This is a genomic window from Halobacillus andaensis, assembly GCF_014636475.1.
GTDB lineage: Bacteria > Bacillota > Bacilli > Bacillales > Halobacillaceae > Halobacillus_A > Halobacillus_A andaensis.
Map to the genome: position 1 here is coordinate 1037246 of NZ_BMEL01000001.1, position 56253 is coordinate 1093498.

General features: G+C 41.7%; 68 protein-coding genes (1 of these 68 running past the window's edge). 7 read left to right on the forward strand and 61 right to left on the reverse strand.

Features of this window, described 5'->3' with window-relative positions; genetic code table 11:
* Positions 1 to 76 precede the first annotated feature (76 nt).
* From IEV27_RS05300 to IEV27_RS05335, 8 genes are all read right to left on the reverse strand, one after another.
* Positions 77 to 1585 carry a BCCT family transporter gene (locus IEV27_RS05300; protein ID WP_188376394.1) on the reverse strand — a complete coding sequence of 503 codons (1509 nt, stop codon included), beginning with the start codon at positions 1583 to 1585 and terminating at the stop codon, positions 77 to 79.
* Positions 1586 to 1877: 292 nt separating this feature from the next.
* Positions 1878 to 2312: a flavoprotein gene (locus tag IEV27_RS05305; protein ID WP_188376395.1), complete on the reverse strand. Its 435-nt coding sequence runs from the start codon at positions 2310 to 2312 to the stop codon at positions 1878 to 1880.
* 117 nt (positions 2313 to 2429) lie between these two features.
* On the reverse strand, positions 2430 to 2894 hold the full coding sequence (locus IEV27_RS05310) for a GNAT family N-acetyltransferase (protein ID WP_188376396.1): 465 nt from the start codon (positions 2892 to 2894) through the stop codon (positions 2430 to 2432).
* Between the two features lie 183 nt (positions 2895 to 3077).
* Positions 3078 to 3596: an SRPBCC family protein gene (locus tag IEV27_RS05315; RefSeq protein WP_188376397.1), complete on the reverse strand. Its 519-nt coding sequence runs from the start codon at positions 3594 to 3596 to the stop codon at positions 3078 to 3080.
* A 38-nt stretch (positions 3597 to 3634) separates the two neighbouring features.
* A complete protein-coding gene (locus tag IEV27_RS05320) occupies positions 3635 to 4849 on the reverse strand; it encodes an EAL domain-containing protein (RefSeq protein ID WP_188376398.1) in 1215 nt (404 codons plus the stop codon).
* 325 nt (positions 4850 to 5174) lie between these two features.
* The gene (locus IEV27_RS05325) at positions 5175 to 5831 is read right to left on the reverse strand and encodes a ribonuclease H family protein (RefSeq protein WP_188376399.1); all 657 of its coding nucleotides are present in this window, start codon (positions 5829 to 5831) and stop codon (positions 5175 to 5177) included.
* A 78-nt stretch (positions 5832 to 5909) separates the two neighbouring features.
* Positions 5910 to 6365 (reverse strand): SRPBCC family protein, encoded by a 456-nt coding sequence (locus tag IEV27_RS05330; RefSeq protein ID WP_188376400.1) that lies wholly within the window; start codon positions 6363 to 6365, stop codon positions 5910 to 5912.
* Positions 6362 to 6706 (reverse strand): MerR family transcriptional regulator, encoded by a 345-nt coding sequence (locus IEV27_RS05335; protein ID WP_188376401.1) that lies wholly within the window; start codon positions 6704 to 6706, stop codon positions 6362 to 6364. Before IEV27_RS05335 ends, IEV27_RS05330 begins: the two co-directional genes overlap by 4 nt.
* 391 nt (positions 6707 to 7097) lie before the next feature.
* Here IEV27_RS05335 and IEV27_RS05340 point away from each other — a divergent pair, with 391 nt between their 5' ends.
* Together IEV27_RS05340 and IEV27_RS05345 are read left to right on the forward strand one after the other, a co-directional pair.
* The gene (locus tag IEV27_RS05340) at positions 7098 to 7559 is read left to right on the forward strand and encodes a MarR family winged helix-turn-helix transcriptional regulator (RefSeq protein ID WP_188376402.1); all 462 of its coding nucleotides are present in this window, start codon (positions 7098 to 7100) and stop codon (positions 7557 to 7559) included.
* The gene (locus tag IEV27_RS05345) at positions 7540 to 8412 is read left to right on the forward strand and encodes a pirin family protein (protein ID WP_188376403.1); all 873 of its coding nucleotides are present in this window, start codon (positions 7540 to 7542) and stop codon (positions 8410 to 8412) included. Before IEV27_RS05340 ends, IEV27_RS05345 begins: the two co-directional genes overlap by 20 nt.
* Before the next feature lie 384 nt (positions 8413 to 8796).
* Here IEV27_RS05345 and IEV27_RS05350 read toward each other — a convergent pair whose 3' ends face one another.
* The 22 genes from IEV27_RS05350 to IEV27_RS05455 form a co-directional block, all read right to left on the reverse strand.
* On the reverse strand, positions 8797 to 9348 hold the full coding sequence (locus tag IEV27_RS05350; protein ID WP_188376404.1) for a DUF6241 domain-containing protein: 552 nt from the start codon (positions 9346 to 9348) through the stop codon (positions 8797 to 8799).
* Positions 9349 to 9488: 140 nt separating this feature from the next.
* A complete protein-coding gene (locus tag IEV27_RS05355; protein WP_188376405.1) occupies positions 9489 to 10829 on the reverse strand; it encodes an NAD(FAD)-utilizing dehydrogenase in 1341 nt (446 codons plus the stop codon).
* A 24-nt stretch (positions 10830 to 10853) separates the two neighbouring features.
* Positions 10854 to 11207, reverse strand: a complete 354-nt coding sequence (locus IEV27_RS05360; protein WP_373868067.1) for a cupin domain-containing protein — start codon at positions 11205 to 11207, stop codon at positions 10854 to 10856.
* Between the two features lie 29 nt (positions 11208 to 11236).
* Complete coding sequence (gene dnaN / locus IEV27_RS05365) at positions 11237 to 12334, reverse strand: DNA polymerase III subunit beta (protein WP_188376406.1); 1098 nt, start codon at positions 12332 to 12334, stop codon at positions 11237 to 11239.
* 164 nt (positions 12335 to 12498) lie between these two features.
* Positions 12499 to 13281, reverse strand: coding sequence for a PAS domain S-box protein (locus IEV27_RS05370; protein WP_188376407.1), 783 nt, complete (start codon positions 13279 to 13281; stop codon positions 12499 to 12501).
* Between the two features lie 307 nt (positions 13282 to 13588).
* Positions 13589 to 14125, reverse strand: coding sequence for a GNAT family N-acetyltransferase (locus tag IEV27_RS05375; protein ID WP_188376408.1), 537 nt, complete (start codon positions 14123 to 14125; stop codon positions 13589 to 13591).
* Between the two features lie 4 nt (positions 14126 to 14129).
* Complete coding sequence (locus IEV27_RS05380) at positions 14130 to 14576, reverse strand: helix-hairpin-helix domain-containing protein (protein WP_188376409.1); 447 nt, start codon at positions 14574 to 14576, stop codon at positions 14130 to 14132.
* Positions 14569 to 15372: a GNAT family N-acetyltransferase gene (locus tag IEV27_RS05385; protein WP_188376410.1), complete on the reverse strand. Its 804-nt coding sequence runs from the start codon at positions 15370 to 15372 to the stop codon at positions 14569 to 14571. The genes IEV27_RS05380 and IEV27_RS05385 overlap by 8 nt, the downstream gene beginning before the upstream one ends.
* Before the next feature lie 13 nt (positions 15373 to 15385).
* Positions 15386 to 15769, reverse strand: coding sequence for a VOC family protein (locus IEV27_RS05390; RefSeq protein WP_188376411.1), 384 nt, complete (start codon positions 15767 to 15769; stop codon positions 15386 to 15388).
* Between the two features lie 12 nt (positions 15770 to 15781).
* On the reverse strand, positions 15782 to 16621 hold the full coding sequence (locus IEV27_RS05395; protein WP_229734842.1) for an alpha/beta fold hydrolase: 840 nt from the start codon (positions 16619 to 16621) through the stop codon (positions 15782 to 15784).
* Positions 16618 to 17280, reverse strand: coding sequence for a toxoflavin lyase-like VOC family protein (locus IEV27_RS05400; protein WP_188376412.1), 663 nt, complete (start codon positions 17278 to 17280; stop codon positions 16618 to 16620). The genes IEV27_RS05395 and IEV27_RS05400 overlap by 4 nt, the downstream gene beginning before the upstream one ends.
* Before the next feature lie 111 nt (positions 17281 to 17391).
* On the reverse strand, positions 17392 to 17586 hold the full coding sequence (locus IEV27_RS05405) for a hypothetical protein (protein WP_188376413.1): 195 nt from the start codon (positions 17584 to 17586) through the stop codon (positions 17392 to 17394).
* Between the two features lie 196 nt (positions 17587 to 17782).
* Positions 17783 to 18481, reverse strand: a complete 699-nt coding sequence (locus IEV27_RS05410; protein ID WP_188376414.1) for a Na-translocating system protein MpsC family protein — start codon at positions 18479 to 18481, stop codon at positions 17783 to 17785.
* Positions 18482 to 18563: 82 nt separating this feature from the next.
* Entirely contained in the window at positions 18564 to 18842 is a 279-nt protein-coding gene (locus tag IEV27_RS05415; protein ID WP_188376415.1) for a four-helix bundle copper-binding protein, read from the reverse strand.
* 493 nt (positions 18843 to 19335) lie between these two features.
* Positions 19336 to 19767 (reverse strand): hypothetical protein, encoded by a 432-nt coding sequence (locus IEV27_RS05420; protein ID WP_188376416.1) that lies wholly within the window; start codon positions 19765 to 19767, stop codon positions 19336 to 19338.
* 78 nt (positions 19768 to 19845) lie between these two features.
* Positions 19846 to 20094: a hypothetical protein gene (locus IEV27_RS05425; RefSeq protein WP_188376417.1), complete on the reverse strand. Its 249-nt coding sequence runs from the start codon at positions 20092 to 20094 to the stop codon at positions 19846 to 19848.
* A gap of 324 nt (positions 20095 to 20418) precedes the next feature.
* Positions 20419 to 20796 carry a permease gene (locus IEV27_RS05430; protein WP_188376418.1) on the reverse strand — a complete coding sequence of 126 codons (378 nt, stop codon included), beginning with the start codon at positions 20794 to 20796 and terminating at the stop codon, positions 20419 to 20421.
* Positions 20797 to 20833: 37 nt separating this feature from the next.
* Entirely contained in the window at positions 20834 to 21475 is a 642-nt protein-coding gene (locus IEV27_RS05435) for a DUF3267 domain-containing protein (protein ID WP_188376419.1), read from the reverse strand.
* Between the two features lie 30 nt (positions 21476 to 21505).
* Complete coding sequence (locus tag IEV27_RS05440; RefSeq protein WP_188376420.1) at positions 21506 to 21703, reverse strand: hypothetical protein; 198 nt, start codon at positions 21701 to 21703, stop codon at positions 21506 to 21508.
* A gap of 177 nt (positions 21704 to 21880) precedes the next feature.
* Positions 21881 to 22294 (reverse strand): GNAT family N-acetyltransferase, encoded by a 414-nt coding sequence (locus tag IEV27_RS05445; protein WP_245345347.1) that lies wholly within the window; start codon positions 22292 to 22294, stop codon positions 21881 to 21883.
* A 143-nt stretch (positions 22295 to 22437) separates the two neighbouring features.
* Positions 22438 to 22800, reverse strand: a complete 363-nt coding sequence (locus IEV27_RS05450; RefSeq protein WP_188376421.1) for a nuclear transport factor 2 family protein — start codon at positions 22798 to 22800, stop codon at positions 22438 to 22440.
* Positions 22801 to 22957: 157 nt separating this feature from the next.
* Positions 22958 to 24391 carry an MDR family MFS transporter gene (locus IEV27_RS05455; protein ID WP_188376422.1) on the reverse strand — a complete coding sequence of 478 codons (1434 nt, stop codon included), beginning with the start codon at positions 24389 to 24391 and terminating at the stop codon, positions 22958 to 22960.
* A gap of 192 nt (positions 24392 to 24583) precedes the next feature.
* Between IEV27_RS05455 and IEV27_RS05460 the strand changes: the two genes are divergently transcribed.
* Complete coding sequence (locus tag IEV27_RS05460) at positions 24584 to 25306, forward strand: 3-ketoacyl-ACP reductase (RefSeq protein WP_188376423.1); 723 nt, start codon at positions 24584 to 24586, stop codon at positions 25304 to 25306.
* A 114-nt stretch (positions 25307 to 25420) separates the two neighbouring features.
* Here IEV27_RS05460 and IEV27_RS05465 read toward each other — a convergent pair whose 3' ends face one another.
* Together IEV27_RS05465 and thpD are read right to left on the reverse strand one after the other, a co-directional pair.
* Positions 25421 to 25834, reverse strand: coding sequence for a DUF4181 domain-containing protein (locus IEV27_RS05465; protein WP_188376424.1), 414 nt, complete (start codon positions 25832 to 25834; stop codon positions 25421 to 25423).
* Between the two features lie 133 nt (positions 25835 to 25967).
* Positions 25968 to 26867, reverse strand: coding sequence for an ectoine hydroxylase (thpD, locus tag IEV27_RS05470; protein ID WP_188376425.1), 900 nt, complete (start codon positions 26865 to 26867; stop codon positions 25968 to 25970).
* A gap of 368 nt (positions 26868 to 27235) precedes the next feature.
* Here thpD and IEV27_RS05475 point away from each other — a divergent pair, with 368 nt between their 5' ends.
* Positions 27236 to 27406 (forward strand): hypothetical protein, encoded by a 171-nt coding sequence (locus IEV27_RS05475; protein WP_188376426.1) that lies wholly within the window; start codon positions 27236 to 27238, stop codon positions 27404 to 27406.
* Between the two features lie 88 nt (positions 27407 to 27494).
* On the opposite strand, the gene IEV27_RS05480 is transcribed toward IEV27_RS05475, so the two are convergent.
* The 9 genes from IEV27_RS05480 to IEV27_RS05520 form a co-directional block, all read right to left on the reverse strand.
* Positions 27495 to 28694: a S8 family peptidase gene (locus IEV27_RS05480; RefSeq protein WP_188376427.1), complete on the reverse strand. Its 1200-nt coding sequence runs from the start codon at positions 28692 to 28694 to the stop codon at positions 27495 to 27497.
* A 136-nt stretch (positions 28695 to 28830) separates the two neighbouring features.
* Positions 28831 to 29022 (reverse strand): hypothetical protein, encoded by a 192-nt coding sequence (locus IEV27_RS05485; protein WP_188376428.1) that lies wholly within the window; start codon positions 29020 to 29022, stop codon positions 28831 to 28833.
* Positions 29023 to 29131: 109 nt separating this feature from the next.
* Positions 29132 to 29329, reverse strand: a complete 198-nt coding sequence (locus IEV27_RS05490) for a hypothetical protein (protein ID WP_188376429.1) — start codon at positions 29327 to 29329, stop codon at positions 29132 to 29134.
* Between the two features lie 42 nt (positions 29330 to 29371).
* The gene (locus tag IEV27_RS05495) at positions 29372 to 29560 is read right to left on the reverse strand and encodes a hypothetical protein (protein ID WP_188376430.1); all 189 of its coding nucleotides are present in this window, start codon (positions 29558 to 29560) and stop codon (positions 29372 to 29374) included.
* A 137-nt stretch (positions 29561 to 29697) separates the two neighbouring features.
* Complete coding sequence (locus IEV27_RS05500) at positions 29698 to 29895, reverse strand: hypothetical protein (protein WP_188376431.1); 198 nt, start codon at positions 29893 to 29895, stop codon at positions 29698 to 29700.
* Positions 29896 to 30045: 150 nt separating this feature from the next.
* Positions 30046 to 30462, reverse strand: coding sequence for a transposase (locus IEV27_RS20185; RefSeq protein ID WP_188376432.1), 417 nt, complete (start codon positions 30460 to 30462; stop codon positions 30046 to 30048).
* 333 nt (positions 30463 to 30795) lie between these two features.
* Entirely contained in the window at positions 30796 to 30945 is a 150-nt protein-coding gene (locus tag IEV27_RS05510; protein ID WP_188376433.1) for a hypothetical protein, read from the reverse strand.
* 65 nt (positions 30946 to 31010) lie between these two features.
* Positions 31011 to 31334, reverse strand: coding sequence for a cation:proton antiporter domain-containing protein (locus IEV27_RS05515; RefSeq protein ID WP_268235635.1), 324 nt, complete (start codon positions 31332 to 31334; stop codon positions 31011 to 31013).
* Between the two features lie 436 nt (positions 31335 to 31770).
* Positions 31771 to 33834 carry a cation:proton antiporter gene (locus tag IEV27_RS05520; protein ID WP_188376434.1) on the reverse strand — a complete coding sequence of 688 codons (2064 nt, stop codon included), beginning with the start codon at positions 33832 to 33834 and terminating at the stop codon, positions 31771 to 31773.
* 280 nt (positions 33835 to 34114) lie between these two features.
* Between IEV27_RS05520 and IEV27_RS05525 the strand changes: the two genes are divergently transcribed.
* The gene (locus IEV27_RS05525) at positions 34115 to 34309 is read left to right on the forward strand and encodes a hypothetical protein (RefSeq protein ID WP_188376435.1); all 195 of its coding nucleotides are present in this window, start codon (positions 34115 to 34117) and stop codon (positions 34307 to 34309) included.
* A gap of 45 nt (positions 34310 to 34354) precedes the next feature.
* On the opposite strand, the gene IEV27_RS05530 is transcribed toward IEV27_RS05525, so the two are convergent.
* The 7 genes from IEV27_RS05530 to hpaE form a co-directional block, all read right to left on the reverse strand.
* Positions 34355 to 35146, reverse strand: a complete 792-nt coding sequence (locus tag IEV27_RS05530; RefSeq protein WP_188376436.1) for an SDR family oxidoreductase — start codon at positions 35144 to 35146, stop codon at positions 34355 to 34357.
* Positions 35147 to 35231: 85 nt separating this feature from the next.
* On the reverse strand, positions 35232 to 36146 hold the full coding sequence (gene hpaI, locus IEV27_RS05535; RefSeq protein WP_188376826.1) for a 2,4-dihydroxyhept-2-ene-1,7-dioic acid aldolase: 915 nt from the start codon (positions 36144 to 36146) through the stop codon (positions 35232 to 35234).
* A 27-nt stretch (positions 36147 to 36173) separates the two neighbouring features.
* A complete protein-coding gene (locus tag IEV27_RS05540) occupies positions 36174 to 37043 on the reverse strand; it encodes an FAD synthetase family protein (protein ID WP_188376437.1) in 870 nt (289 codons plus the stop codon).
* A gap of 18 nt (positions 37044 to 37061) precedes the next feature.
* Complete coding sequence (locus IEV27_RS05545; protein WP_188376438.1) at positions 37062 to 37523, reverse strand: flavin reductase family protein; 462 nt, start codon at positions 37521 to 37523, stop codon at positions 37062 to 37064.
* Between the two features lie 136 nt (positions 37524 to 37659).
* Positions 37660 to 38634, reverse strand: coding sequence for a 3,4-dihydroxyphenylacetate 2,3-dioxygenase (hpaD, locus tag IEV27_RS05550; RefSeq protein ID WP_188376439.1), 975 nt, complete (start codon positions 38632 to 38634; stop codon positions 37660 to 37662).
* 11 nt (positions 38635 to 38645) lie between these two features.
* Positions 38646 to 40115 carry a 4-hydroxyphenylacetate 3-monooxygenase, oxygenase component gene (hpaB, locus tag IEV27_RS05555; protein ID WP_188376440.1) on the reverse strand — a complete coding sequence of 490 codons (1470 nt, stop codon included), beginning with the start codon at positions 40113 to 40115 and terminating at the stop codon, positions 38646 to 38648.
* A 15-nt stretch (positions 40116 to 40130) separates the two neighbouring features.
* The gene (gene hpaE / locus IEV27_RS05560) at positions 40131 to 41648 is read right to left on the reverse strand and encodes a 5-carboxymethyl-2-hydroxymuconate semialdehyde dehydrogenase (RefSeq protein WP_188376441.1); all 1518 of its coding nucleotides are present in this window, start codon (positions 41646 to 41648) and stop codon (positions 40131 to 40133) included.
* 192 nt (positions 41649 to 41840) lie between these two features.
* Here hpaE and IEV27_RS05565 point away from each other — a divergent pair, with 192 nt between their 5' ends.
* Positions 41841 to 42734: a LysR family transcriptional regulator gene (locus IEV27_RS05565; RefSeq protein ID WP_188376442.1), complete on the forward strand. Its 894-nt coding sequence runs from the start codon at positions 41841 to 41843 to the stop codon at positions 42732 to 42734.
* Between the two features lie 469 nt (positions 42735 to 43203).
* Here IEV27_RS05565 and IEV27_RS05570 read toward each other — a convergent pair whose 3' ends face one another.
* The 11 genes from IEV27_RS05570 to hisC all read right to left on the reverse strand — a co-directional run bounded on the left by IEV27_RS05570 (position 43204) and on the right by hisC (position 54744).
* Positions 43204 to 44793 (reverse strand): sodium:solute symporter family protein, encoded by a 1590-nt coding sequence (locus tag IEV27_RS05570; RefSeq protein ID WP_188376443.1) that lies wholly within the window; start codon positions 44791 to 44793, stop codon positions 43204 to 43206.
* Positions 44790 to 44906, reverse strand: a complete 117-nt coding sequence (locus IEV27_RS20070) for a symporter small accessory protein (RefSeq protein WP_342590295.1) — start codon at positions 44904 to 44906, stop codon at positions 44790 to 44792. The genes IEV27_RS05570 and IEV27_RS20070 overlap by 4 nt, the downstream gene beginning before the upstream one ends.
* A 455-nt stretch (positions 44907 to 45361) precedes the next feature.
* Positions 45362 to 45742 carry a 5-carboxymethyl-2-hydroxymuconate Delta-isomerase gene (locus tag IEV27_RS05575; protein WP_188376444.1) on the reverse strand — a complete coding sequence of 127 codons (381 nt, stop codon included), beginning with the start codon at positions 45740 to 45742 and terminating at the stop codon, positions 45362 to 45364.
* 11 nt (positions 45743 to 45753) lie between these two features.
* On the reverse strand, positions 45754 to 46488 hold the full coding sequence (locus tag IEV27_RS05580; RefSeq protein ID WP_188376445.1) for a fumarylacetoacetate hydrolase family protein: 735 nt from the start codon (positions 46486 to 46488) through the stop codon (positions 45754 to 45756).
* Entirely contained in the window at positions 46485 to 47246 is a 762-nt protein-coding gene (locus IEV27_RS05585) for a fumarylacetoacetate hydrolase family protein (RefSeq protein WP_188376446.1), read from the reverse strand. Before IEV27_RS05585 ends, IEV27_RS05580 begins: the two co-directional genes overlap by 4 nt.
* Before the next feature lie 731 nt (positions 47247 to 47977).
* Positions 47978 to 48853, reverse strand: a complete 876-nt coding sequence (locus IEV27_RS05590) for a CE1 family esterase (protein ID WP_188376447.1) — start codon at positions 48851 to 48853, stop codon at positions 47978 to 47980.
* A gap of 15 nt (positions 48854 to 48868) precedes the next feature.
* Positions 48869 to 50287, reverse strand: a complete 1419-nt coding sequence (gene nhaC, locus IEV27_RS05595) for a Na+/H+ antiporter NhaC (RefSeq protein ID WP_188376448.1) — start codon at positions 50285 to 50287, stop codon at positions 48869 to 48871.
* A gap of 31 nt (positions 50288 to 50318) precedes the next feature.
* Positions 50319 to 51533: a dihydrolipoamide acetyltransferase family protein gene (locus IEV27_RS05600; RefSeq protein ID WP_188376449.1), complete on the reverse strand. Its 1215-nt coding sequence runs from the start codon at positions 51531 to 51533 to the stop codon at positions 50319 to 50321.
* An 18-nt stretch (positions 51534 to 51551) separates the two neighbouring features.
* Positions 51552 to 52553, reverse strand: a complete 1002-nt coding sequence (locus tag IEV27_RS05605; protein WP_188376450.1) for an alpha-ketoacid dehydrogenase subunit beta — start codon at positions 52551 to 52553, stop codon at positions 51552 to 51554.
* Positions 52550 to 53620: a pyruvate dehydrogenase (acetyl-transferring) E1 component subunit alpha gene (pdhA, locus tag IEV27_RS05610; protein WP_188376451.1), complete on the reverse strand. Its 1071-nt coding sequence runs from the start codon at positions 53618 to 53620 to the stop codon at positions 52550 to 52552. Before pdhA ends, IEV27_RS05605 begins: the two co-directional genes overlap by 4 nt.
* Positions 53621 to 53622: 2 nt before the next feature.
* Positions 53623 to 54744, reverse strand: a complete 1122-nt coding sequence (gene hisC / locus IEV27_RS05615) for a histidinol-phosphate transaminase (protein ID WP_188376452.1) — start codon at positions 54742 to 54744, stop codon at positions 53623 to 53625.
* A 306-nt stretch (positions 54745 to 55050) separates the two neighbouring features.
* On the opposite strand from hisC, the gene IEV27_RS05625 reads away from it, so the two are divergent.
* Positions 55051 to 55200 carry a YjcZ family sporulation protein gene (locus IEV27_RS05625; protein ID WP_188376454.1) on the forward strand — a complete coding sequence of 50 codons (150 nt, stop codon included), beginning with the start codon at positions 55051 to 55053 and terminating at the stop codon, positions 55198 to 55200.
* A 74-nt stretch (positions 55201 to 55274) separates the two neighbouring features.
* Here IEV27_RS05625 and IEV27_RS05630 read toward each other — a convergent pair whose 3' ends face one another.
* Both IEV27_RS05630 and IEV27_RS05635 read right to left on the reverse strand, forming a co-directional pair.
* Positions 55275 to 56021, reverse strand: a complete 747-nt coding sequence (locus IEV27_RS05630; RefSeq protein WP_188376455.1) for a GNAT family N-acetyltransferase — start codon at positions 56019 to 56021, stop codon at positions 55275 to 55277.
* A protein-coding gene (locus IEV27_RS05635; RefSeq protein ID WP_188376456.1) for an inner-membrane translocator crosses the window boundary here: on the reverse strand, positions 56008 to 56253 show its 3' portion. Its footprint extends 108 nt past the window's final position; the window shows 246 of its 354 coding nt (coding positions 109–354); the start codon falls outside the window, past its right edge — the gene reads right to left on this strand; it ends in the stop codon at positions 56008 to 56010. Before IEV27_RS05635 ends, IEV27_RS05630 begins: the two co-directional genes overlap by 14 nt.

Sequence of the window (56253 nt, forward strand, 5' to 3'; positions counted from 1 at the left end):
CTGCTATCCAATAAAAGTTTAATAGATAGCCTTACTACCTTTTTCCTACAAATCAGAGGAGTTAAACATGAAACTTCTATCCATTCCTGGTCGGCTTCCTTTTAAAAGCTTTTACCTCCATATTCGCAGCTTTAAAGAAAGAATAACCCATCAATAGAACAACCACGGAAAATGGAAACGCTGCTATAATTAACACATTTTGTAAACCTTCTGTCCCGCCGAAATAAACAATAATAGCAGCCATCGCTGATAAACTAAAACCCCAGATAATTTTAACCATTCCTGATGGATTCATTGACCCTGACGTTGACAACATTCCTAAAACAAACGTGGCAGAATCTGCAGAAGTAATGAAAAATATGGCGATCACAACAATGGTAACGAGTGACATGATGACACCCAGCGGGTATTGTTCAAGCATAGCAAAAGTTGCGGTTTCCATTGGATAATCTGATATTGTGGCTAATCCTTGCTGCTCTAAGTTTAACGCTGAAACGCCGAACACGGCAAAAAAGATAAAGCAAACGAGAGCGGGAACAAACAGGACCCCTATCATAAACTCTTTAATCGTTCGCCCCCTTGAGATCCTGGCTATAAAAATACCAACAAACGGTGACCAGGAAATCCACCAGGCCCAGTAAAAGATCGTCCAGCTGTCAATCCACGTTCGCCCCTCCTCATTTAAAGGAGCGATTCGAAAACTCATATTAAAAAAGTTCGTAATATAACCGCCGAGAGAATCGGTAAACATATTAAGAATATATAAAGTAGGGCCTACAATTAATAAAACGATCATTAATACAAAGCCAAGCACCATATTAATATTACTCAAATATTTAATTCCACGGCTTACACCTGACCAGGCGGAAAAAATAAATAGTCCAGTAGCTACGATAAGGATGATTAATTGAACACCATAATTTGCAGGAGTATTAAAGAGAAAGGCAAGTCCCTCGTTAATTTGTGCTGTTCCAAAACCAAGAGTGGCTGCTACTCCGACCACTGTGGCAACTACAGCTAAAGTATCGATCATTCGTCCTGCAAATCCATTCATACTCTTCTTCCCGAAAATCGGCACAAGTGTAGCACTAATAAGCCCGGCATATCCCTTATGGAATTTAAAATAGGCTAACACGAGGGCAACAAGCGCATATACGGCCCAGGCATGAACTCCCCAATGGAAATAAGAAAATTGCAGAGATTCTTTTATCGCCTGATCAGTGCCCAGTTCAGATCTCGGGCTATTAATAAAAGCATGAGATATAGGCTCAGCCGTTGTCCAAAAGACAAGCCCCATTCCCATACCTGCACTAAACAGCATGGCAAACCAGGCAGTTAAACTAAACTCAGGTTTTTCGTTCTCCTTGCCCAGCCTGATATTTTTAAACCGGGAAAAAATTGAGTACACACAAAACACTACCATTACCATGATGATTAATAAGTAATACCACCCAAACCGAGTGGAAATAAATGCAGTGGCCTCTGCGGTTGATTCCTTTAAGTTCTCAGGAGCAATAACTCCCCAGAGCACAAATAACCCGCATATCACAAGACCATACCAAAAAACGATTGTTACTCTCTTCATAGGTCCACCTCTTATGTAATAGTTTCTTAGAGAAAAGTAGTTCCTGAATGATGGTTAAAAGCCTAACCTTAGGGGTTCAGCCTTCAGTTACTCTATATAGAGCAAAATATAGAGCAAATTCAAACAAATTTCTCCAATCTTCCCCATAATTGTATAACACCCCATCATTATATCAAAATAATATCCTACGAAGCGTCTGCATGTATTTTCTAGAAAGTTATTAATCTAATAAGAGAGGTTGTTCCTCACAGCCTCTCTTTCCCGTTCCTATATTCAGATCTTACCTCGTTCTTTATGACTCCTTATCGACCATCACAAGAGAATTCAAATGATCTTTAGGTACTCCCGCTTCAATATAGCTCATTATTAATTTCCAGCATTCATTTTCATCTTTTTTAAACGTTTGAAAGAACAAGCTTGCTTTATCCAGCGGCTGCTCATCCATGAGTAACGTAGCAGAAAGTATGACCATGACCTCATTGTTTTTCAAAGGAAGAATCCCTATCTCGTTTATGATCCATTCCGCATGGTCTCTTAACTGACTGAAGGCTTGTTCCCATCCTTCTACTGATTCCTGATAACCAAAGTCTATGATCTCTGAATGACCATCCGCCTCTCTAGCTTGATACTCATTGGAAATGCATTTTTTTATTTCTTCTATAGAAAAACTACGCCAGCTTTTCAGATAATGATTCAAAAAACTGTGAAAGTCTTCGGGTACCATCATCCTCTTCCCTTCTTTTTTAGTATGCTTGTCCAATAGGAATGATACAGGCCTTAAGATCCTAATGTTTCTAATCACTCATATGTATATACAAAATGACCTGCAATCTCAGAATCGTTTTTAAGGAACCATCCCTTTCATTCGTATCACTTTTCCATCTAGTTCAGACCCAATTTCAACTAACCCGTTTTTCTTATAAAACTTCATCGCCTGTGTGTTAGTGGGAGAGACTCTTAAGTGATAGTGCCGCAGCCCTTTACGACGAAAAAAATCTTCCGCAAAGGACTGGAGCGATTTCCCTTTTCCGTTCCCTCGCTCCTCAGCTACTAAATAATAGAGATGAACATAGCCAATGCGCTCCCCTTTATACTCTCGAATCGATAATTCTACTTGGCCTATCGGTTTACCATTTTCCTCAATCAACACACAACCTTCTGGATATTCTGCAAGTTTTTCTTCAAGCCACTTGATATACTTTTCTTCATTGAAACGTTGACCCTCACCAAAGCTTAGGTAAAATGAATCTTTTCGAAATTGTATGGCGGTCTCCAGGTCTTTATTTAATTGAATCGGTTTAAATATCACTCACTTCGCTTCCTTTCTGTTAAAACTAATGAGCATCACCTAAACAATGCGTTTCCTAAGCTAATCTGTGTATAAGCTCCCCCTTCTATTTGAATGCACTTACAATTATTTCAAAAAGAAGCACCTTACACAATCCTATTTCAATGACTCTACAAAAAAGAGCGCCCATTTAATGAGCGCTCTTTAGACCTGCTGGATTTCTTTTAGATAAGCATCGAGACACTCCATTTGTGAGGACATGCCTTCAACGACTCCCATGTTTTTCACAGCTTCTAGATCTTCCACCGTGGCGAATTCACTGCGAATTCTCAGCTTGGCCCTATTATCTTGTTCATAAAAATCCAACGTCACTACGATTTGCGGCATACTCTCCGAAGGATTCCCTTTTTCATCTGAGAAAACATCAGTATAAACAATCTTTGTCGGGGCTGAGATTTCCTGAAATTTTCCTAACCCCCACGATTCTTGCCCATAAAAGTCCCCCTGATTCTTATCCACACAGCGCATGCAATAATGCCATGTACCTCCAGGTTTAAACTCAAATGTCTTGTTTTCAGTTTCCCACCCTTGCGGACCCCACCACTGTTCTAAATGATGAGACTCTGCAAACATTTGAAACAATAATTCCTTCGGGGCGTTAAAATTTCGCTCAATAACCAAATCTCTACCTTCAACCCAAGATTCCACTTTGTTTTCAGACATTTTAGTCCCTCCTCATTAAACTAATCTTCCTCTGGCTTTTATATAAGCAAGCATTCGTGATCATACATAAACGAATACTGAAGGTCGATGAATAGAAAGTGCTGATCCGTCAGTGGATAGCTGAAGGTTCGGATCATGTGCTTCGTCTCAATATCGGAATAAATATCTGAGAGCATGCCCTTGTTAGAGATTTTCATCTGCATCACATTCTCTAAGAAATAAGGTCGAAACGCCCAGTTTGATCCTTTTTTATGGGGTTCGAGCTCCCAGCTTTCTTTGCGCTTTCTAAAGTTGGAAGAAACCTGCTGGCCATCACTGTTACATACAAACATTCGAAAGCTTTCATTATCAAATTGATCCGTGACCCAATCGATAAAAGAGTCCACCTTTTTTGGTCCTTCCCATTTCGATAGGATTCCTTTCACCTTGTGTTCCCAAGAAGTGACTAGGGTGAGACGGTTTTCAATCAGTGATTTCTCTCTTTCGATATAGGCAGCGACTTTAGAAGTTAGGTTTAACGACAAGTCATCTTTAGATAAAAGCTCAAAGCTGGGCTTAGCTAAGTAAAATCCTTGATAGTAACGACCCCCATGCTTCCAAGCGAAGTGCAGCTGAAAATCTTCCTCAATATTTTCAAAAAGCAAGGCTGCCCCTATTCGCTGAGCCAACATGGATAGAGAATACATGATATCCTGGAAGCCCTCAGAATTATGGGTGCGAATGGATTTCGTATCGATTTTTAATATATGAGGTTCCAACTGGCGGATGCGGTCAATATTAGAACTCTTTGCTCCGACATGATCAATCGCCACTTGAATGCCAAACGTCTTATAGTACAGCAGCAAGTGACTGAGCTCCTCAAACTCTTCGTCAAAGTCGTGCTCGGTGACTTCAATAACCACTCGATTCATCGCAAATCCTTTTTGCTCAAAAAGAAGTAACGTTTCTAACAAATCTTCTCCGTTATTGATCATCAGTTGTTTTGCATTTCGATTGATAAACAAATAACCCTTCTTATGATGCGAAAGCATATCAGAGAGCGCTAAATGTAATAAATGTTGATCCACCTCTACCTTAAATTCTTCTGGTACTTCGGTATCTTGAAAAAATTCTCCAAGGCTTCTCCACTCGTTTTCGTAATAGAAACGCCCCAGCACTTCATAGCCAGCCACATCGTGTTTAATGGCACTGATAACCGGCTGGTAGACAGGCTTTATCTTATGTAAATGACTAACAATATCTAATGGATCCATGAGTCTCCCTCCTTTTGTCCCTCATGTCATATAGAGATGTCATATAAAATAGTCCGGATGTATTTATTATATATCCGGACTTCCTATGTTGTCATATGATTTTATGTCATGTGAATCCTTTTGCTGGCACAATCGTATAATAGGTAAGGGGAAAATCTAATAGATATGAGGTGAGTGTTATGTTCTTTCGCATCTTTCACAAAGCCAACCGCCCCACTAGAATAGCTCTCTTATCTGGATCCATCCTTCTGCTTTTAAGCGGATTAGCGATCTTCTTTCTTTAACCTTTTTCCAGCATCAAAAAAAGGGGCTGCTCAGCACCCTTTTAATTTACTTCACTCGTACTCGTAATTTCAATGTCCTGTAATGCCTGAGTAGCCAATCGATCTGCTTCTCGATTGGACTTGCGGGAAACGACTGCATACTCGGTCTGTATCCCCATTTCTTTCATTTTATGTTCAATGCGGTCGGCCCAATTCGATAATTCTTCTTCTAAACATGGCCACTCTCCATCCAGCTGATTGATGACCACTTGAGAGTCTCCAATAATTGTGACCGGCAAGTGATGGACTCCTAACAATTCAAGTTCTTTAAGGGCAAAGTGCAGCGCAGCATATTCAGCTTCATTGTTAGAATCCAGTTGGTCCACTTGGGCGTTTTTTCTAAGACGAAACGATTTACCGCTTTGATCATAATAGATCGCACATCCTAAACCAGAACGCTTTGTATCGTGATCAAACCCGCCATCAAAATAAATAATGATGTTATGCGGTTCCGTTTCAATGCCTTTCATATACTGCTTCAATTCTTTTATATTCCACGTACGTTCAGTCCGGTCAATAAAAGTGATGGTCTTCGCTCTGCCTGTTTTTTCAAGATCCTCTGCAATGAGAAGCGCTTGTCCTGCCGGCATCTCGTCAGAAATAAATTGAGTCTCCGTTCGCTTCGGTGTCTTATACGTCAATTCTATCCGAACATTCATTTTGGGATCGCTCCTTCCTCTCGATCTATGAGAAGCTACATACATTGTTCCCTTTGACTAGGAAAAATATGTCTGCTTTTATTGCTGCCTCAGCGCTTCTTGTTCTACGCGATCCATAAATTCTGCTACAACATCATGGTTGCCCTTTTTATTGGCAAGCTTCAGCATCGCTCTGCCTACAAAATTCACTCCCTGGTTTTGCCCTTCATAAATAAGCTTCGTCCGATTGTCATCCAGCTTTATGAGATGATACGATACCGTAATCTCAAAGGCTTTTCCTATAATAAAGCTCACTTTTTTATACTTTTCACCTTCTTTATTTTCATAAGCCAGAGTATCGACGATGTACGTTTCCAAACGTTTCCCTTCTCGGTACGTTTGCCTGTGCTTGGCTCCCGGTTCATCCTCACTTTTTTCGATTAACGCGTGTTCTTCTACTTTAGGCATAATACGTTTAATATTTTCATCTAAAAACAATTCCCATACATTCTCTATGTTGGTTTCAATCACCTTTTCCTCTTTCCACTCGATCATTCCTCTATCTCCCTTCCTGTTGCAAGAAAAACGTCAATTTCATTTATTTTTAATTGAAGGTGATGGATTTGCAGTTGAATGTTATCCCGCTTTTCTTGCAGTAATGTTTCAAGGTTTGCGAATGATTCATCTTCCATTACTGAAATCATTTCTTGAATCGTAAACTCAAACTGCCTCAATTTTACTAACAACACCGCTAGAAAATAGCTTCCATCATCATAATAGCGATAGTGATTTTTAGGATGAACATACGCCGGTTCCAGCAGTTTAACCTCGGCATAATAACGAAGCGTTTCTTTCGTCAGCCCCGTCATCTCTGAAAACTCACTAATCTTATACATTTTCTTCCTCCCCCCTCTTATTGTAAACCTTTGTGTGCACCACAGAGTCAATCAGGTGTGTATAAAAGATCCTTTCTTTATCTAGAGAATGTCAGCTTCGTTACCACTCCAAATCCGTTTATTTGATAGCGGTAGCCAAATCCTGATTTTCCACTTCCATCCCCTTGATTGCTGTTCTTCTTATGTAATGAATAATAGTTGAGGCCACTGCTTACTGTAAGGTATTACTTCTACTCTTCTCACTTGTATCCCTCCTTACGATATAATTTCTTTCATCTAGTTTGCAACGAACCATACGTTTCCTATTTATTGACTTTTCTACTTGTTCTTATTATACTCAACATTAAATTAGTATGTATAGCAACTATTCTCCAGGTAGGAGGGATGGGTCATGAACTTAACCTTTCAAGATTATATAAGCATTAAAATTCATAAGACAGATCTAAAACTTACTAGCTATATAAAAAGTCAGCTCAAGCCATATAACCTCGCGCCTGAGCAGAACCTAATCATGATGCTGCTATGGGAGGAGGATGGACTTTCTCAAAACCAGCTGGCCAAACAATTAAATAAAGATAAGACGAACATTGCGCGGATGGCTTCCAACCTTGAAGATAAAGGCTTTATTAAACGAGAAGGCTCACAGTCGGACCGTCGATCGTTAGAACTTTACCTGACAGCATCTGGACAACAATTAAAGGAAAAGGTACTGCCTGTTGCTGAGAATTTTAACGACATCGTATGCGAGGGAATTACTGAAGATGAATTGAAGCAACTCGATCGACTTCTTACGAAAATGAATCAAAACATTGAAGCAAAGGATGAAAGAAAGGATGAAGGAAATGCCAAATAACTTTCAACGTGAAGTGAAAGACCATTGGTACGTAAAGTATAACGAAATGCCGTTCCCTTCTATTCAAAAAGGATGGGTGCTTCCTGTTGATCGCTGGGCTGAGTTCGACCCCTTTATACTGATGGCAGAAGACTGGTTTAAAAAAGGAACGTTCCCTGATCACCCGCACCGGGGCTTTCAAACCGTTACCTATGTGATCGACGGAAGACTCGAGCATATTGATAACGCAGGAGGACGAGATATTCTCGAACCCGGAGATGTTCAATATATGAATGCCGGCTGGGCTGCCCGACACGCGGAAGATGGGGTAGAAGATGATATCGCCCACACACTTCAGCTATGGCTTAACTTGCCTAAAGATAAAAAAAACACAGAAACCACTTATCAAAATGTCTATTCGGAAGACGCCCCCGTCGTTTCTTTCGATGGCGGATCTGTTAAAGTTTTTTCTGGAGATGTAGCTGGCGTGCAAGGTCCGATGAAATCCATTGTCCCGATCACGCTGACAGAAATAACATTAGCCAAAGGCGACGAATATCATCTGGAATTTCCTGAGAACCATAACGCTTTTCTTTATGTATTAGCTGGCGATTTAGACGCAGGCACTACGAAGCTTAACCTTAGAAAGCATGGAGTAGCTACTCTCACTTTTAATGATGAAGACGACGCAAAGGGAAACAGCGAACTGTATTTACGATCTAACAAACGCCAAACGAAAGTACTCGTTTACTCCGGAGCACCCATTCGTGAAACGATTGTCCCCTATGGCCCGTTTGTGATGAATACAATGGAAGAAATAAAACAAGCCTATCGAGATTTTCATGAGGGTAAATTTGGACCACCCGCTATATAAAGAAAGTAAAACAGGACAGGACAAAACTTAATAAAGCATAAAATCATCCGAACGATTTTATTGAAATCAGTTCGGATGATTTATATTAAATCGAACGTACGCTGAAGACCACTGCCTGTCAAAACTGAAGAAGATTGTCCTCCATCGAGCCAAGGTGAGGTAGTGAAGGAGACTCCTTTTCTGCCTTAAGGAACTTCCAAGGAGCGAGGACCCTTCCACTCCTGCGGAAGAACGAGTGTGCGAGATCGCCGAGCGTGGGCTTCGCGAGGAAGCTCGGGCGCTCGTCCGCGGAAAGGGAAGGGGCCTTTGCTCCTGGGTGCAAGGAAAAAGCATGAGGTTCTCCACAAGTTAAATGGAGTCACTGAGCTGTATTTTTTAAAATCATTAATCTGCACTGTTAATATATTGTTCTTCCTCGGATTCCGAAAGAATGCCTGTGGCCTTACCGACGTTTCCGCCTTGTAAACTCCACATTTCATTATGATCCTCATCCACTGTTGAAAAATCCCCTTGCGCCCACTTATTAAGTATTCGCTCATAAATATCCTTATGAGAAAGTTCTGCTTTATTTAGAGCGGAAGACAGCCAATTAATTCGTTCTTCTGTAATCTTATAGAAGCCCCACTTGTCATTGGCCTCTACTTTTTGGTGCGACATCTTATGTATATATTCCTGGAAGTCAGCATCTCGCATTTCAGAAGGTGCAGCAGCATCCCCAAAAGGGTTCAAATCTTCACTTTCATTTTCTTCAAATTTCTTATCAGAAAGTTCACTTACTTCATGAACTTCCTCATTCTCATTCTCTTCCTGTTTGTCTTCCCCGGCAGAAGAAGCAGGCGTATCTTCGTCCATAAGATCAACAAAAATAAGTACCCCAAATCCGATAATAAGGACGGAAATTAAGGCAGCTAAAAAACCAAATATCTTCTTATACATACGTTACCCCCTAATAAAACCTCTATATACTATGATATAGGTCTAAGGGACTCAATTCAAGTATATAGTAATTAAACCAAATTATGGTTCCACCAAGAAGGGACCCACTCTTTTATTCCTAGTTGACGCAAAAAATTATTTTAATTATATGAGCATAACTTACTACCTAAATAGATACCGCTTGCAGCCGCTTGAGCAAGTGAATGGGTCTCACCTGAACAATCTCCTATTAGATATAAACCTCGTACTTCTGTTTCAAACTTCTCATTCGTATACAATTTAGGTTCGTAAAATTTCGCATCGATTCCGTATAACAAAGTATCAGGGTCAATAGATTCACCAAGCAGTCCTTCTAAAGCTTCAAAAAAATCGAGTAATGCTCTTATGTACAACTCAGGGACTTCTTCGTTTATATTTCCTTTTTCAGCATCAAGAGAAGGGATGATCGAGTGGCAATTACGATTGTTTGAAATTTGATTATTTTTTAAATCTCTTAATCGCTGAACAACAATTCTATCGCGATCCCCATTAATCCCCCCTATTATTTGTTCAGCTTTCTTCATTGCTTCTTCATAGGTAGGAAAGTACTTTGGCACAAACAGCGTAAAGTTCAAATTCGCACTCGGTGTTTCTTTCTCATACTGGTTCTGTCCGTCAGGCATCACAAGTCCGTGCTGGTGCTTCCGAATAATCCTGCCTCTAGGGTTCATGCAATAGGTAGTGGCTGAGTAATCTTTTCCAACATATTGTAGTTTAGTTTCAAAGGTGTCTTGGAGGATAGGGTCCAGCTGATCTCCTCTCATTTCTACTCGAATTCCAAGGTCAAGCCTTGTCTCTCCAGGGTGCAATCCTAAAGCACTGGTTTGGCCTTTTAACCATTGACTGCCGCTCATACCCGTAGCTAAGACCACTTGATCACTCGTAAAGTTTCCTTTATTCGTTTGAATCCTAAAGCTATCGTTCTTTTGTATACGCTCTACATTCGCTTCAAAAGTAAATGTGATTTTATCCTTCATCTTTTCATACATCTGTTGAAAAACTTCCCGGGCGACAGTTGTACCGAGATGACGCACTTCCGTCGACAGGACATGTAACGAATGCTGAGCAGCTCTTTCCGTTAATGGTCCATTTTTCGTACTATAAGTATCGACTTGGTCCGCTCCAAAAGTACATAGAATGTGATCGACTTCTTTCATCAATTGGAGTGTCTCTTCTTCACCAATCTTTTGAGCAAGTTCTCCTCCGAAATCATTTGTATAGTTGAACTTGCCCTCTGATTTACCAAGGCCAGCGAAGCCCATGTATTTACTGCAGCCGTCTGAACAAGTGCACGAATTCCCTTCATCAAGGCCGCAAATTCGTTCATTTAGCTTTTTTCCTTTATCAATCACATGCACAGATAGGTCCTCATTCTTTTGTAGTAATGTGTAAGCCAGGAAAACACTGCTGACTCCTGCCCCGATGATCGTCAAGTCGTACATAAGGATCTCCTTTCTATTAAATGGTTATTCTAATAGGAACAAATTTAATTCCTCGCTCTCAACAACTATGGCCATTAACCCTGTTTCAGTATTGGTTTCATGCCACTCACCTTTGTCCCAATAGATGGCATCACCAGTCGCTACAGAAGTGGCGTGATCATCTTCACCCCTTACTGTTCCTTCCCCGCTCACAATAAGTAGAATCTGAGGTACGACGGCTTGGTGGCAGCCGATTACCCCTTTAGGCGCAAGATGCGTAGCACTTACGTAAGCTTTCTTTTCCGTTTCTACGATCCTGTTTATAATAAAATCCGAATTAAATTTAGTAATCGTTATTCCCGTTTCTGGACCAAATCGATAAATCTTGATCGGCTCCACCTCCCTGAGGATTTCTACATGTATTTCCTTTAGCTTCTCACAGGTGATATAAGATGAACATGTTTGTCACCGTTCGTCGGTCGAATAATAATCGGGCGTTTGTCTCCGCTCATACTGATTTGAATGTCTTCAGAATGCATCGACTGAAGAGCTTCCATGAAGAACCGCCCATCACAGGCGATCTTTATCAAGTCCCCTTCGAATTTCTCAATTGGTAAAAACTCTTCCGTTTCACCTAGCTCAGACGCATTGGCATATACACGTAACTTCCCTTCTGTAGAAGTCTCAAAATTGACGTTGCAATGGCGCCATTCACTAGCAAACAGTGTTGCACGATCAACACTTTTATGGAGATTATTTTTATTAATCGTAAACCGGGTTGTTACTTCTTTAGGAAACAACTTCTCAACGGAAGGATAATTTCCTTCAATAATTCGAGAATGCAGCAAAAAATCCTCAGATGAAAAGCGTACGCTTGTCGGCCCGACAGATACTTCAATTTCCTCTTCTTGCTTCATCAGTTTCTTTAATTCTTTTAACGTCATCACGGGAATGGTCGCCTGTACTTCTTTTTTACCTTCTACGCTTTTATGTAACTGCGCAAGTCGATGCGAATTGGTGGCGACTGAATGAATATGACGCTCACTTACATCCCATCGGACACCTGTCAAAACGGGTTTAGATTCATTCGTAGACACGGCAAATGCTGTTCCGTCAATTAAATCCGTAATCGTTTGATTTGATAAGAAAAAGGTAGTCTCACCTTCTTGTTGCGGAAGTTGAGGAAATTCTTGTGGATCGATGCCATTCATATGCGTCTTTAAATCCTCGGAAATGATTTCAGTTCGGAACTGATACGTCCTTAACAAGAGATTTCCTGTCATTCTTTTGACGACCTCTGTAAAAAGTTTTCCTGGCAGAACAATACTTCCTTCTTCGGCAATCTCAACTGAAGATATACGTTTTTGTACGTAATACTGAGCGTTCACAGCTGCAACTGTTAAAGAACCACTTGCTGCTTCTAATTTAATTCCTGAATGTATGTCGGTGACAGCTTTGTTAGAGGTGGAACGAGTAATGTCTCGTAAGGCCTCACTTAAGGAACTAGCTTCGATGGTAAATTCCATATGCTTCTCCTTCTATGAATAGAATTATTTTACAACTACCTATTACTATATCATTTATTAAGTAAAGCTATAAATCTACTTGGTCGGATATCAGTAAAGATCTGATTATACCAGCAACTATTGAAAGATATAAAAAACTGCTGGAAAATTGACCAGCAGCTTGTTCAATGAGCACTATTAATTTTTCGAATGGCCTGCTTGACTGTGCCTATCGTCTCCATATGGGATAAATCGCGTCCGATTTGCACGGCTTTTCTCGCAAGCTCAGGCCGTATCCCCGTAAATATTGGGTGAATACCCAGCAGACGAATAATATCATTAATTTGAAAGAGGAAACTCACAACAATCTCATCTAATCGATAGATTCCTGAAAAATCGATGATCAGGTGATCCACCTCAAAGTCCTTTAATTTCAGAGGAATGGTAGTTAACATTTGATCCGCTCTTGTTTCATCCACTCGTCCAGCAAGGGGGAGGATGAAAACTCCGTCTGAAACGGGTACAATAGCTGTTGCAATCTCATAGATTTCGTGACGCATTTCGTCTAGTTCACTAGCTGTGATCTTCTGGTATGTAATATCGCGGGCCACGGATTGGATGGCGGGCTTATCACCAAATGTCACAGGAGCACATGTTAATTCCACATCGACAAAGCTTCCGTCTGCTTTAACTAATGTGATTTCTATCAAATCCGCAGGCTCACGTTTCTCTTTCACTTCATTCATTCGATTCAAGATGGCAGGTTTGTTCTCTTCTTTAAAAATTCTTAAAGCCGAAGCCCCTATTAAATCTTCCCTGCTCGTTTTTAGAAATTCTGCTGCTGCTTTATTTACATGTAACACCTTATGATCCGAATGGACAACGGTCGGGGCAAAAGAATATTCCGTAATCTGCCTAAATAACTCCTCTTTCTCCTGGATCGAAACAACGGTGTTTGTTTGAGTCATTTCATCTCTCCTCAAATGCAATTCTCTTCTATTAATATTTCGCTATAATAGAAGAGAACCCTTCTTTATTAGTTGCTTTTTTCTAAAAATAGATGAATTTCCTCAGACACTTTTTGATGTTGTTTCCAATACCCATCATGGTTCGATTCCATATCTACCACTTCGACAGATATAGGGTTTGTCAGCCACTCAGTTTATAGTTTCTATTCATATAATCATCGTTCATCATATTTTTTGCGGACTGCTTGAATATTCTGCAGCTATTTTATGAAATTCGAAGTAAACCCATACAAAAACACAGACAATTTCACGATTTTGCGGCGAAAAAATCTTTTTGGAAGATGGCCATCAGGACGACGTTGTGCCATTCTCCATCTCTAAACAGTTGGTCAATCTGTTCCCCTTCAATCCGAAACCCCATCTTTTCATACAACGAGATGGCTCTGTCATTGAAAGAAAAAACTCGGAGATAGACCTTATGTAGATTGAGCTCTACGAAGCTATATTTAATCAGTAATTGTAAGGCTTCCTTTCCGTAGCCATTTCCCCAGTACTCGTGCTCCCCAATATCAATGATGCACTCAGCGTTTCTATTTTTATAGTCAATGTTAATTAAAGAGGTGATGCCCAGCGGCTTTCTAGACTGAATTAATTCGATCATGTAACTTTTCGAAGTCGGAGATTGAGTAATCTTTTCTACAAATTCCTGGGTTTCACTGAACGTGTACTTATCTAAAGAAGGATTGGTATACCTCATCACCTCTTCGTTATTACGCCAACTATGGTAGGTTTCTATATCCGTTTCTGCCAGCTTTCGTAGTTTAATCCGCTCTCCTTTAAACATGTTTTCATCCTTTCCGCTTTGGCCGGTCCTTTGGATAACCATTTTTGTCACGATACGTTTTTCTTTTACTCGTAAAATCATACCACTGCTTATCTAAATCTCCTGTACGTGCGTAGTACGTGATTTGCCACAGCGTATCCTCTACACAGGGATCGATTTGACACTCATAAAATTTTTCTAAACGATTGAGCAGTTCAGGTCCCTGGTACTCTTTCAATTGTTCTAATTTCGTAAAACCAAGGTCGGTAAGGTTTCTCGCAAAACTCGGGCCAATTCCTGGAATTTGTTGAAAATAAGCAGATGAAATCAACCGCTCCGCTCTCTCTTTCGTGACATCAAGCTTCTCTGCTAAATCAGCTGCTCCGCACTCATGGACCTCTTTTAATTTTACTTTATTGTGCCGAAGAGCTAGCTTTTCCTGTTCAGTGAGAGGCAGCTTTACACTAACCATTCACTTCGCCCCCTTCCCGATCTTTTGGATCAGGGGACTGACAACCATAAGAGTAGGCTAAACATGTAAAGCCGTTTTTCTCTAAAATCGGCTGGCTCATGGGACTCGCATCGACCGTCATAAAACGATACCCTTTCTGATAAGCCTTTTGTGCACGAACGGCGAGTAAGGAAGAATAAAATCCTTTACCTCGGGATTCCGGTCTCGTTGCGCCTCCCCAGAAACTAGCGAAAGAGGTGCCTTTTTCAACATACATCCATGCTCCGCTAACGAGTCTCCCATCTTCATACACCCCGTATAAAAATAAAGAATCAGGATCATCCTGTTTGTCTCTCCACAAACGTTCTCCAAGCATAGAAAATGAACCTTCCCAAATCGATTCGATTAATGAAATCATTTCTTTAATTCCAGCCTCATCTGTAATTTCCTTGAGGAGAGCAGGAGTGATTTCTTCTAAAAAAGGATGGTCCTGATCTATTTCCATGACCATTAAAGCTTCACGGTCTTCGATTGTAAACCCTTGTTCTTTTAAAAGATCGATTAAATATGGAGGCTGATCATAACTATACACTTTCCATTCAAACCGCTGCCCTAAGTTTATGAAGTAATTCAACTCCTCTTGGATGATCTGCTCGGCATTTTGTTCATTGACGTTTGATGCAGAGATAAATCCATCTTCATTAAACTTCGAAACGTGACGAATCACATGGTCTGTCTCTTCTTTTATAAAGCCAGGGGGAGTTGATTCAATACGCAGTTGTTTGTGAAAAATCGCCAGAATTTTTTCTTTATCCACATCATTCACTCCTTCACTTCTTATAGGAAGCACACGCTTGCTTTACCTCGCCAATCTCGATTCTATTGCCGTCAGGGTCAACACATACCGCAATTTTACCCCAATCGAAGTCTAGACGATCTTCGATAAATTCAACCCCTCGACTTTTCAATTCATTTACAGCTCTCTCAAGGGAAACGACGTCAAATCGAAGAACAGTCGGGTTTTGGTCACGACGTTTCTCTTTTTTAGAACGCACCCCACCTTTTTCTATCATTAAATAACCCGTGGAAATATCAAACGTTGTAAGATCCTCTTTTTCACTGCGCTTATTGATTTTCAATTTATGCTGATAAAAATTAACGCATGCATTATAGTTATCCACAAAAAGAATGAGACCGAATTCTTGAACCTTCATACATTGCACTCCTTACTTTGTTAAATAATGAGTCACCACTTCTTCAAACCTATTCTTCTCTTCTAGAAAAGGGTAATGATTGCTATGTTCAAAAGAGAACAACGTCGAATTTGGAAGCTGCTCACTCATTTCTATGGAAAATTCGAGTGGACATTGAACATCATGTTCACCACAAATAATTAAGCTTTTCACCGAACAAGAAGATAACTTTTTAGTGATGTCAAAAATAAGCAGCTCTCGACTAAAGACGAGTAAACGAACCGGAGAGATTTTCTTAGTGATGGATTGATTAAAATACGTGTGATATTTTTCAGGATGGTAAAGGGAGAGCTTGGTCCGGTCTTTTGTTAGAGCTTTCCGTTCTTCAGATGTTAGGTCCGGACTCCTTAACTGTTCTAATAGGATCTGCATCGTTTGATAATGAGGATGGTCTTGATGATAAATGCAGGAAGGTGATGAATAAGTAAAGTCCCTTGCCGCTGCCCCTACAATAATCTGTTGCTCAATACGGTTTGGAAATAAAACAGAATAGAGGATCCCTAAAATCCCGCCCGTCGAATGACCAGCAAAGGTCCAATACTTAAAAGAAAATGACTCGCGAATGGCTTCTAAATCAAGAATCGATTCAACAAGCGTTAATTGGTGAGCCTCCTTCGCTTTAGCAGAGTGGCCCGCTTCTCTTAAATTCACTAAATATACTTTGTATATGGAGGTGAAACAATCTGCAAAATAATCGCCTGTACCATTAAACTCTGAATAGCTATGTGTAACAACCATTGGCCTTCCATGACCTTTTGTGAAAATCTCGAACGTTCCACGTGAGGTTTCAATGATTTGTCGGGACCACGTCACCGGACTTCCACCTCCCCATTAAGCGTCATCTCAAGTACAAGACCGTTGGTCAAATTAATTTGTACGGGATGGGGCTCAGCGATTTGATTAGAAAACAGCCACTTTCTCCCTAGTGGTCCCACTAATAAATAACGGCCCATCTCCCCCATGAAATTCAGCTGATCTTCCTCCAGGTCGTCTCCATCTCTTACCGGGATCCCTGCCTTTAGTAATGTAGAAGCATGTTCGATTACACACTCTGAGGTAAAACTCACCTCGCCTATATCGAGTATTCTTGAAACAGAAAAACCCTCTTTGATTTCTTCACTGTAATCACGCCTTTCGATAAATTCGACGACATTGCCTGCAGGATCAAGGAAATAAAATGCACGGGCATTCGAATAGGTAAAATAAATTTCATCGTTTCCATCTTCTTCATTGAGCTTCACGAGTTGCTTGATCATCGTTTTTGCTTCATCAAAGTGATCGACAGCCAAATTAAAAGCAAAATGATAGAAGCTTAACTGTTCGCTTCTTACAAATGTTAAATGACTTCTTCCTGCTATAAGCGTAAAATGGGTTTGGCTTTCTTCATATATTGGAAATCCTAACTTGGCTATGTAAAATGTATATAATTCGTCAAATTTTTTCGTATGTAGTCTTACTTCTTTAAATTCCATGAAACCCTCCCCCCTCCGTACATTTATCGTACCACAGCTTATATACTTTTTTTGTAAAAAATCTTCAAAAAAACTGGCCTAAGCATCACTTTAGACCAGTTTCATTAAGGGTTATTCACTTTCGATAATAGAAAACTCATAGACAGCTGCCCACCTATTTTCATCTTTAATTTTACTCGCAAATTCTGCTGCTTCTTCATAACTGCCGAATACAAGTTCTTCATTATTTTTCGCAAACTCAACCATTGTCCTATTAGAATCATGGGCAATAAGTTTAAAGGTCATGTTATCTTCCTTTCTATTCATAAGCTTCTAGATCCTCTTTTCGCTCACTCGGATCATGTCGTTGAAAGTCTGTTAACTGACCGTGAAAATGGTTAAGAAGTAATTCCTTAACCTTATCATCAGATAGAAGAAATTTTTACCACTAAAAAAACCGAAAAGGCCCCTGGGTCCTTCTCGGCTTATGTCTGGCTCTAATTGTCCAGCTCATTTCCACCAATTACGATTTTTTCGGTTTTAAAATCAAAATAATATAACTTTTATCTAGAGTAAAATCCCAGTCCACAAAGATGTCCATGACTTGAGTATCTAAAATGGATTCAAAAACGGATGGATCTAGTAACCGTTTCTCAAGCTGCCTTTTACTTAAGCGTAACTGTTCGCTGAATCCTGATTGAATAAGCTCTTTTTCAATTCGAACAAGAATACCTTTTCGATCGACGACCAAGGTTCTTGAATTTAGAAAAAGGGAATCCACTTGTTCTGGCGCCTTCTCAGCTTGTTCACTCACCTTAATAATTTCTTCATGAACTCTATCTTTATTTGGATAGTCCTCCAGGGAAAGAAGCTCTTCTTCATCGCTTTCTTCTTTGACCACTCCTACAATGATACCCGAGCGATTTTTTAACGACCAATCGTAATAAATGTTCTCTACGTGGATGTCAGCTGTCACACGTAAGGTAGCTTTTATTTCAGGAATCAGTTCCTGCATTAGATAATCACGGGTTTCTTCAACTTTCATAAAATTCTTTTGGCCGACTAACACCCGTTCCATTGGTGCAAGAAAGTCACTTAAATAAATCGTAATAAACGGATGCTCAATAGACACATACACGGAAGAGGGTCCTTTTCCGAAGTTATCACGGAATAACTTCCCTGTATAACTTGCAATTTCTGCTTGAACTGAATTTTTCTCCATAGATCTCATTCCTTTTTAACAGCCATATTAGACCGCCTTTTAGTTCATGAATTTTTTACCACTAATCTATAGATCGTAAACTTTAATTTTCAAAACTCTTGATCAGCTGCTCGCACAGCAGTGCATTGGCCAAACAGATCTCAATGACTTCATCCAGTTCATTGTCTTCCATTTCCTTAAGGTCTTGCACACAATCATGACAAATTTGAGCACAGGTTTGACAAATCTCTTTCGCAATGGGCGAGTCCTTCTCTACAATATCTTTTGCATGATGATAAGCTTCCATACTTTTCTTTGCAAAATGGATACCTGTCAACCCAAGTAATGACTTGTCAAACGTTGGTTTATCAATTTGTTTCATAAGAATGCCTCCAAAGATACCATGTACATCTGGTATTATAAAATTTTCCATTAAAAAAAGCCAAAAAAGGTACGGGCCACGTATCCTTTTTTGGCTTATGTCTAGCTCTATTGTCTAGTTCATTTCCACCAATGGTTATTTAGATTTGATTGCTCACATTATTTATCGATTGATCTTCGTAATGATTAGGGAAAAAGTGTTCTGCCTTTTTCCTATTCACTATTCTAACGTGAATGGAATGGTTTTTAAAGGGGGGTGCTAAACTTTTCTTAAAGCCCGGCGTTCAGCGTAGGATAGACAATGAAAACAAACCGCTGCCTTTTGCCCCTGGTCGTCCAGATAGTAACTGGGTTTGTGGGCTTTCCTTTTACAAATATAGCATCTTTCCTGCTTGAACAGCTTCTTAATAATATTAGCCATACCATCATACCTTTTTTGTTTAGGTTCATTTTAGTATACCTGGTTCAGTGCACGACGTGCAAAACATTTCTGACTATAAGGAGTCCACTTGAACGACCATGGTGTAAGATACTTCTCCCTGTGGCCATTGCCCCAGCACCTCATATACATATTCACCTGATTCAGAAGGTAAGGTCCATGTTCCCTCCTCCGAAATATGCTCCATTTCCTGTTCATTTTCCCATAGATAAACTTGGATATCTTCAGCTTGCTCACTAAACGAAATCTCAGCCTCTGCCTCGGCCTGCACTTTCTCTTTATCCATTGCCTCAGCCATTTCCGTGGGAGAAGCCGAATCTGTGGTCACCGTTTCTTTAGAGAAAAGCGTACCTCGCTCCCATTGATAAGCCCCGCTTTCAAGGTCAACCTTTTGGTCGTTTACTTGAACCTTCCCCGCAGGCGGCTCATCCATTTGATTCGAAGAACACCCCGCCAATAAAAACACCACAAAAACTAAAAACCTCACCCAATATCCCCCCTTTTTTCGTTTTTCACTGTCTTATGGGTACCAGGTACAGAAAATAGACCATCGCGTACCTGGTACCTAAAGTTTTAAAAAAAGAACAGCGAGAATGTATCCTGCTGACATAATGAGGAACAAATACGTAAATGCCCCGCAGTAAAGGAGCTTGCCTTCTTTTTTCTTCATTTGCTTCGATGAGAAATGTGAAAATCCAAGTAAGGACCCTCCCACAATCGTGACCAAACCGAATAACGGATGGATGATGACAGCCAAAGCTATGCCTATAACAAATAGTCCTAATGATAAATTAAACTTTCTATCAGAGTTCACGTCGTTTCTCCCTCTCTTTTGTACCTGGTACGCATGTTTATATTTTCGGTACCTGGTACATTTTTATAGTACATATTTGCTTTTTTATAAATCTCGATTATAAAGGTGGTAAATTGCCAAACTAATTGTGGGAATTGGTGCTAAAAATATCAGCAGGGAAACTTGAAATAGAACCCCGATACAAAACGGCAGAAAGAATGACAACAAGTAGCCGGCTGGTTTATTTTTATGTAATACCGCTATTGATATCCACATGCTTATGACATAAACTGCGGTAAGTGAAACTACTGCTGTTATGGCTCCAATCCAAATATCTACACCCCCTTAATAAACTTTAGCTAGTACGACGAACGATAGATAAAGAGTTGAGATAGCTAAAAACGTGATCATTGCCAGCACTTCAACTGTAGAAAAAAGAATCCATTCAAACTGAACCCCAAGCATAAATAGACTTAAATAAATGAATACGGCTATGCTCGTGTAAGCCATCCCCCTTTGTTGAATCCACTTCCTTCGTTCATCTTTCTTGTTAAACACAGGATGCAAGTAACTAAGACAAAAACTAATGACCGCAATCGATGCCATGCTATACGTCATAATTGGCGGAGTACTTCCAGCCATGAAACCGATCACAGCTATAAATATAGCCATCATCGCTGCAAGTAACCCTAAAATCAGAAATAGTTTAGAATAAGGATTCACTAGTCGTACCCTCCTCTTGTTCAGAAATACTTCTCTTTTACCCAATCGATTTGGTATGAGAACCGGCCTCTTCATCCTTTTTCCAATACGATCTCACTCCATTGTTTATCATCCGCGCCTGATTAGGTACTTGAATTCCTACGAGGGATGAACTGAGCAAATCCACGGACGAGGCAGCAGCGTTAATGATAATTAACAATTTGAACGTACTTGTCAGCAGACCTAAAGCACCTAAGATGAATGGCAGCACAATAGATAAAATGAGAAATGGAGCCAGTGCAATGAGCAGGAATCGTCTTTTTGTCATACTTTGTTCTGTATAAACAAAACCCACGAGCCAGTTTACTCCGACAAACGTACGGTCAGACTTTTTGAAATTCGGAACAAAAATGAGATGAATGCCTTCATGAATAATGAGCAGGACGAAGAACAGTACAAGACTCATTAAATTAATGGTAATCGTGAAAGAACTTGAATCAATACCGAAATCGCGGAAATAAATACCGGCTGAGAAGTGAATGACTCCGATTGCGATGATTACATTTATGATCATAAAAGGAATGGAAAGCAAGATTGAGGTGATTAACTTCTTAGGTTCTTTTAGCGGGGTCCATCCTTTTTCAATAAGTTGTTGATGATGTTGTTCATTAAACTCCGGTAATTTAGTTGTCAGCTTCATATTTTCCTCCTATCTATTCAAAGCCCCACCTTACTCATTTACTGCTTCTCTTCGTTTATCGGTTGATCGTGTCGCTTTTTTTACGAATTCTACTATTGCTCCAATGAAAAGAATAGCTGAATTAAAGAGCCACAGTAACCAGAACCGACTGTCCGCCTGATACGTAACGACGGTAGAATATAAAAATCCTATGCTTAACAGCAAATTAAAAATTATTCGTTTGTTCACTATTCTACCACTCCTTTAATAAAATACAGACAGTGATTAGGAGGTTGATAGTTTATATGATTCATACGAAGAATTTATTTCATTTCGCTTATCACCTGGCATTATCATGTCTTTTTCCCGTCGTTAGTTGCACTAACTAAAATTCCAGGAGTACCGATCTATAGTGGCTTAAGCATATTAAGATAAAAACGGAGCAGGATAACGAACGGTTCCACTAACACCTTTTAAGGCTCCAGTCTGCAATTCTTTAACCATATAGGCTTCTTCAGGTACTTGAGATGGCGGGTAAATCCCCTTATCTTTTGCCTGAGTAAAGCCGAAGCGAGGATAAAAGTCCGAATGCCCTAAAACCACTGCCGACGTAAAGCCCAGTTCTTGAGCTTCCAAAAGCCCTTCTCGAACGAGCAAGCTTCCAATGCCTTTCTTTTGGACAGGTGGATGAACAGCCATGGGAGCAAGAGCAAGGGATGGGTTCGCTCTCGCACTTGATTCAATCATAATCTTGGTAAATAGAATGCGGCCGACAATTTTGTCGTTTTGATCGATCGCAACGAGAGATAGCTCAGGAATAAAGTTTTCCGTTTCCCTCAGTTTTCAATGAGAACGCCTTCATCTTCTTGACCGAATGCTAAGTCATTTACTTTTTTTATGGATAAGTAATCCTCTTTGGCTTCAGCCCTGATTTTGTACATTTGACTTCCTACTTTCTTAACGATTTAACCGTACATTTAGTTTCAAGATTCTGTAATGTCCACTACGTAAGATTTCAATTCTTTTATTTTCCCTTCTTTAAATGTATTAAATTTATAAATGTCACAGAAGCTGTATATCTTTGTTTCTTCTGTTCCTTTCATATAGATGGTCCCATCGACTGCTGCGGTTATACCGTGAGTAATCACATGGTTAAATACGATTTTCACTTCTGCATCATTTTTCATTTCTTCTAAGGCTATAGAGAATGCCTCTTTTCCTTCTATTTTGTCTGTTCCTACCATTTCCCAGGCAATATTTTCGGTCACGTGATCTAATACGAATTCATGATCACCTTTAATAAAAGCCTCGTTAAATTCGCGGAGCAGCTGTTCTTTTTTGCTCATTGTCAAGCACCCTCTCCATTATTGGTACTTTTAGTTTAGCATAGGTACACTCCTTAATCGGGCGAAAATTCTAATTTAGCCGCGTTTCCAGCTGTTAGCCGCGATCTTACTATTTCAACAAAAAAGCTGCCTTCATTGAAGACAGCATCCTTCCTTTCTATTTTGTATCTATAACAGGACGACTAACTTGTATCCCCTCTTGTTCACGAGGTTTTCTTTTTATAAAAAAGGATAAAACGAGACCAACGAGTGCTGAAATACCTGCGACAATGAAGGACACGTTCACCCCATGGATCATGCCTTCTACACCCTCATCAGGTATCGCTCCATTCGCCATCACAGTGACAAGCAGCGCTGTACCAACAGCCCCAGACACTTGCCGCATTGTATTATTCATGGCTGTTCCGTGCGGGATTAAGTGAGTCGGAAGCTGGTTAAGCCCAGCAGTGGTAACCGGCATCATCACCATCGCCACACCAAACATCCGCGCTGCATTCACGACAGCTAAATACGTAAAGGTCGTATCCGAATCCAAATTTGTAAACATAAAGGTTGTGATCGTTACAATAACGAGCCCGATAATCGCCAGCCATCTTGCCCCAAACTTATCAAAAAGCCGGCCTGTAACAGGGTTCATGAATCCCATGACGAGCGCTCCCGGCAACAACATTAAACCAGATTCAAATGCGGTAAATCCCAGCATGTTCTGCATAAGCAGCGGTAAAATTGTAGCTCCGCCGATTAAAGCAATGAACATGACCATTCCTAATGCTGTCGTTAATGTAAATACCTTGATTTTAAAAACTCTGAACTCAAGGATCGGCTGTTTCAGTTTAAATTGCCTTAAGATAAACCATGTTAAAGCAATTACCCCTACAACCATCGACACAACGACTTGTTGGGCACCCCAGCCCGCGTTACCTGCCGTACTGAAGCCATACAACAAGCCTCCAAACCCTAATGACGATAGAATAATAGAGAGTACATCTACTTTTGGGAAGGTCTGTTTCGTTACATTTTTAAGAATAAAATAAGCCACAATAAAATCAATAATGACAACTGGTAATATGACGTAAAACAAGCTTCGCCAAGGAAATTGCTCGACAAGCCACCCGGACAAAGTCGGTCCAATCGCTGGTGCGAACGAAATAACAAGGCCAAACATCCCCATCGCTGAACCGCGTTTCTCAATCGGATACACCATCATGAGAATCGTCTGCATCAGCGGCATAATAATACCAGCGCCTGATGCCTGAATAACTCTTCCTACCATTAATATTGAAAAGTTGGGAGCAATTGCACAAATGGCCGTACCCACTGCAAATAATCCCATTGCCGTTAAAAATAATGCCCGTGTTGTAAACCGCTCAATTAAAAAAGCTGTAATTGGAATCATAATGCCGTTAACGAGCATAAAGATTGAGGTGAGCCACTGGGCTGTACTGGCATCTAAACTTAGGTCTCTCATAATATGTGGTAAAGCTGTAGCTAATAATGTTTGATTTAAAATAGCTGCAAAAGCACCAGAAATGAGAATGAGCATTAATGGTCCACGGTTAATTTTCTCCTCAGTAATCTGTCGTTCATCCATCTCTCTTCCTTCTTTCTAGATGTGTTCTATACTCTTTATACAATGAAAAATAGTAACATATTATTTCGTTGATCGAAAGAAATTTGTTTAGGGTCCTAATTATTTATGTGCGCAAAACCCGAATGCTTTGATTCTATTAAAAGAAAACAGGTACACTACTAATAGGTAAAAAAAGAGAAAGGATGGATAGACATGGGACAAGACATTCAAGGTAAAATTGCTTATGTTACAGGAGCTGGACGCGGGATTGGTCGTGCTGCCGCCCTGGAACTTGCTCGCGAAGGGGTAAACGTTGGACTTATCGCACGAACGGAAAGCCGGTTGAAAGAAGTGGCTGCAGAGGCTGAAGCGCTTGGAGTAAAAGCAAGCTATGCCACAGCGGATATTGCAGAAATGAACGAAGTAGATGAAGCGGTCTCTCATTTAAGAAATGAACTAGGTGCCGCTGACATTTTAATTAACAATGCTGCCATCAGTTCTAAAGGTTCCTTCCTTGAAATAGAACCGGAAGATTGGAAGAAAACCTTCGAAGTTAACGTATTCGGTACGTACCATGTTACCCGTGCGGTACTTCCTGATTTAATTGAAAAGGACAAAGGGGACATTATTAACATCTCGTCCAGTAATGGTTTGAAAGGTACAGCAGGATCGACGGCTTATAGTGGTTCGAAGTTTGCCATTCAAGGCATGACGGAAGCACTTATGCAGGAAGTTCGACGCCATAATATTCGAGTTTTCACGATGAACCCTAGTCTAGTTGCGACGGAGCTAGCTTTCGGAGATAAGCTGGACGAGCAAGATAAAGAAAAATACATGCAGCCTGAAGACTTAGCCGAATACATGGTTGCTCAATTAAAGCTTCACCAGCGGATATTCATCAAAACCTCCCTTCAATGGGCAACCAATCCTTTTTAATAACGATTGCTAAAAAGCGCTAAGTGGTAACACTCTTAGCGCTTTTTTCATAAAGCTAATAACTGGATAAAGGAGATAATCCAACGTTCACCCACTTATAAAGTCACATATCTGTCATCCTATGTATGGTTCCAGCCATAGTAAAATCCCAATGGCACTAACAAAAACCAATCCAATTTGAACAATAGTTATTTTATAGTTTGTTCTGTTCTCAGAAAACCTCCATTCCACATACAATTGAAAAATAAGTTGAAACGTGGGGAATAACAATGAAGCTAACAGAAAGAACAAAGAGTTCGGCTGGATGAAAGCCATACTGCTTAATAGAATAACAGCGAAGGAGATGCCTAAAATCCAGTCTCCTCGTTTATGAAAATCGTTGACATGTTCAGGAAAAATAAGCTTCTTTTGATCGGCACCCATTCTCCGTCTCAAGATGTTTGGCATACCTTCAATAAGAAAAACAGCAGCCCCCATCATCACAAAAAACTCGAGCCAGAATTCAGCACCCAGTCCGTGTTGTTCCATGACCGTCACCTCCTATACAATAGCCTTCTTTCTCTTATACGATTGTCTTCTGATTACAGTTTCAGAAAATATAAAAAGCACGAGAATCTCTGGACGATTCTCGTGCCATTTTAATGTGGGGAAGTTATTCTTATTAGTTATGGCTATAGGTTCGAGCTCCTTCGCGTACAGCGATGAATTCTGGACGTTCCTTCCCGCCAGAATACGGTTTGACGAGCTGATTTTCAACACTATTATAAACCATGAACAGGTTATTTCGGCTGTATGGGGTGATATTCCCATTTGAACCGTGCATGGTATTGCTTTCAAAAAGAGTGATGGACCCGGCTTTTCCAGTTGGGACAGAGATTCCACCGCCTTTTTCAGCCAGCCATCTTAAACTATCATGATCGGGAACACCGAGCTTTTGTTTTTGTAGGGATTCTTTGTAGTTGTCGTCTGGCGTTTCACCTATGCAACTGACGTAATAGTTTTGGGACCCTGGTATAAGCATCAAAGGCCCGTTAAATGTATAGTTATCAGAAAGGGCGATGGATAAGCTGACAGCCCTCATACGCGGCATGCCATCTTCAACGTGCCACGTTTCAAAATCAGAATGCCAATCGAACTCTTTTCCTGTAAAGCCTGGTTTGTAATTAATTCGGGATTGGTGAATGTATACGTCGCTTCCCAGCAAGTGATTCACAATATCTAGAATGCGCTGATCATTCGCTACGTCTTTAAAATAATTGTCATCTTCGTGCACATGGAAAATGGAGCGAATTTCATCACTTTCTGGTTCGCGGATAACTTTGTCTGAAAAAGTATCTCGACTGTCGTCCTGCAATTCAAAGATTCCTTTTTGCATTTGCGAAACTTCCTCATCAGAAAAGAAGTTTTCAATTTGCAGGAAGCCATTTTTTTCATAAAAGTCGAGCTGTTCACTTGAAATAGGTGCTTCACTGTCTTTAGAGCGGTCCGTGTGAATAACGGGGTCCTTTCTTTCTAAAATTTCAGGTCGGTTATTTTGTCTGGATGGATAAAGATCTTTCACTATCAAACACTCCTCATTAAAAGTAAAGATTTTCAATCACGAAGCCGTTTTCATTGTTGAAAACATTCAAAATACTTCCCCACGTACGCTACTTCTTCCCACTGTACTATGGTTTAAACTATTATTTTAGTAAAATTAAAATAAAATTAGAAAAAATTTGATAACAAGAGATAGAGCGAGATATCACTATATAATTTCTATACAAAATCATACAAAAACTCTCATCCTCTCTCATTCGTCTTCATCCTTTTTTATAATTCATTATATTTATATAGTTAATGAATTATATTTGACTTCCATAAGCGCGACTTCTACGATCATCAAATGATGCATAGGTTAAGCATACCTACGCAGGAGGTGGAGAAGAAATGGATGTGTTTTTTTATATCACTATTATTGTGGCGTTAACCCTCATGTATAACGCCTATGAGAAAAAGAAAAGCTACGAAGTAAAAGCTAAGGAAATTGAGCTGGAGCATAAGAAAGTAGAAGTTGAAAAACTTCGGTTGGAGAAGGTAATACTTGAGGAAAAAGAATAACGATCCTATTTCGTTCTATGATCATTTAAAAAGCCGACTCGTCAAAGGCCCCCACCTTTGACGAGTCAGCTTACTATTTTTCAATAGATTAATAGTTTACAGCCGCATAAGAGTTAATGCGTCCATCGTTAAAGTAGTAGCCTGTTCCATAAATTGAATCAGCTGTGTTCTCGATAGCTGCACGAATTTCAGAATTGCTGCGTCCTTGACTAGCTAATAACCCTGCTAGACCGGCAACATGGGGTGAAGCCATTGACGTACCGGACATATAAGCATAGCCGCCATTTGGTACAGTAGAAGCGATATCTACACCCGGTGCAGTGACATCAACCCACGTTCCATAATTGGAGAAGGATGCTTTGTTATCATATTGATCAACAGCGCCTACAGCAATGGCATTCGCATATGATGCAGGTTCAAATGTAGTAGATACCCCGTCGTTTCCTGCTGCTGCAATGACAACAGACCCTTGATTCCACGCATAATTTACTGCGTTTTCAAGTGTTTGTGTATCGCAATCACACCCTAGTGAGAGGTTAATAACTTCAGCACCCTGGTCGGCTGAGTAGCGAATTGAATCGGCAATGGCAGCAAGTGAACCACTTCCGTTTGCATCAAGTGCCCGGACAGCTAAGATTTCTGTATTAGGCGCCATGCCTGCGACTCCTTGGGCATTGTTTGTTTCAGCCGCTGCTGTGCCTGCTACGTGGGTACCGTGCCCATTTTCATCCATTGGATTATAGTCATAATCAATAAAATCATAGCCGCGGACTGTTTTCCCATCTAAATCAGGATGGTTATAGTCCACTCCTGAGTCTACAACCGCGATTTGCTGACTGCTGCTTCCTCTCGTTATGTCCCATGCTGATTCGGTGTTCGTATTCTGCGGACCATATTGCGCGCTGCTGTAGTAAGTATCGTTAGGAGTCCATGTTGTTTCAAACTCGTAGTTAGGCTCAGCATATTCTACGTTTGGATTGTTGTTCAAAGATTCCACTGCTTTTTCCACATTACCAACCTTTAATACTTTAAAATCAGATTCAACCACATCTTTATCTTCAATCTCTGAAGCACTTGCTCCTTTAATGGCAGCTTGTTCTGCCGCTTTTCCTTTTCCTTCTTTAAACTTAACGACAACTTCACCTTTGACATAATCTCCCTTGCTCACTTCAGACTTCGTCTCCACTTTAGGCAGTTCGGATTTTGTGTCAGCTGAAGCTTCTCCTGCATTCGGCATAAGTGACAGGGTAACTGCCAGCGACAGTGTAGCTAAACCTTTCCACTTCATAAAAAAATTCCTCCTTTATTTTGGTTCTGTAATACAGATTCACCAAAATATGGAGGAATTCCTGCTGTTTCGACTTGGGAAAGGTTCAGTGATTTTAGTCTGTTAAAGAGCCTTTCAAGCCTGCCACTTGGGCAATTTATTCTTTTCCGAGCACGAGAAGTCCGTGCATCTTCTTCATTACATACGGGCCTATTAACTCACGCGGCGGTACTCCGTAATAGGATTTAACAGCGATTTTATCAGCCTTCTTCTTTTCCACTATGTACTGATTGATCTTCGCTTCTGGCGCCGTGCTTGGCTCAATGACTATTGTATTATCAATTCTCACACTAAATTTTCCACTAATTTTCAATTTCTTTTTTCCAAAGTATAGTTCTTTAATCGGTTCGATGGTCAATCTGTCCTTTCATTCTCAGTTTCCTTCAGCTGGTTTGATGCTAAAAGAAGGTTTGATAATAAACATACGCCACACCAATCGATAACAGTGAAGCAATCGACCTTGTCACTCGTAAAGGAAGTTTTAGTTCCTTGAGTAACACGATGCTTATCATACCAGCCACTATCATACAGGTGCCTAAAGAGAATAGGTGGAACACAATGTTATTTATTGAACCATGATCTACCTCTCCAAACAATACGACACCTCCATTTATCTCTACTGTCTCATCCCCTGCGACCTACTTTACTATTTTTATATATTCAGTCGCTGCACATTCTTTACATTGGATCAACACATCTGCCAACTTTTTATTTGTAAATGACACATGTCTCGGCCCCATGGAACGGCCTTTGCAGTATTCACAATCATAACGATCCGTAATGGAAAAAATGTACGAATGAAAATCAAGTCGCAAAGACTCAGTCATATGACTCCCTCCTCTGACCTAATAGACCCCGAACCTATACCTATTCTATCGGACTTATTCGACAAATTTATACATATTCCTTCCTGTATAAGAAAATTTTTCTCAAAAAAATAAAGACCCCCTCTATTTAGGGCGTCTTATGACTTATTAATCGCATGAATTAAAGTCATCAATGTCGGTGATACCGTGTTCATATCTACTAATCCATCCTCACATTCTCTTACTTTATCTAGTTGCTGCAAAAAATAATCATCCTGAGACTTAAACCGCAGTTCCCCTGAACAAATTTGTCCTTTTACACTCAATACTTGTTCATGTAGCCATGCTCGATCCAACGATCATCTCTCCTTTACCGTCAATGTATATTTAGACAGTATAGGCGGCAGCTCGCAAAAATATACCTCTTTTTCATGTGAAAATGGTTAAATATACAAAAAAAACAGAGCGGACACACTCTGGTCAGCTTGTGGAGAAACACCTGTTTTTCAGCAAGCTTTTTTTCTTGCCGCCAGGAGCGAAGGCCCCTTGGAAACTATTGAAGACAGAAAAAGACTCTCCTTCACCAAGCTCACCCTTGCTAGATGGAGGACAGTCTTTCTCATATTCTTACAGTCAGCCGTCATCAGCACCTGTTCCTTCACTTTCTCTTTTCTCATGTAGGAAATCCATTTCCCTTCATTGGAAAGCCGGTTCAGCCTCAAGAACCACCGGTAGGCCACATTGGTCTGGATCTGCTGTTCTAACTCACGTTCTGAACAGTTGCCATGAAAATAGGGGGCCAGAGATGGGCGGCCATTATCTTCAGGATAGACCTGCCCCCGTTCCATGACAGACAAAGTATAGATGGTTTTTAAGAGTAGAACATACGAATAGGTTTGTAGATTGATCTCTGTTGATGCCACGATGAGCGTTCGGGGATGACGCCTGGTCGATTAAAACCGGCCACGTCCGGTGCGTCGCGGGAACAGTGCGAGCCGAAGATCCATTTGGTCAAGTGAACTTCTTGACTAAGTTAGCTGAAGCCGTGCCCGCGGCAAGTATCCACCGACAAGCGATTCGTGAGATTCAACTTCAAACTTTAACAGCTTTTTTAGATTAGAAAGGACTTTTTCAGTGGCCACAAGTTTTTGACGGAACGATGGGGAAAATCCTTTCTTGAACATAAATAATCCGAACTGATTTCTATAGAATCGTTCAGATTATTTTATGCGTCATTTAGTATTGTTCCAAGCTTTTTACTCTTCTCTTTTCGTGACATATTCGTTAGGTTCTTCGCCACCCTGGCTATTATGGTTTTTAAATGGACTTAACCGGCCATTACGATGTTCCCCATGATTTTTGTTTTCTTTAAACTGATGATTGACTTTCTTATCTTTATTCGACATCTTCATCCTCCCTTTCGTATGATTGATATTGATAGCATTTGAAAGAGGGGGAGGATTTATACTTCTTAAGAACTCTTTTCTTTCACTGACTTTTTCTTAAGAACCTTTTTCAACTCTTCTTTATACTTCGTCTCCACCAAAATATAAAGGAAATCGCCTTCCTTTATTTTGGTTTCACCATACGGCGTAATCACGTGATGAGTAAGAGATGCTCCAGCTACGGAACGAACCGTCGTCCATTTCGTATGTAAACCACCTTCGAACAAGATGATCACGAGAGCAAACACGCCGATAATTTGAGCTGTACATACATTATCAAAATAAATAAGTCCGAGCCCGGTGCTCCCGACAATCATTCCTACTAAGATGAACAAAACGAGGGAAGGAATGCCCCATCGGCTTTAAAACCGGGCCACTAATATTCCACTGAAAAAAAGCAAAGCGGTAATTAGCAAAAAAGAGTCTGTTCCAAATGATTCAAATAGCATATACGCTTGAGTCTCCTTGTGGTGAATTTAAGCAGTTACAATTGGGGGATACAGTCAATCACGAGGGATTTAAAATACGTGAAGGATAGAGGGATAATGATTAAAATTTATCCCAATTGCTTTTTTCACGCTGACTTCAAGTTTTCCACCTACAAAAAAAGAACCAACTAAAGGTGATTTCAAACTGTCGGAAAAAACTTAGACCTGGAGAAACGTCGTTTTCCGTGGGTGAAAAGAGTTGCTGTTTCTCCAACCTAAGGCAAAAAAATGCTTGTAGAGAAAGCCATCGTTTCTCTACAAGCAGATAGGATACCTCTTTGAGGCTCACTTTTCGTAATTAATCATGATAGTCGCTTCTAAATAATAATTCTTTTGGTACTTCCGTTCCTCTTGTGCCGCGTAAATCTGCTTCCTTCATCTCCGTTGGATAGAAGACGATTAAACTACCTTTGTTCATATCTGCAAGTTTTTTTGGAAGTAATTCTAGTTCAGGGTGCCAAGCAACCGTTCCGCGACGCGCACTGACAAGAATCACGAGATCATTGGATTTAATACCCGTTAAATCCTCTTCATATAACGATTCCCAGCTCTCCGAAGAGTAAAAGTCAATCGGTACATTAGGACGGATGCGCTTGGACACGGCTTCATACGTGTCGAGATTATCACGTACCACATAGCTTTTCAGCGAAGCATTAAGCTGAGCGGCAATGTCTTTAATAATCGAAATGGAATCTTCAAAGCCAGGCTTAAATGCAACATTGTTAGGGATGATTACAATAATGCGTTCCGTCGTATTCAGCGGATGACGAATCCTCGTAATCAATGAGCGCTGATACGTATGCTCTAAGAAATTATCGATAATGCCGCCAAATATTTTTTGGCTGCCTACTCGCTGACCATTCCAACCGGCAATGATCGTCGTGATTCGCTCTTCAGCCACTGCACGTTCAATTCCACGTCCGATGTTTCGGTCGACTCGTGTTAAAAGCTTCACGGGTACGTCCGCTCCAGAAGCATAGATCACCGAGTGACCGAGCATTCTTTCAGCCTGTGCCACTTCTGTACTTGCTTTCTTTAAGTCTTTTTGCACGACGCTGAGCGGATAAAGCGGTTCTCCAGTTCCTTTTGCTTTTTTAATGACAAACCCTAAGTCCATAAGTGACTCCATCGTTCCTGGGTTAGCCAGCGGAATTAAAATTCGCTCCGGCATACTTTCCATTTGCGGCGTCTGTTCTTGAGAAGTAGAAAGCTTGCGCGCATATTTTTCTGAAAAGTAAGGTCCTAAAATACAAGTCATTAAAATCATCACGATGACTGCGTTGACCGTTTGCTGATTGAGCAAACCAATCTCATACCCTACAAGCGTCGATGCTAAAGTGGCAGCAGCCTGAGAAATGGACAAACCAAAGATGATTTTTCTTTCCTGCACAGAATACGCGTAAATCTTACTCGTAATAAAACCAGCAGCAGCCTTACCAAACACAACAGCAAATGCAATCAATGCCGTAACCAGCCACGCTTCTGGATTAGAAATTAAAACACTTAAGTCCATTAACATCCCAACAGATAATAAGAAGAAAGGAATGAATAGAGCATTAGCTGTAAAACGAATGCGATTCATTAATGGACCATGGTCATAGATGTAACGGTTTAATGCTAAACCAGCCAGGAAAGCACCGATGATCGGCTGCAGACCGGCAAATAGAGCGATACTGCCTGCAACGAATAAGATCGCCATCACAAAATTAAATTCGGTAGCACCGTCATTATTGGAGTTTCGGAAAAACCATCGGGACACATATGGGGTCACGATGAAGATTCCGCCAGCAAAGAGGGCAGTAGCAATGATGAGCTGGGCCCAGAAAGTAACGGAAAGCTCGCCTTCAGCCGCCCCTGTAACAACAGCGAGCACGAGCATCGCTAACGTGTCGGTTAATAGCGTTCCCCCTATCGCTGTTGTCACGGCTTTATTTTTCGTCACTCCAAGACGGCTGACAATAGGATAACCCAGCAGCGTATGGGAGCCGACAATGGACCCTAGTAAAATAGACGCTGGAATACTAAAGCCTAAATAAACGCCTACAAGCGTTCCTAGAGTGAGAGGGATCGAGAAGGATAATAATCCGAATACGATACTTCGGTTACGGTATTTTTTAAAACCGTCAATATCCAGTTCAAGACCCGCTATAAAAATAATAAATAATAATCCTACGGTTCCTAGCAGTTCGATGGTCGAATCTCTCGCTAACCAATTCAATCCGTTAGGACCAATGATAATACCGGCTACAATCGGCCCGATGATAGCAGGAATTCTTAGTTTTCCCATTAAGATAGGAAAAAATAGAAAGATTAATACAGCTAAACCAAAGATAATGACTGGTTCCTGTAATGGAATGTTCATCGTTTAACCCTCACAATCTACAAAGACCATCACTGACACTAAGAGTCAACTACATATCAACATATGGGTCGATTTCTATTATTTTTTGTGTCACTCCTGCTTCTTCCTCAAAAGTGTCACTATATGAGTCAATAATATACTATACATCTTTCTCAAAAGACAATACATACACACACATTCACAAAATTTTAATGTTTCTCTGCCTAACGAATTTTATAAAAACGAAGGTTGTAAACGGATTCTTTCCTATTTTATACTAGAGATATCAGGAGGGGTAATAATGGCGATACGCTTAACCACATTCTACATGATTGGAATTGTTCTTTTTACTTTAATCACTCTATTTTTACCGCATTTATTAAGCTACTTCTGGGTGGCGTTAAGTGTACTACTTATCATAGGTTTTGGTTACCTTAGTTTTCATTATTTACGAAAAATATTCGGAATGATGGCTCAACAAAAGAAAAACCATTAAAAAAGGTCTCCATCGTCTGTATGACGGGAGACCTTTTTCTTCGTATTACAATGCTTTCACGAGCCCTCCATCTACTACGAGCGCCTGCCCCGTTACGTACGTATTGCCCCCAGAGGCTAAGAACACGACGGTCCTGGCAAACTCATCGGGCTCTCCATAACGCTTTATGGGTATCGATTGAGCAGCCTGCTCTTTTACCTCATCTACAGAAACACCCAGTGATTCTGCCTTCTTTTGATCAAGACTTTCTACACGGTCCGTTGCAATTCTTCCCGGCCCCACGGTGTTAATCAATATATTATCGGGCGCTAATTCTTGAGATAAACTTTTCGATAATCCTACAATTCCTGCTCGAAATGTATTTGAAAGAATTAGATGATCAAGGGACTGCTTAATGGAAGAAGAAGCAATGTTAATAATATGGCCGCTTTGCTGCTTTTTCATAGATGGAAGCACTTCCCGAATAGTCCTTGTAAAGCTAAGAAGATTAAGCTCAAAGGCCTGCTGCCAATCTTCATCTGAAAAATCATCAAACGTCCCAGCTGGAGGTCCTCCAGCATTATTGATAAGTACATCGACAGTCCCGTTCCAGTTAACCGCTTTTTGCACCAGTTTCTTAATGTGATCAGGATTCGTCACATCACAAACTTCATAGGCGACGTTCTCGTTCCCAGATTGTTCAATAATATCGTTTTTGGAACGTTCTAATTCCTTTTCGTTACGACTTGAAATAAGTACGCTGGCCCCTTCCTTAGCAAATTCCAGAGCTGTTGCCTTACCCAGTCCTTTACTTGCTGCCGTTACGACTACAGACTTACCTTGTAACTGTAAATCCATTTCATCCACCCTCTCCTTTTTATGTAAGCTCAGTATATCAAAAAAGGAGCACGAGACGCGGCCCGGCGTCTTGTGCTCCTTCTGCTTATACGTATTGTAAAGCAATATCGTATTTATTCAATGTCGCACGAATCTCTTCTTGGAGTTCTCTAGATGGTACATCCATTGGCAGACGCAAATGAGGTTCAATTTTGCCCATCATGCCAAGGGCGGCTTTTACAGGGGCAGGATTGGTATCTTTGAAAAGAACGTCGTTTAGCTCCATCAACTCATAGTGGAGTTTCTGCGCACGTTCTATGTCACCGTCAAACCAGGCATCGTGCATCTCAGCCACTTTACCAGGTAACACGTTTGCCGTAGCGCTGACTGAACCTGCACCGCCAATAGCTAGCATCGGATAGCATAGCAGCTCGATTCCTGAGAATAAAAGAAAGTCTCGGCCACAGCGTTGAAGGACGCGATTGACATGCTCAAAATCTTTGTTCGACTCTTTAACTCCAATGATATTAGGACAGTCTTTCGTCAGCTGAGCTAACGTATCGACGTGTAGATTTTGTGCTGTACGCCCAGGAATATTATAAATGATAATCGGAATCTCCACAGAGTCTGCTACCGTTTTGAAGTGCTTATAAAGAGCATGCTGATTAGGCTTGTTGTAATAAGGCACAATAACCATCGCAGCATCAGCCCCGATTTGCTCGGCTTTTTTCGTTAAGCGCATGGTTTCATCATGATTTGTCGATCCTGTACCTGGTACAAAAGGAACACGGCCGTTAATTGTTTTAAACGAATGTTCCATAACTTGCTCACGCTCTTCTAGTGTTAAGGAGCTCGGCTCTCCTGACGTTCCCGTTACCGAGATTCCATGCGTGCCGTTCGCTAATTGAAATTCAATCAGTTCACTCATTTTTTCAAAATCAATCGCTCCGTCTGCTTTAAACGGTGTAATGACTGGGGTAATCGATCCTCTTAACCTTGATTTAATTTCACTATAATCAATTGCCATTCTTTCATTCCTCCTTTGCTTTTATAAACGTACGTCAAGCATGTTTGCCTGTGCATGAAAGTCGTGCATCTCGAAATCGGCAATAAAATTGTTCCAGGCTACAACCACTGGCTCATCGTGACCGAGTAATGATTCATGAAACAGACGTATCTTTAGTTGATCATTCGCAGCTTGCGAGCTGATTTCACAAACTCCTTTTGCCCGAAAGCCTTGATAAGAAACAGTGACTTCATAAGATCCGGAACACGGTAAAAAATAAGCCGGATCAATCTTCACTTCGATTGTTTTCCCATATCCGTTCATCTGTCCCACCATCTCGTACTCTTTCCCTAAGTAATCGTTCACCTTCTCTACTCTTCCAGTGGATATTAATTCACGCAGCAACGTAGACCCGACTTTTTGTTCATGTTTCTCGAGTTTAGAAACCGTCGTCACGGCAAAACGGCCGCGGCTGTCTAAAGTGAGCTGCTCCATTGTGCCTTTTCCTTTAAATCCGTATTTATAGTCGAACCCAGCCACAGCATGCTGCACGTTTAACCCACATAAATAGGCATCCGTGAACTGATCGTGCGGAATTTTTGCCACTTGTTCATTAAATTCTACGACATACATAAGATCGACACCGAGCTGCTCAAAGATCTCTGCTTTTACAGGTAACGGTGTTAAATAATGCGTAACTTTAGGACCTTTTGGAATCACTGACGAAGGGTGTGGAAAAAAGGTCATCACCGCCAACTTCAGCTTTTTCCGATCTGCGATGGCTTTTGCCCTTTTAATGATTTCCTGATGCCCTAGATGGACGCCATCAAAAAATCCCAGCGCCATGACACACGGCTCACTCGCCCCTTGTATTTCCGACCGTATCGGAAAATCAATGTGAATCTGCTCCATTCTCCCACCCCTCCTTGTTTATGAAGTCACTTGATTGTTGTATTTACCTTCAAAGAAGGTAAGCGGTTCGCCATCTTGCACACTTAAGTTAATGACTTCGCCAATATATAACATGTGATCCCCCGCTTCATGAGAATCATAGACGTTGCACGCCAAGCTCACGAGCGAATTTTCGATGACTGGCATTCCTTCGAACGTATCAAAAGCTACCTCTCGATCTTTTAATTGACCTGCAAAAATCATCGACATCTCCTGTTGAGAATCCGATAAAATATTAACGGTAAACTTTTGGGCTTCTTGAATCGTTTGATTCATTTTGGCGTTTTTTCCGACGGATATAAGGATAAGCTTAGGATCGAGTGAAACAGACATAAACGCGTTAGCCGTCATGCCATGCACGTCACCGTTAGCTTCCGAAGCAATGACGGTGACCCCTGTGGCAAACTTTCCCATAGCTGTTCGGAACATACGATCATCCATTATTGATCACCTCATTTATTGATTTGACTCAAGAATGAGCCTGTTGGTTGAACATGAACTTACACTCCAGGGAGGTAGGTACATCCCCCTCCTGCCAACGCGATACCATGCCTGCTGCATCAGAAAGGAGAATTCTTTAGATCACGAAGGTTGGTTTACGCTTCTTCAACTTCGCTGCTTTCAATTCCACTTTCTCTTCATTATGGACATGTAATACTTCTGTCGCTTCCTCAAACCAGCAGTCAGGCGCTTCATGACCCCAGAAAGTCTGACGCATCGGATCATCTAAGTCCCAGCGGATCGGTTTGAAATCCGGGTCACTCGTTAAATAATCGCCATTGTACAATTCAATACGGTGGCCGTCAGGATCCCTTAAATACAAGAAGAAAGCATTCGATAAACCGTGACGACCTGGCCCGCGCTCAATGTTCGGACCATAGCCTAAAGAGGCAAGCACATCGCAGCCATCAATTAAACTCATCGGATCCTTCAGCCAAAACCCTACGTGATGAAGCCGGGGTCCTTCCCCGTTCATAAAAGCAACGTCGTGTACACTTGGCTTACGATGCAGCCAGGAAGCCCACACTTTATCCTCTTCGCCAGCGGTATACTCCGAGCAGGCAAATCCGAGTTCCTTCATATAATAATTCTGGGCCGCTTCCACATCAGGAACCATACAATTGAAATGGTCGATGCGCTGTACTTTCGCACCTTTATACAGGTCATATTGCTGCAGTTTGCGGTCCACAGTATCCATGGTGGCATAGAATTCAACAGGCAGCCCGGACACGTCTTGATAACGGAAAGCACGGCCAAGCGCTTTTTGCTGATCGATCCACTTTACTTCATAGCCATCCTGCTCAAGCTTAGCTGCCAAGTGATCCAGGTCCGCTTCTGAGCGTACTTTATAGCTGATGACTTCCAGTGCTGGCTCAGCTTTTTTCTTCAACAGCAAACTATGATGGTTATGCTCTTCTAAGCCTCTAAGAAAAATCTGCTCCTTATCTGACTCTGTTTCTATAAAACCAAGGGCATCGTAGAACTTGCGGGATTTTTCCAGGTCCTTCACGTGTAAAACGGCGCGACCTGAACGAATAATATCAAAGCTCACATTCTCACTCCTCACACATTAGTCGGTTTTGAAGACTTCACATTATTTAAAAAATCCTGTACGTATGCTTTATACGGCTCTTTATCAAACTGTTCAAAATAAGTCATGCCCATTTTTACCGGATCTCCGAAAAAATAATATTCATAATGAGTCTGACGACTGCCGAATGCACTCATTGTTACGTCCCATGCCAGACGGAAAAGCTTCACCCGGTCATAGCCTTCTAGATTTTTAGATTGCAGCGCGCGGTCAAGCAATGGTCCCATTTCCTCGTGGTGAAAATCCGCTTCAGAAGGAATCCCCATTAGCCCTGAAGCTCCTAGAATACGAAGGATTTCTGTGATACGCGGATACACTCTCGGGTACCAGTTACGCGCTGCATTTAATGCTTCAAAGTCAGGAGTCATCGTGCCCCATTTATCTAATTTTGCGTTATGCTCCGCTTTATATAGATGAGACTTCATATTTTCCAAAATCAGCATCACTTCTGTGCCTTTATCCATAACGTGCTGAAACTTATCGATGCCGATGGAGTCCATGACGCTCAAAATAACACCGAGAACAAATTCCGTTTTTACGATATTTTTAGCGACGACTTGATGAGACATATGAACAACAGCATTCGTTTCCAAAAACGTTCGGTTGCAAATCGATGAATTGCCGCATACAAACACTTTCTCCCACGGCACAAAGACATGATCAAAGTAGACGATCGCATCTCCTTCTTCAAAGCGGCTGCTTAACGGGTGATCCCATTCATGTTTTCCGTAGTCAAACGATTCACGGCTGAAAAATTTAAGTCCTGGCGTATTATTAGGGACAACAAAGGCGAGTGAATACGGATCATCAAGCTCTCCCGCTTTTTTCACAGTAGAAGGGAAGACTAGAATTTCATCCGTAATGCCGCCTTGCGTTGCCAATAAGCGGGCGCCATCCACTACGATACCGTCACTGCGCTTTTCTACTAAATGCAGGGCTACATTCGCATCCTTCTGCTCGTGCTGTGCTTTTTGACGGTTCACTTGAGGATGGATCAACGTGTGCGTTAAACTAATGTCATTTTCACGCGCGTAGTCATAATAATTCTTTGCATTTTCTGCAAACATTGGATCATCTTCGGCGAATAAGTCATTCGCTACACCCATAGCCATTACTTCTGCGTTTAAGTAATCAGGAGAACGCCCCATCATCCCACCGGATAGACGAGCCCATTCTTGAATGGCTTCTCTTCTTTTAATCAGATCCTCTATCGTTTCCGGGCGGTAGAACGTCATCCCTACCTGGTCACCTGTCTGTGGAGATGTATACAGCATTTTATCTTGTTTTTCATACTGCGTATCGTAAAGTTTCGCCATCGATTGAATGACATTTTTAAAAGCCGGGTGCGTCGTTGGATCCTCCACTCGCTCCCCGCCAATGTACACATTGTTTTTCGCTTTCTTTAATCGATCGATATATTGAGCTCCTGTTTTTGCAGGCATCGTAAATTCCTCCCTTTATTTTTTGCCAAACTGCGGAATGCGATGGTCACCCAGGGCTACGTGAACAACTTGCATTTCTGTGTAAAATTCAAACGCGTAATAACCGCCTTCACGCCCGATGCCGCTGTGCTTAGAACCACCAAACGGTGTTCTTAAGTCACGGACGTTTTGCGAATTAATCCAAAGCATACCTGCATCAATCGCTTGCGAGACACGGTGACCGCGTTGAATATCTTTTGTCCATACATAGCCGGCTAACCCGTAACGTACACCGTTCGCTAATTCAATCACTTCTTCTTCATCCCGGAACGTCATCACCGCTAAAACCGGTCCAAAGATTTCTTCCTGTACGACACGCATCGAGTTATCGGCGTTAAGTAAAAGGGTTGGCGGCACATAGTTGCCGCGGCTGTATTCTTCAGGCACGCTTCCTTGATACACGTCGCACCCTTCTTCTTTTGCAAGCTCAAGATAGCTTTTCACATTTTCACTGTGCTTCGTATGAATTAACGGCCCGACTTGAGTAGATTCATCTAACGGATCACCAACTGTAATGTGATCGACACGCTCTTTTAACTTAGCAATAAAGTCTTCCGTTACGTCCTCATGAATATAAAGTCGAGAATTCGCTGTGCAGCGTTCACCGTTAAAGGAGAAGATCCCCCACGTACAAGCATCTAACGCTCGATCGAGATCGGCATCGTCAAAAACGATAATGGGAGATTTTCCACCAAGCTCCATGGAGAAACGCTTGAGCGCATCAGCTCCATTTTTCATAATTTCAGAGCCTGTCGTCGTTTCTCCGGTAAAAGAAATCAGCTGGACGTCTTCATGGGCGACAAGTGAAGCTCCTGCTGTTTCTCCATAACCATGAACGACATTAAACACTCCATCCGGAAGACCAGCTTGATCAATAATTTCAGCGAGTTTATTTGCCGTAAGCGGAGACCATTCGGCTGGTTTTAAGATCACCGTATTACCTGTAGCCAGCGCCGGAGCAATTTTCCACGTTTCTAACATGAACGGTGCGTTCCACGGCGTGATTAATCCCGCCACTCCTACCGGTTTATGAATTGTATAATTTAAGAACTCATTATCTACCTGATAAGCATCGCCTACCATGCGGCTTGACACCATCTCGGCGTAAAAACGGAAATTTTGTGAAGCACGGCTCACCATTTTTTTCGTGATGCTAAGCGGCAGGCCGGTATCATAAGATTCCAGAGGCGCTAGTTCTTCGACGTGCTCATCAATCAAGTCAGCAATTTTATAAACGTAAGCAAGACGTTCGCTTTGCTTCATTTTTCCCCATTCGCCTTTGAATGCTTTTTTCGCAGCCATAGCTGCTTTATGAATGTCTTCCTTTCCTCCTGAAGCAACATTGTTAATTTTTTCATTCGTAAACGGATTGATGTTATCAAATGTTTGATTTGATTCCGCGTTTAAAAATTGGCCGTTTATGTACAGTTGAACATCCTGAACATTGGCCAGCGCCTTCCGTTTCACATCTGCGGCAATATGCAAGTCACTCATGAAAGATCCTCCTCCTAGAAATGATAGCGCTTACTTTCGTTCCCTTTAAAAATGCAAACCCTTCCAAAAAAGTTTGCAAATATTCGATAAACTTTGTATATTCAAGTTATCACATCAAAAAGTATATGAAAAATATCTATAAAATTTACTTTCTATACATAAAAAGTATAAATAAAGGAAAGGGGTTTGACGTTGGACTTAAAACAATTGCGTTACTTCAGAACGGTAGCGGAGGAGCAGCAAGTAACTAAAGCCGCCAAAAGACTGCATATGGCACAGCCACCGCTCAGCCAGCAAATTAAACTTATGGAGGAAGAATTAAACTTGAAGTTATTTGACCGCCAGGGCCGGAAGCTCGAGCTGACCAAAGCAGGCGAAATTCTTTTTGAGAAAGCCGGACGCTTGCTGACCGAATTCGATGAAACGCTGATTGAAGTACAAGAGACAAGCGAAGGCATGCGCGGTAAAATGCATATCGGATCCACAAAGTCATGTTTTTCTTATTTAAGTACAGCGCTGAACGTATTTAAAACCCAGCATCCTAATATGACGTATCAGCTTCGCGAGGGAGATACTTACTTTTTAGAAGAGTGCATTAAGAACAGGGAAATCGAGCTCGCGATTGTTCGTATGCCTATGCAGTCGGAAGAGTTTAATATGCTGAGGCTTCCTTCAGAGCCTTATGTACTCGTCGCACCTGAGTCATGGAACATTAGCAGCCATGGCGATGCGATTGAATTTGAAGAACTGCGCGACGTTCCGCTTATGCTGCTGCATCGTATTAGCGGCAGAGGCCAATTTGAATTAATCGTGGATGAGTTTCGTGATCACGGAGTCGAACCTCATATTACGTGTGAATGTCCGGACGCCACGATGTTATTGTCCCTTGTTGCGAGAGGTGTCGGCGCTACCATTGTGCCCGAGTCTACGCTTAAAGCTTTTGCTTTTCACAATATGAGAAGCTATCGCCTTTCCGGAGCGAAAATTAAGGCAGAATCGGCCGTCATTTGGCAAAAGGACCGGTACTTAACAAAAGCTTCCCAACGACTAATCAAGACGTTTGAAGATCAATTTTGTTATGTATGATTAAGGGTTCTGTGAGAAGCAAATTGCTTTAAAGTCAAAAGTCGACTTCTGGTATTCCTTCTTTTTATTCTGGAGAATAAGAACAGGCAAAAAGAGCGGCTGTACACAGAGCAGGACGACAAGTCTCCTCCTTTTTCCAAAAATAGATGATCAGAGTCATTGGTTTAAGAGAGATAAATAATTTATGGCTACAAGTTGAAGTAAAGTAATAATGTCAAAAATTACGATAAAAAAATGGAACCATATAATTGCAGATTCTTAGCGTAGTCAAAACGTGAAGGCTCCTGTGGGAACAGCACGAGTCGAAGATCCCCCAGGAAAGCTCCCTTTGCTTTCCGAGGAATCTGAGGCCGTGCAAGCGTTTTGACGGAGCGGTGGTAATAGTCCTTACTTGGCACACAAATGATCCGAACGAATTTCATTAGAATCGTTCGGATCATTATTTGGTCTATTCTATTTTGTCCTCTTATTACTGGACCGCGTCTATTTTTTCTTTATTCCACCCCGTTTTTTCTTTAGACTTCGTCATCACACTTACTCCCACAAACACTATAGTAGATAAAGGCAGAGCGTAAACTAAAGGATCAATGTGCGTCCATGGATAGGGAAGTAAAAAATCTCGGCCAAACAGAGCTTGTGATACACCAAAAGCTGTCGATTGAGAGCTTTTTAAAAATAAGAAACCAAATACGCTTATCGAAAATCCAACAATCATACTTGCAGAAGCCCCTTGTTTTGAAGATCCTTTCCAGAACAAGGCTCCTGTTAATGCTGGTAAAAATCCAGCCGCACAAATGCCAAACCAAAAAGCAGTCGCTTGCGCAATGATCCCTCCCGGTAAGGCGTACGCCAGGACAACCGCCAATACCATACCAACAATTACACCTAGACGGTTCGTACTGATTTTGCCTGAGAATACTTTTTTCACACCGATCGTCCTTAGAATATCTTCTCCAAACGCTGACGATTGAACGTGAATTAAGGAGCTGACTGTAGATAACGTGGCGGAGATCAACGTCAGCGTAAATAAGTAAACAAACCACTCGGGCATTAATTCGCTAATTAAGCGTGGAATGACAAGATCGGTGTTTCCTTCCGCAGCTTGAATAGCAAGCTGACCGTTCGTTTCCATAAAATAAACGTTACTGAGCGGACCGATAATGTAAGCCGCTCCTGCCATAAAGAATATAAAAATTCCACCGACGATGACGGATCGATAAAGAGATTTGTTACTCGACACGGTCATGCTTCTCATCGCTAGCTGCGGCTGAGCCAATACGCCGATCCCGACACCTAAAATCATCGTACTGACGAGCGTCCACCACATCGGTGAACCCATGTCCGGCATGCTCATCCAGCCGTTATGCCCATCAGCTGCCAAGTCTTCAGGAACCATAGATTTCATCGCCTGCAGTGCCTGATGGCCTTCAAATAATCCGCCGACCGCATGATACGTGACAAATAAAAAGATAGACATCCCGATTAACATGATCACTGCCCCAAATGCGTCCGTATACATAACCGCTTTTATTCCCCCGGAAATAACGTACACTGCGACGATGAAAGCAAGGATGAGCAGCGCAACATTGAAGTTAATAGCGAGCGATTCTTGTAAAAATCGTCCGCCCCCTATTAACACTATACTTGTGTAAGCCGGCATGAAAATAAAAATCATAATACCCGAAAACACGGTAATGAACTTGGAGTCATAATGCTTTCCTAAAAATGTGGGAAAGGTTGTTGCATTCATCTTGGAAGACATTTTACGAATTCGTTTTCCAAACACCGCAAATGCTACAAAAATTCCTAACACAATATTTAGGAAAGCGAGCCATAACAAGCCCATTCCATAAACAGAAGCTACTCCTCCAAACCCAACCATAGCTGACGTACTAATAAACGTGGCTCCATAGGATAATGCCATGATGATCGGATTGGTGTTCCTGCCTCCGACGAGAAAGTCTTCCTTCGTGACGGTCTTTTTATACCCGTAATAGGCGAGCCAGGACATAATGCCTATATACACTAGAACGAGAGGAACTAAGATGGATACATTCACTCCTCTTCCCCTCCTTTATTCCACATCACAGTGCCATATAGAATACATGCGATTGGAGCAAGAATCGTTCCAAACCATACAAAACCCACCCAGAAATCATCAAAGCCAAACATATCATTTCCTCCCTTTTTTAGATTCAAAGTTTATCGAATAATTAGTAAACGCTTTCAAAATAAAATAGTCAGAAATATGAAACAATTAAAGAGTATCACTGTATGTTTCATTTGATAAATACAAATTATATTGCTTTCTTGTACGAAATTCATATAGATAAATAAAGGACGGGCATAAAAGATAATTGTCACCTGAAAAGAAGAATAATTTACGATCATTCAAAAATGAATTCCATATTGCGTAGTCAACTTACGAAGACTCCACAGGAAATTGTTCTTTGCTTTCCGAGGAAGCTGAGTCCGTGCCCACGGAAAGCGGAGTATTTTGACGAAGCGGCGTACATTCGATGTAATATAAATAATCCGAACTGATTTCAATAGAATCGTTCGGATTATTTTACGCTTTATTCAGTTTTTTCCCGTCCTGCTAGAATAACTATCGTTTTGTCCCGGCCTCATGAAAAACGCTGATGAATGTTGTTCGATTTATAAGTGGCATGTTGAAACTCAGCGAGCTCAAGTGATAAAGCTAAGTAATGCTCATTCATATAGTCATTGAAATGGGTCTTCATCACTTGAAAAATGGCATCACATACGTCGCTCTTCTCATTATCACTGCGACCTTTTCCAATCTTAATCCTGGTGTGCACGAAAGCATCGTTTTCTTTTCCATCCGCCACGTAATAATCTTTCACTTCGTACGCCCGACTCCGAATCCCGCCAATAGGAAAGACACCTTTCTGAGCGATAACGGCTTCGTTTATTTTCTCCAACAGTTTCTTTATATCCGTATGAGCAGACAAATTATCCGTATACTCTAAGATAATATGCGGCATAACGCTCCCCCCTATTCAATCGTATTTTTCAGCTGGCCTAGTCCTTCAATCTCTGTAATAACTTCATCTCCCACTTTGGTATCTACGGTACCTTTCGGCGTCCCTGTTAAAATAAGATCACCTGGGTTTAACGTCATAAATCCGCTTAAATACTCGATTAAATGCGGGATACCAAAAATCATATCCTTGGTAGATCCTTCTTGCACTTTTTCACCATTTACAAAGGTACGCAGCTTTAAATTCATCGGATCTGTAATGTCAGAGGCATCAACAAACCAAGGGCCAAGAGGAGTACTGTGATCACGGTTTTTCACACGCAAGTTAGGCCGGTAATAGTTTTCGAGATAGTCACGGAACGCATAATCGTTGGCAATCGTATAGCCAGCTACATAATCGTAAGCTTCGGACTGTCTCACGTTTTTCGTCTGCTTTCCAATGACCACAGCAAGCTCACACTCATAATGCATATGGGTCACATCTTGTGGACGCTTCGTACGACCGCGATGACCGATAAACGTATTCGGTCCTTTTAAAAATACAAGTGGTTCCTCAGGCGCTTGAAATTCGAGCTCACTGGCATGATCCATATAATTAAGCCCTAATGCAAAGCACGTTTTTGTCTGAATCGGAGGAAGCCAGACCACTTCCTCCTCGGTGACCGTTTTTCCGTTTGAAAGCTTAAGACGATCCTCCATCAACGCGGCATGAAAAATATCTCCTTCATAAGCTACACGTGCCGATTTCATGATTGGACCCTCCTGACTTTATTTTCCAATACACCAAGCTCGGCTGATTCAATTCTTACCGTATCTCCTGCTGTGACTTTGGGCAGATCATGCCCGCATCCAATCATTAGCACGTCGCCTTTAAAAAGCGTCATGAATTCTGTTACATCCTGCAGTAATTTTGGAATAGGTCTAACCAGGTCTTCCGTTAAAAACTGCTGCTTATGATCCCCATTAACGTAGACGTTTATTTCTAAGTCTTCAGGTTGCGTGACGTCTGCATACGAGACAACCCACGGGCCGATTGGGCAAAAGCCATCTCGTGCTTTTTCTTTAATCGCCGGCCGAAACACATTGTCATGAGGGATGCTAATATCATTGACGAGCGTGTACCCTTCGATAAAATCATAGGCTTCCTTTTCGGAGATTTTCGAAGCTTGTTTTCCTATGACAATACCGATGCTTGCTCCTACATGCAGCTCGTCTGTTTCCAGAGGCAGTTCCACATCAGATTGATGGCCCGCTAACGTATTGATTGGCTTTATGTACAGTACAGGTGCTTTTGGCGGTTGTTTGTAGGGCGCTGCGTTTAACTGCTGCCCCATCGCTTCCACCGCCTTGCGATCATTTAAAAGGGTGCCATATACGGTGCCATTAACGGGGGGCGCCCACGATTTTATTGAAGCATCATCTACCTGAAGCACACCGTTCATTGAGGAAGCTTGAAGCAGCTCGTCGTAATGTCGGCTATTCATTCGTGCGCGTACGTTTATACTCATCCTCAGTCCTCCTTCATTTTTCAAATATTCAATAATTTAAAAATAACACTCCCTTTTCTATATATAAAATATCTATAAACTTTAGAAACCATATGAAAAAAATATTCATATAAAACCATGCTGCGACAAAAATCATCCGAACGATTTTGTAGAAATCAGTTCGGGTGATTTATGTTCAAAAAAAAATCTTCACCATCGCTCCGTCAAAACTCTTGTGGCCACTGAAACAGTCCTTTCTAATCTAATAGAACTGTTAAAGTTGGTTGTTGAATCTCATGAGCTTGTCGGTGGATGCTTGCCGCGGGCACGACCTCAGCTAACTTGGTCAAGCAGTTCACTTGACCAAGTGGATCTTCGGCTCGCGCTGTTCCCGCGACGCACCGGACGTGCTAGTGTCGATGTTGGCCACAGGACGTGGCCGGTTTTAATCGACCAGGCGTCACCACCAAACGCTCATTGTGGAATCAACAGAGATCAATCTACAGACCCATTCGTATGTTCAAATATCTCATTCTAAGAACCATCGACATGTCCTTCAACTATTTCCTTGAAATGGCTCCACAAGATGACGTCATTGTTCGCAGCTTATTTAACACGGATATGAGATGTCCTCATCTTCGGCTCTCCAAGGCATGAGCATTCAAGGTACGATGGCAATTTTCACAGCTAATGATCTTAACTACGCTCATGATCTGCATTTATACGAACATTTGTATTTTGACATCACTGTTTTACTTATGGCCCAGCCTCTTTCTCGCATGCTTTTTTAAAAACTCCCACATTACGTTCGTGGCATTCAGTTCACGACAAACTTTTCCGGCCTGCCAGTTCTCCTGCTTCACAGGCCCGCCTGGCCACGTATGACCTGTATCCTTCATCGAATAAAACACGACTTCGTTTGAATGGTCTCTGGAGTAAAATCTTCTCCGAGTGATGCTGCCATCTTTCGCAATCTCCTCTTCTACAGGAAAAGGAAGTGAGCGGGCAAACAACATAACTGTTTGTTCCGCTGACAACAGCTGGTCAATCAAAAATCCTGGATCTTCTTTTCCGTCATAAGGAACGACAGGATCGTCCTCTCCCATAAAGAAAATAAGTGGCATTGACTCCGCCCAGGATGCCTTTTCAGCTACTTCTTTTACGGCGGGTCCTGCTACGCCTCCAACGCCAGCGAACAATTCTGGGTACTCAATCGCCATCTTTATGGAAAAGGCTGATCCATTGGAAAAGCCCGTTACATAGATACGCTCTTCATCTATCGTGGTTAGCGAACGGAAGTAATCAATCATGCGCATGACAAATCCTACATCATCGACTTCATGTTGATAAGCCGCATTTTTATGCCGTCCTTCATTAAACTGTTTAGACATCGGGTCTTCCGAATCTAACTGCAGAGCTTCAGGAAAAACGAAACAGGCATTTTCCTCTTCTGAAAGCTCGTGAAAATGAGTCAGTCCCATATGATGCCTGGCGCTGCTTCCTGCTCCGTGAAAGCAGAAAACGAGCGGGATCAATCCTCCTTGGGCAGAAGGAAGCGTGTAGTAAAAACTTCGCTCTCCATCTTTAGATGGAATGGTATCTATGGCCACTTGTACGTGTGATTTCATAGCATCTCTCTCCGTTTAGGCGTCTTTTTCTAACATAGGTTCTTCATATGAAACCGCATCTTCATTTAATGGAGGCAGGGCAAATCCTGTATAACCATAAATAATCGCGATCACCGGTGTGATAAAGCAAATAAAGGCATACGGTATATATCCCATTCCAATATTAAGCGTCGACATAATGAACACACCTGTTACCCCCCATGGAATGAGCGGGTGAATAATCGTACCTGCATCTTCTAATGTTCTTGATAAGTTTTTCGGATGCAGGTTGGCGTTTTTATAACTGTCCTCCAGCATTTGGCCAGGCAAAATAATCGATAAATACTGTTCGCCAACCGCGACGTTAACGCCTAAGCATGAGAGGACGGTTGATAGTACAACGTTGCCCCGGCTTTTTAAGAAGTTTCGCATGCCATCAATGATCGCATGAGCAATGCCGATTTCTTTAATGATTCCTCCAAACGATAAAGCAATTAAAATAAGGGATACGCCAAAAAGCATACTATCTAAACCACCTAATGACAGCAGGCTGTCAATGGCTTCATCTCCCGTTTCTGCGGTATACCCAAAGTGAGCGGTACTCATGATCTCGCCAAAGGTAACACCAGGAACGGTATAGAACGTCGTAGCTACAGCTGCAATCAGTCCAATAACAAGAGCAGGAATGGAGCTCACTCGTCTAAACGCAAGTACAATAATTAATAATGGGGAAATAAGAGCAATAGGTGTCAAATTGTACTCGCTGTTTAGCGTGGAAATCATCGCTTCTACATTACCCGTACTTGCTGTATCCTGGGTCGTCATAAAACTAATAACTCCAAAGATAATCAGCGTAATTAGAAGGCTCGGTACTGTCGTCCAAAGCATATGTTTTATATGCTGGAAAATATCTACCTTAGCTGTGGCAGCCGTTAAGTTCGTTGTATCTGACAGCGGCGACATTTTATCTCCGAAGATGGCACCACACACAATAGCTCCGGCTGTCATGGCTGGTGAGATCTCCATTCCGTACGACACACCCATAAGAGCAATCCCGATCGTACTTATGGCGCTCCACGAGCTTCCCGTCATTGTAGCAACAACGGCTGTAATAATAACAGCTGAAACAAGAAAAATGGAAGGCGACAACACGTGAAGTCCGTAAAACGTAATAGTCTGCACTGTTCCGTTAAGCACCCAAACCCCTACTAAAATTCCAATTAAGCTAAGAATTAAAATGGCTGGTACGCCATGGGACACTCCTTTAGTTATGGCTTTCTCTAATTCCTTCCAGGAATAGCCGAGCTTAAATCCATAAAGCGTAACGATAACGGCAACCAGGACAATCGGAATGTGTGGGGCAGCTTCAAAAATGAGAATGCTGACGCCAAGAATGGCCACTACAGTTAAGAAAACGATGAGCGACATGGCAAACGAAGGTATTCTTTTTTCCACAATACGCCTCCTCACTTTTTTTAACGATCGACTACACTAACTTCACGAGCATTTTCGCCGGATGATGAATATAATCCATAAACCGATTGACGAAAGCTGCTGCCTTCGCGCCATCTGCCACACGGTGATCGAACGTAAAGGAAACATTCATCACATCGCGAATAACAATTTCTTCATTTATGACTACAGGAGCCCTTTTCGTTTTATGAAAAGCCATCAATCCTGTTTCAGGATAGTTTAAGATCGGTGTGGCGCCTGTACTTCCCAGAGGACCTACGTTACTAATCGTAAATGTCCCTTTTGATAAATCGGATGCAGCTAACTGATTTTCCTTCGCTTTTCTAGTCAACTCTTTCATGTCCTGATGAATACGCTCCACAGACTTTTGCTCTACATTTTTAATGACAGGAACGATTAACCCTTCTTCTGTATCCGTGGCGATCCCGATGTTATAAACAGGCTCAAGCTCAATGCGTCCTTCCTCTTCATTGAGCTTAGCGTTAAAGATACGATGCTCCTGTAACGAAAGCTGAATCGCTTTTATAAAAAACGCAGCAACAGAAATAGATGCCCCTTGCTGCTTAAGGTTACCCTTCAGTGATAGTAATTCGGTCATCATCACTTCATCAAAATGAGTGACATGGGGCGCTGTATAAAGCGACTGCTCCATTTTCTTGGCAATTTGCTTCCTGCGGCCTCGGAACGGAATAAATTCCGGTTCTGCTTCTTCTTTAACCTCTGCATGCGTTGGTTCAACAACCATTTCTTCCGTTAATGTATGCGCTTTCAAAAATCGGTAAATATCCTCATCTGTAATTCGTCCGGAAGGCCCTGTACCTGTTACATCTTCAATATTCACGTCATGTTCTCTGGCAATTCGGCGAGTATGCGGTGATGCCTGCACTCGTTTATTCGGATTTTCCGTTTTATAGGGTTTCGTACTCGTTCCTGCTCCACCAGCGGCAGTAAGAGCCGGCTGTTTTGCTACACGTTCAACAAGCATCGAGTCAGAACTGGTTGTTTGAAGCGACAGGATCGTCGTTCCTACTTCCACTACATCTCCAATGTTAAATCGAAGAGCCTCTACCACTCCATCAGCGGGAGCTGTCAGTTCAGCTGTCATTTTGTCTGTTTGAATCTCGACAAGCGGCTCATCATTTTTGACACGCTGACCTGGTTTTACGTAATAATGTAAAATTTCTGCTTCGTGCATGCCTTCTCCAATATCATGTAACTTTACTTCCATTCGTCTATCCCCCTTCTCTTAATATTTCAGCGTATGTTCAACAGCAGCTGTAACTTTACGTGCACTTGGTAAGTAGTCCTGCTCTAACGAATATACAGGAACGGGCGTATCAAATCCTGTCACTTTTTGCACAGGGGCTTTTAGATAGAAAAACGCGGCATCGTTAATGACCGAAATAATATCGCCGCTGACGCCTCCGGTTTCTGGAGCTTCATGAACGACGACGACTCTGCCCGTTTTCTCCACGGATTGTTTAATCGCTTCTTTGTCTAGCGGATACAACGTACGCAAGTCTATGATTTCACACGTGGCCTCATGAGCTGATTCCCATTTTTGAACAGCCTGCACAGTATCCTGTACCATAGCTCCCCACGTTAAAATCGTTACATCATTTCCCTCTTTTACTGTAGAAGCTTTCCCTAATGGAATCGAATAGTTGTCTTCCGGTACCTCTGTTCGTCCTGTACGATAGCAGCGCATCGGCTCAATAAATAAAACAGGATCGGGATCCTTAATGCTTGCGATCAAGAGCCCTTTCGCATCGTATGCATTTGATGGAGTGACGACCTTTAAGCCTGGTATATGTGTAAAAAGGGCTTCCACACTGTCCGAGTGAATTTCAGGTGCTTTTACTCCTGCTCCATAAGGCGCACGAATGACCATTGGAACTGTATAGCGACCAAGCGAACGCTGCCTCATCCTCGTCGCATGAGTCATAATTTGATTAAACGCAGGGTAAATAAACCCAAAAAATTGCATTTCACAAATTGGTTTGAATCCATTTACTGCTAGACCGACCGAAGTCCCGATAATACCGGACTCAGCCAGCGGCGTATCTACGACCCGTTCTTCACCAAACTCCTGCACTAAGCCATCAGTCGCTCGAAACACCCCGCCATTAACTCCGACATCTTCCCCTAAAACAAGGACAGACTCATCCTCTCGCATCATCGTCCGCATCGCATCGGTAATAGCTTGCACCATCGTTAACTTCTTCACTTCTGTCGCCACTGTCGTCATTGGCTGACCTCCTTGCCCACACGCTTATGCTGCTCCCGCTGCTCTTCAATCGTCCACGTCGGTTCAGCAAACACATGATCAAACAGCTGATCAATGTCAGCAGCCTTAAAGCCTTCAGCTTCCTTAAGCGCATGATTGATTTCTTCGGTAATCTCTTCTTCCATTCTTCCTTTTTCCTCGTCGTTCCACCAGCCTTGATTTTTCAGAAGACGTTCAACTCGCAGCAGCGGGTCCGTTGTTTCCCGGCGGATTTCACTTTCTTGCTGATCCCGATATTTAGACGGATCATCTGCCGTCGTATGGGCGCCATACCTCCATGTTACGGCTTCAATGAGTGTGGGTCCTTCCCCATTTCGAGCCCGTGCCACTGCCTTTTTTGTTTCATAATAAACGGCCACAATATCGTTACCGTCCACGCGAAGACTTGGTATATCATAAGCGAGACCTTTTTGCGCAATGGTTTTCGACTTCATCTGTTTTTCCATAGGCACACTAATCGCAAAGCCATTATTCTGATTAAAAAATACGACAGGTGTGTTAAACACGCTGGCAAAATTCAGCCCCTCATGAAAATCGCCTTCTGACGTTGCCCCATCACCGAAATAAACGATCGACACCCGGTCGCTGTTTTTCTTTTTCTCCGCCCAGGCTGTACCTGTTGCGTGAAGCAGCTGAGAGGCAATCGGCACGGCTGGAGGAAAAATATTCTTGCCCTCAGGCGGGATACTCCCTTCCAAACGCCCTTTCCAATAGAGAAATAGATTACGCAGGGAATGCCCAAACGTCATTGTTGCCGCATGATCTCGATAGGTTGGAAACATCCAATCCCCGTCCTCCACGGCTAAAGCACTGCCGACTTGAGCTGCCTCTTGCCCTTCATACTGAACATATGTCCCAATCCGGCCTTGGCGCTGAAGATTTAAACATTTTTTATCCATCATCCTCGCCCGCAGCATCGTTCGATAAAACTCATAAAGCTGGTTTTGATCAAGCTTCGTTTCATCGTGAATCAGTTCACCTTTTTCATTCACATACTGAACAATCGGAAATTGATTTTCTACCCCCATTTTCATCCTCCTCGTTCCTCTTTTACTGGTAAAACCTCCATATTTAAAATCTGCCTTAGTTCCCGAATAAACGATTCATTTTCTTCATCCTGACCGATCGTTACTCGAATCATCGTCGGATAGCCCATGAGATGCCCAGGACGTATAATAATGCCTGCGTTTAAAAGCTCTTCATATACTTTTTCCGCCGGGAAGCCAACGTCGACCATAATAAAGTTCGTCTGCGTCGTGAAGTAGTCCAGCCCCATGTCTTCAAAGTGACGAGTAAGATATCGCCGTCCTTCTCTATTTTCAGCAATGGTTTCGATCAAAAATGCTTCATCTTCCAAAGAAGCAGATGCCGCTGCTTCCGCCAGCCGGTTCACGTTAAATGGATCTTTTACTTTTCTCAACTGATGAACAATCCCAGGATGCATCATTCCGTATCCGATACGAAGTGCCGCCAGTCCGTATACTTTTGAAAACGTTCGTAAAATCACCATATTGGGATAATCATCAAGCAGCGACAATGTTTCTAAGTACTCTTTACTATCGGCATACTCATAATAGGCTTCATCCATTACGAGCAGAACGTTGGAAGGAACTTGTTCGATGAAATCTTTCAAAGCTTGGCGCTCCACAATCGTTCCTGTTGGGTTATTCGGATTGCACACAAACACCATCTTTGTCTCGTTTGTGATCGCGCGCAGCAGCCCGTCAAGATCATGGGTCCCATTCTTCATGCCGACTTCAACGGGGATTCCTCCTTCAATGAGGACGTTCGTTTTATAGCGTGGAAACGTCACACTCGCCATAACGACTTCATCCCCCTGGTTTATGTACGACCGAGTTAACAATCGAATGATTTCGTCTGAACCATTGCCAAAAATGAGCTGATCCGAGGATATCCCTAATCTTGCTGCCAACTTAAGCGCTAATGCCGGCGACGTCGTTTCTGGATACCTTGTCATTTCCTTCATTTCTTCACGTATCGCCTCTTCTGCAAGCGGGGAACACCCAAAAGGATTTTCATTGGAAGCCATTTTCAATATTTTTGTTAATCCTTTTTCTCTCTGTAACTCCTCGATCGGCTTGCCAGGCGAATACATCGAAATGCCTTCAAGCTGTGGACGCGGCTCTATCATAGACTATTCCTCCTTTATTCCATCTGTAAAAAAACGGTATCAGATTCAGTTTAGAATTATCTAAATTTTCTCTCAAGAATGTTATTTAAAGTGATATTGCTTTCACGCACTAAAATAAGGAGGGCGAATGTAAGACATGGGCTTGATTCAGCAAGTGATCAAAGAGTTACTGCAGGTGGAACGTATAGGAAGTATACGAAACTTATATAGGAGCGGACAGAATTTCTTGCTCTATGAGTCGAAAGCCTTTCCACTTTCTACTCTTCCTACATAGAGTAGAGTATTAGACAAAAAGGTGGTGAAGGTATGAGTTATTATGGTGGAGGCCTAGGAGGCTTCGGCGGCGGTCCTTTTGGTGGCGGCTATGGCGGCTACGGTAAAGGAAAAGGTTTTGCGCTGATCGTCGTGTTGTTTATTCTGTTGATTATTGTAGGAACATCGTATGTTAAATACTAGAAGGTGAACAAACCACATCCATTCCTTCAGTTACATTTTCTCACCAAAAAAGCCAGGACCGGGTCGCCTGGCTTTTAATCTATCTTCTGAATTTCATACTGAACTCCTATACACTCGTAATTTTGTTTTCGATACATATTCCTCGCCGTGTCTTCCCCATCAGCTACTAGAATAACCGTTTTATGAAGGTTTCGTTTCATAACAAATCGCTGCAGCTCAGTTCCTATGCCTTTTCTCTGAAATTTGTCCTCTACCACTAAATGGTCAATTTCCACAGTATGTTCCGTGTGGATAAGTGTAACAGATCCAGCAGGCTCGCCATTAAAATAAGCAAGGACCATCTCAATAGAAGGATCGTGGAACAACCTGCGATTAAGATCGATTTTTTGATCGGCAAAATCAATACCAAACGCTACGTCTTGTTCATAATGAAGACGGAGGAACGTGCTAAGGTTTTTCTCAGAGATGAGTTCGAGTTTTATATCAGCCTGAGGAGCTGCCTCTGGGAAATCTTTCGGCTGAATTTTATATAATTCAAGAAAACCTACTTCAAAACTATGATCCTTTAAATAGTTCATAAGCTGTTTATCTGGCTTCTCGTTTTCCGGAAGATAAAATTTCACGTGCTTTTGTCCTTTGCTAAGATGAAAATCACGTAAGTACGAATAAGCTTCTTTAAATTCTTCCAACGTAGGGACCTTCTTAAATTGCAAAAAGTTACTATCATATCGGACAAGCATTTCTGGATAATGATAGTGATGATAGGTTTCATTTTCGTAAATATGGTGCCCAATTCTATGAATATTGTTAAATGTTATCATTCGTTTCCTCCACATCAATTGCTTGAGTTTGTTCTTCATTCCGCTTCTTCCTGCGCTTTAGGAATGCTGTGATCACACCAATAATTAAAGCAAGTAAGCCGTTAAACAGAGTAAGAAGACCGACCATAGCACCGCCTAAGCCGGCTCCCTCTTTCGTTGAGTCCGGATCAGCAGATATCAAGAAAAGATAACCAGTAAGAAACCCTGCTACTGGAGCTGAGAGCATCAGCAG

What these genes read in the sequence shown, in the direction of transcription:
- IEV27_RS05350 (WP_188376404.1), bottom strand. Translation starts at nt 9,348, where the DNA reads ATGTATAAGAAGATATTTGGTTTTTTAGCTGCCTTAATTTCCGTCCTT.
- IEV27_RS05370 (WP_188376407.1), bottom strand. Translation starts at nt 13,281, where the DNA reads ATGACTCAAACAAACACCGTTGTTTCGATCCAGGAGAAAGAGGAGTTA.
- IEV27_RS05460 (WP_188376423.1), top strand. Translation starts at nt 24,584, where the DNA reads ATGGGACAAGACATTCAAGGTAAAATTGCTTATGTTACAGGAGCTGGA.
- IEV27_RS05520 (WP_188376434.1), bottom strand. Translation starts at nt 33,834, where the DNA reads ATGAACATTCCATTACAGGAACCAGTCATTATCTTTGGTTTAGCTGTA.
- hisC (WP_188376452.1), bottom strand. Translation starts at nt 54,744, where the DNA reads ATGATAGAGCCGCGTCCACAGCTTGAAGGCATTTCGATGTATTCGCCT.
- IEV27_RS05475 (WP_188376426.1), top strand. Translation starts at nt 27,236, where the DNA reads ATGGATGTGTTTTTTTATATCACTATTATTGTGGCGTTAACCCTCATG.
- IEV27_RS20070 (WP_342590295.1), bottom strand. Translation starts at nt 44,906, where the DNA reads ATGTTTGGCTTTGATGATTTCTGGGTGGGTTTTGTATGGTTTGGAACG.
- IEV27_RS05590 (WP_188376447.1), bottom strand. Translation starts at nt 48,853, where the DNA reads ATGAAATCACACGTACAAGTGGCCATAGATACCATTCCATCTAAAGAT.
- IEV27_RS05465 (WP_188376424.1), bottom strand. Translation starts at nt 25,834, where the DNA reads ATGGAACAACACGGACTGGGTGCTGAATTCTGGCTCGAGTTTTTTGTG.
- IEV27_RS05545 (WP_188376438.1), bottom strand. Translation starts at nt 37,523, where the DNA reads ATGGATGATCGTATGTTCCGAACAGCTATGGGAAAGTTTGCCACAGGG.
- IEV27_RS05335 (WP_188376401.1), bottom strand. Translation starts at nt 6,706, where the DNA reads ATGTATAAGATTAGTGAGTTTTCAGAGATGACGGGGCTGACGAAAGAA.
- IEV27_RS05340 (WP_188376402.1), top strand. Translation starts at nt 7,098, where the DNA reads ATGAACTTAACCTTTCAAGATTATATAAGCATTAAAATTCATAAGACA.
- hpaE (WP_188376441.1), bottom strand. Translation starts at nt 41,648, where the DNA reads ATGAGTGACTTGCATATTGCCGCAGATGTGAAACGGAAGGCGCTGGCC.
- IEV27_RS05480 (WP_188376427.1), bottom strand. Translation starts at nt 28,694, where the DNA reads ATGAAGTGGAAAGGTTTAGCTACACTGTCGCTGGCAGTTACCCTGTCA.
- IEV27_RS05305 (WP_188376395.1), bottom strand. Translation starts at nt 2,312, where the DNA reads ATGATGGTACCCGAAGACTTTCACAGTTTTTTGAATCATTATCTGAAA.
- dnaN (WP_188376406.1), bottom strand. Translation starts at nt 12,334, where the DNA reads ATGGAATTTACCATCGAAGCTAGTTCCTTAAGTGAGGCCTTACGAGAC.
- IEV27_RS05575 (WP_188376444.1), bottom strand. Translation starts at nt 45,742, where the DNA reads ATGCCGCATATTATCTTAGAGTATACGGATAATTTGTCTGCTCATACG.
- IEV27_RS05405 (WP_188376413.1), bottom strand. Translation starts at nt 17,586, where the DNA reads ATGAATAGAAAGGAAGATAACATGACCTTTAAACTTATTGCCCATGAT.
- IEV27_RS05410 (WP_188376414.1), bottom strand. Translation starts at nt 18,481, where the DNA reads ATGGAGAAAAATTCAGTTCAAGCAGAAATTGCAAGTTATACAGGGAAG.
- IEV27_RS05585 (WP_188376446.1), bottom strand. Translation starts at nt 47,246, where the DNA reads ATGAGTATAAACGTACGCGCACGAATGAATAGCCGACATTACGACGAG.
- IEV27_RS05450 (WP_188376421.1), bottom strand. Translation starts at nt 22,800, where the DNA reads ATGAGCAAAAAAGAACAGCTGCTCCGCGAATTTAACGAGGCTTTTATT.
- hpaB (WP_188376440.1), bottom strand. Translation starts at nt 40,115, where the DNA reads ATGCCTGCAAAAACAGGAGCTCAATATATCGATCGATTAAAGAAAGCG.
- IEV27_RS05625 (WP_188376454.1), top strand. Translation starts at nt 55,051, where the DNA reads ATGAGTTATTATGGTGGAGGCCTAGGAGGCTTCGGCGGCGGTCCTTTT.
- IEV27_RS05525 (WP_188376435.1), top strand. Translation starts at nt 34,115, where the DNA reads ATGGCGATACGCTTAACCACATTCTACATGATTGGAATTGTTCTTTTT.
- IEV27_RS05415 (WP_188376415.1), bottom strand. Translation starts at nt 18,842, where the DNA reads ATGAAACAAATTGATAAACCAACGTTTGACAAGTCATTACTTGGGTTG.
- IEV27_RS05325 (WP_188376399.1), bottom strand. Translation starts at nt 5,831, where the DNA reads ATGAATGTTCGGATAGAATTGACGTATAAGACACCGAAGCGAACGGAG.
- IEV27_RS05530 (WP_188376436.1), bottom strand. Translation starts at nt 35,146, where the DNA reads ATGGATTTACAGTTACAAGGTAAGTCTGTAGTCGTAACGGCAGCAAGT.
- IEV27_RS05345 (WP_188376403.1), top strand. Translation starts at nt 7,540, where the DNA reads ATGAAGGAAATGCCAAATAACTTTCAACGTGAAGTGAAAGACCATTGG.
- IEV27_RS05580 (WP_188376445.1), bottom strand. Translation starts at nt 46,488, where the DNA reads ATGAAATCGGCACGTGTAGCTTATGAAGGAGATATTTTTCATGCCGCG.
- IEV27_RS05400 (WP_188376412.1), bottom strand. Translation starts at nt 17,280, where the DNA reads ATGGAATTTAAAGAAGTAAGACTACATACGAAAAAATTTGACGAATTA.
- IEV27_RS05435 (WP_188376419.1), bottom strand. Translation starts at nt 21,475, where the DNA reads ATGAAGCTGACAACTAAATTACCGGAGTTTAATGAACAACATCATCAA.
- IEV27_RS05375 (WP_188376408.1), bottom strand. Translation starts at nt 14,125, where the DNA reads ATGTTTAAAGGAGAGCGGATTAAACTACGAAAGCTGGCAGAAACGGAT.
- IEV27_RS05330 (WP_188376400.1), bottom strand. Translation starts at nt 6,365, where the DNA reads ATGATCGAGTGGAAAGAGGAAAAGGTGATTGAAACCAACATAGAGAAT.
- IEV27_RS05455 (WP_188376422.1), bottom strand. Translation starts at nt 24,391, where the DNA reads ATGGATGAACGACAGATTACTGAGGAGAAAATTAACCGTGGACCATTA.
- IEV27_RS05380 (WP_188376409.1), bottom strand. Translation starts at nt 14,576, where the DNA reads ATGGTTAGTGTAAAGCTGCCTCTCACTGAACAGGAAAAGCTAGCTCTT.
- IEV27_RS05315 (WP_188376397.1), bottom strand. Translation starts at nt 3,596, where the DNA reads ATGTCTGAAAACAAAGTGGAATCTTGGGTTGAAGGTAGAGATTTGGTT.
- IEV27_RS05320 (WP_188376398.1), bottom strand. Translation starts at nt 4,849, where the DNA reads ATGGATCCATTAGATATTGTTAGTCATTTACATAAGATAAAGCCTGTC.
- IEV27_RS05510 (WP_188376433.1), bottom strand. Translation starts at nt 30,945, where the DNA reads ATGTCGAATAAAGATAAGAAAGTCAATCATCAGTTTAAAGAAAACAAA.
- IEV27_RS05390 (WP_188376411.1), bottom strand. Translation starts at nt 15,769, where the DNA reads ATGAAGGTTCAAGAATTCGGTCTCATTCTTTTTGTGGATAACTATAAT.
- IEV27_RS05605 (WP_188376450.1), bottom strand. Translation starts at nt 52,553, where the DNA reads ATGACGACAGTGGCGACAGAAGTGAAGAAGTTAACGATGGTGCAAGCT.
- IEV27_RS05355 (WP_188376405.1), bottom strand. Translation starts at nt 10,829, where the DNA reads ATGTACGACTTGACGATCATCGGGGCAGGAGTCAGCAGTGTTTTCCTG.
- IEV27_RS05300 (WP_188376394.1), bottom strand. Translation starts at nt 1,585, where the DNA reads ATGAAGAGAGTAACAATCGTTTTTTGGTATGGTCTTGTGATATGCGGG.
- IEV27_RS05540 (WP_188376437.1), bottom strand. Translation starts at nt 37,043, where the DNA reads ATGGAGCAGATTCACATTGATTTTCCGATACGGTCGGAAATACAAGGG.
- IEV27_RS05630 (WP_188376455.1), bottom strand. Translation starts at nt 56,021, where the DNA reads ATGATAACATTTAACAATATTCATAGAATTGGGCACCATATTTACGAA.
- IEV27_RS05495 (WP_188376430.1), bottom strand. Translation starts at nt 29,560, where the DNA reads ATGACTGAGTCTTTGCGACTTGATTTTCATTCGTACATTTTTTCCATT.
- pdhA (WP_188376451.1), bottom strand. Translation starts at nt 53,620, where the DNA reads ATGGGGGTAGAAAATCAATTTCCGATTGTTCAGTATGTGAATGAAAAA.
- IEV27_RS05600 (WP_188376449.1), bottom strand. Translation starts at nt 51,533, where the DNA reads ATGGAAGTAAAGTTACATGATATTGGAGAAGGCATGCACGAAGCAGAA.